This is a genomic window from Actinophytocola sp. KF-1, assembly GCF_054661535.1.
Window position 1 is genome coordinate 596,283 of the sequence record NZ_BAAFVK010000004.1, and the last position, 53,211, is coordinate 649,493.

Genomic DNA, 53,211 nt, shown 5'->3' on the forward strand with positions numbered 1-53,211 from the left:
TCACCCGACCAACCGCTTGAATACGCAGCCTCACCAGTCTCAAACGCCGGTCCTTGGTGGGCATCAGATGATTTGACCTGAGCGGTCAGGATGCGGCCAGAGGGCTGGTCAGCGCGGGCTGTGGATCCGGCGACGTGGATTTCGTCTGCGTGTTTGGGGCGGGCGCCGAAGTTGGGGCGTGGTCCGTCGAGCAGACCCATCGGTTCCGTGTAGGTCGCGCAGCAGGCCCGCGATGTGCGGCCAGGTCATGGCGAGGATGCCGATAGCCGACCAGCCAGCGGACGTTACCCAGCAGCACCTCCGGTGCGGCGTCGACGACCTCGTAGTGCCAGCCCAGCAGCGCGCAGGCCCTCCCGAGTCGTATCGAACGCCTCCTGGTCGCGGACTTGATCCGTGTCCGATGAGTCGCTGCTCGCCGTGCGGGCGTTCCGGACGACCCTGCACGTGGCGGCACGGTTACGGGCGGCGATGGACCGGAGGTTGCGCGAGGACGGCCTGACCACCCAGCAGGCCGCGCTGATCACGGTCATCGAGGCAGCCGGGGCGCCGTCGTTGCCCGAGGCGGCCGAGGCGCTGACGTGCACCCGGCAGAACCCTCAAGCAACTCGCGAACGCCCTGCAGCGGAAAGGCCTCCTCGAACTCCGCGCGGACCCACAGGACGCCCGGATCACCCGGCTCGTCGCGACTCAGCGCAGCCGGGACTACTGGACGACGCGGGACGCCGGTGACGTCGATGCGATCACCGGCTGGTTCGGCGACCTCGACCCCCCGGCCCTGCAGGCACTCGTGGCCTCCCTCGAAACCGTGCTCGCCCGCGTCGACAGGCACGGCGACGGGTGAGAGCGTTCGCGGACGGTTGGCTGGGCGGGTGTGGTGGTACGGTTGGGCGAGTCGGCGGGATTTCGCGTGTTGACGGACTTGTCAGCATCATCGTCGGCTACCCACGCTGGTCCACTCGGACCGGGGACGGGAGCACCGACATGTCGTCGGGACCGCTCACCCGCATCATCACCTCGAAGGCCACTGTGGCCGAGCAGTCGCCGGGCTCCTCAGCTGAGCCGACGGCGCCCACTGCGAGGGACGCGGGACACAGCAGCGGGACCGTGCGGTTGGGCACGTCGGTCCTGTCCGCCGACCTGCCGACGCCGTGGGTGGCGTCGGCGGATCGGCCGCGGGTCTCGCCCGCGCGAGAAACCGCGACGTGTCGGGGGAGTAGGGGCTGGCGCGCTTGACCGCACTGCCCTGCGACGCTCCGGTCGTCCGGCTGCACGTGGGTTGCTCGTTCACCTACCGTGCCGAGATCCCGACGCCGGCGGTGTTCCAGATCCAGCCGAGCGACCTGCGGGTGGCGGCCGAGGTCTGGATGACCGAGCCGGTCACGCCGATGCGCCATTACGAGGACGTGTACCGCAACCCGTGCGTGCGGACCGTTCTGCCGGCGGGCTGGTCCACCGTGCGCTACACCGCGTCGGTGGACGTGTCCTGCGCGCCTGAGGAGCGTGACCTCGACGCTCCCGAGACCGCGCCGGACGACCTGCCCGACAGCGTGCTGCTGTACACGTTGCCGAGCCGCTACTGCCTGCCCGACGTGCTCGCCGACGCCGCCTGGGCCAGGTTCGGCACGCATTCGCCGGGATATCAGCGAGTGCTGGCCATCTGCGCACACGTGCATCAGCACCTGCGCTTCCGCTATGGCAGTACAACACCGCTCAGCACGGCCGCGGATGTCGAAGCCGGTGGTTTCGGTGTGTGCCGGGACTTCGCCCACCTGGCGATCTCGTACTGCCGTGCGCTCAACATCCCGGCGCGTTACGTCTTCGGCTACCTGCCCACCATCGAGGTGCCGATGGATTTCGCCGCCTGGATGGAGGTGTGGCTCGGTGACCGGTGGTGGACCTTCGACCCGCGCAACAACACTCGTCGCGCCGGACGGGTGGTGATCGGCCGTGGCCGGGACGCGGCGGATGTCGCGATGGCCACCACGTTCGGTGGCCCGGTTCTCGAGGCGATGACCGTCTACGCCGACCGCCCGCCACAGGGCAGCTGAGGAGACCTGTCATGCGAGTCGACGAGTACGCACCGGTGGTGGCCAAACGAGAGATCGCGGTCGCGGCGAAACCCGAGCTCGTATGGGAACTGCTGACCGAAGTGGACCATTGGGCAGGCTGGAATCCTGACGTGACCTCCGCGTCCCAACCAGATCTGCGCGCGGGCGGGGTGTTCCGGTGGAAGGCGGGGACGGTGTCGATCACCTCGACGTTGTGCGAGGTCGAACCGCCTCGGGAGCTCGGCTGGACAGGTACAAGCATGGGGATGCGGGCGGTGCACGTGTGGCGGTTGAGGCCTGACGGCGACCGGACGATCGCCCGGACGGAGGAGTCGTGGACCGGCCTGCTCGCCCGGCTGCTACCCGGGGTGATGCGGCGGCGCCTGCACCGTGCCCTCGATACCTGGCTGGACCATCTCAAGGCGGAGGCCGAGCGCAGGTCGTTGTACTGAACAGGGCCGTGCGAACAGGACCGGCGTATGGTGGATACGTTGTGAGCGGCGACGCCACTCACCTGGCGATGCGATGAAGATCAGCCTGCACGTCTTCAGCGTGAAAGTGTTGCGCGGCAAGGACCTGCCGTCCCGCAAGGTGGAGATGTGCTTGCTGGCAGGGCATTTCGCCGCCTACCTGACCGCGGTCTTCCTGGTGCTCTCGCCGTTGACCAGGCTGGTCATGCACCGGGTGGCCAGGTCGGAGACGTGAGGTTCAGGACTTGGCTGCTGTCGGACCGGTCGTCCAGATCGACCTCTGCCCAGACCGTCTTGCGTTGGGAGTGGCGTTGCACGCCCCATCTGGTTGCCAAGCGGTCCACCAGCAGAAGGCCACGTCCGCCAGCGCTGTCCGGCGGGATTTGCCGCGGCTGCTCCGGCCCGCTGTCGTCGACCTCGATGCGCAGGCCGCGGCCCCGGTTGAACAGCCACAGACGGCAGTGGCGCGGAGCCTCGCCGTGGCGAACCGCGTTGCTGGCCAACTCGTCGGTGACCAGGATCGCGTCTTCGGCTGGCCCGTCCATGCTCCCCTGCAGCAGGTGGCGGACCAGCTGCCGCAACATCTTGGCGGGGATCCGGTCGAGGTCGCAGTCGATGTCGGCTGGCGTGCGACGTCTCGCTCCCACGTCGTCCCCCTTGGCTTCCTTCGGTTGGGTCGACGTCGCCATCAGAACCACCTGAACTTCGTGTCTTTGCCGCGAGATACCCCGGCCGAGCGCTGGTAAACGAGCGACAGGCGACCCGCCGCGTCGATTCAGAAACCATCGACGGCGAGCAGATCGAGCAGATCGGCGTGCCCCTGGTGCTCCTCGACGAAGACATGGACGGCGTGCACGAACCCTGCGCAGTGCGTTCTCAGTGGTCGGTCGCGCGGTCGGGGTTCTGGCGGCGTGACGGGTCTGGTGTGTGACCTGGCGGTCCTGCTGGTGGACGTCGATGCCGCCGCGATCTCACTGCGGGTCTGTGAGGGATGTGAGGAACTGGTCGCGGCGAGCGATCCGTGGGCGCAGGCGCTCGAGGAGTTGCAGTACACCCTGGGTGAGGGCCCGGGCGTGGAGGCTCTCGTCGCGTTGAGGCTGGTGACGGTGACCGACGTGCGCGTCGACGGTGGGCGGTGGCCAGGATTCGCGAACAGCGCTGCTGCCCACGGTCTGGTCTCGGTGTTCGCGTTTCCGATCGGTCCAGCAGGGACGCGCTTGGGCACCCTCGACCTGTACCGGCGTCGGTCCGGTGAGCTGTCCACCGAGCAACTCACGGACGCGGCGATGCTGGCTGACATGGCCATGTTCACCCTGATGGGTGACATTGGATCAGACGAGAACCTGGGTGGGGTACGGGACGGGACCGCGTGGTCACTACGACGAGGTGCACATGGCCATGGGCATGCTTGCTGCCCACCTGGGGATCAGCGTCGACGAAGCCTCTGTGCGACTACGGGCTCATGTGTTCGGTACCGGTCGGACACTGCTTGACGTCGCCCACGCGGTGATTTCCCGGCAACTCGACGGCGACTCATTTCAGGACTGAGTCGCGCAAGTCCGAGGATCCGCGCTCGGGGATCAGGGTCCCTGCTTGCCACCGACGTGCTGTGTGTGATCGGCAAGAAAGCCAAGAATGCCCCGTTCCTGATGCGGCAAGGGCTACCCAGACCGTTCCAGGTCGCAGACCTGGTGCGCGATTCACAACTAGTCCATGATCACCGGCGTAGCGGCCGCCGATCACCGTGACTTCCGTGCCGTCTGGGAACCAAGAATGGTCGGACAGGCGGTGGTCCAGGTCCTCCATGCTCGCGTTTCTCCCGTGCCGCGGCCTTCATCTGCCGGCGCCGATCGTTTCGATCGAATGTCGACGCCATCGAAAGGATACCGTCGAATCCGGCCAGCCATAAAAATTCCTGTCCGCGACGGGGTAATCTCGGCTGGTCGCTCCGCAAAGCGGGTGACAGTCAGGCCTCACGTAAAACAGTCTGCGGGAGGCGTTTCTGCTGGTCGACCTGATGCGGCACCGAGGGCCGTGCGGTGGGGGGCTGGAGTCTCCCCTGGATCAGTCACGTTGGTTGACCTTGGCCGCCTTCGCCCTCCCAGCGGCCTTCGGTGTCGTCGGTGGTCGCGCGTGGTGTGGGGAGGCTTGCGGCGGCGAGGATCTGTTCGGGCCGGTCGGTGTTGCCGCGGTGTCCCGCGGTCATCAGGGCGTCGTGGCCGGCGGGGTCGGTCATCTCGGGCGGTATGACCAGTAGGCTGATGCGGCTGTTGTTCGAGCCGGTCACATGGATGATGTGCTGGTCCTGGTAGGTGAACCCCTCCAGTCGAACCCGGTTTCCGTCGACGTCGACTCGGCGTGGGGCGGGGTCCCATGCGGACAGTGCGTATGCCACTCGTTCGATCCGGCTCAGCCGTACCGCGAGAACCTCGGCCAGCGCGGGCAGTTCGACGGTGAGGTCCCGGGACCGGGGCCACCAGGCGCCGTCGACGTAGCCGGTGGCCGGGGCCTTGGGCTTGAGCCGCAACCTGAGCGGTGTGTGCTGCGCAGGAGCAGGTGCTGGTGGGGGCATGGTGTGAGTGTGCGGGCCCGATGTCATATCGGTGCTCCCGTCTCCGACCGTTGTGTCGGTCGGTGTGAGCCGTGTCGAGCGTGATGTCGGCTTTGAATCGGTGGTTCAGCGTGTGGGCTCGGGGATGTGGTCGATGGCGTGGACCACCTGCACCGCGAGCTCGCGTGCGGCGTTGTCGTCGAGTGGGGAGTTCTTCTGAAGAACGTCCTGGACGAACCTGACCCGTTGTTCGTAACGGGAAACGAAACGCGTGTCGGTCATGTGGTTCTCCTTTGGGGTCGGTAGTGGGTGTCGGGTGGGTGGTGCCCTTCGGGGGCTGCCCGGTCGAGGTCGGCGCTGCGCAGGCGGAACACCTGCAGGTCGGTGGCGAAGTACTTCGTGGTCTCGCCGACCCAGTGCATGCCGTTGTGCCGGACGGTGGCAGCGGCGCGGGCGTTGTCGGGCCGGACGACGGCGAAGATCTCGTCGACGTCCTGGCTGAATGCCCAGGTGGCCAGGACATGGGTGGTTTCGGTGGCGTAGCCGTTGCCCCAGGTGCTGGGGTGGAGTTGCCAGCCGATCTCGAGGTCCTCGTTGCCGGGTGGCAGCGGAAGCAGGATGGCGCCACCGATCACGCGGTCGTCGGTGTTGCGCCGGATCGCCCAGCGGCCTGCCGGCGCGGGCAACCGGGCGTCTTCGGCGATCCACTGTTGTAGCAGCAGCCGCATGGCCGCCAGGTTCGGCACGCGGTCCAGGTCGGGGCTGAGCCAGCGGGTCACCTCAGCGTGCCCGTAGACGTCGAGCGCGGCCTGGGCGTCCTCGACGCGCCAAGGCCGCAGCGTCAGCCTCTCGGTGGTGAGTTGCTTGGTGTTGGACGGCGAATGTGAGGCTGTGCTCATGTCGGTGCTCTTCTGCGTGTCGTAGCGATCGATGTGTCCAAGATGGACAGTCAGTGGAGACCGCGAGAACGTCTTCGTCATTGTGCTCTCACCATCCGGGACACCATCCATGCCCTCTACTCGGTACAACATCGAGCAGGGCTGAATGGTGCCCCCCTCTGAATACTCACAGCCGACTCTCAGACATCCGTCCGGCGAAGCCAGGCAGTGGGCCGCCGGTTCAGCGTGTGGACGGCCGCCTGAGGGTCCTGCGCCGGATGCCGCCGATCACGGCTGTTCCGATGAACAGGACGATGCCCAGCCACATCAGTCCCTCCATCGCGAACCCGACGATCGAGACGATGAGCCACACGGCCAGTAGTACGACAACGAGGATGAGCATGTCTGCCTCCAGGGTTTGCGAAACGGTTCCGAAATTCCGCGAGTCCCTATCGGCGGAGTTTGGGTGACGTGACCGCGTGTCGGTCGGTGGCTCGAGCCAGGCAGGAGCGCCGAGGCTGGTGGGGGCGTCCTGGGGCGGAACGCCGTTGCTGGACAGGGTGTCCACGACGGCGGCCGGTGCTGTCCGCGCCCGCCGTCTGTTTGCGTGGCGCGGGCTCCCAGCGGTCGAGGTTTGTACGCGATGCGGCCGATCGGACCGATGCAGGTGACCAGTGCCGAGACCATTCCGGGAAACAGCGCTGGTCGGGCTGAGCCAATTCGTGCGTGATATGGGCCTGGGTGAGCAGCGCCCGGAGAAAAGAGGCCGCTGTCGATCAGCCCAACGGACGATTTCCCTGAGTAGATCAACATCTGGCGTTCACCCTACGCCTTTGGGCGCGGCCAGAGGGTGGTGCGGAAGCTGTCCGTTCAGGCCGGGTCCGGTCGCGTCGCGAACGTGGTGAGGCCGTCCAGGAGGCGGTCGAGGCCCCACTGGAACTGGTCGGTGGCCGTCGCCGGGTCGGGGGTTCCGAGGGCGACGGAGCCGAGGACGTGCACGTTGAGCAGGTGGGCGGCGTGAGCGGCGGCGTCCGGGGCGAGGCCGGCGTCGGCGAGGATGGTCAGCATCGTCGCGCCGAGCGCCTGCGCGTTGGGGCCGTCCAGGGAGTTCCCGAGCAGCAGGTACACCGAGCCGGGATGGGCGAGCAGTTCGTTCCTCAAGTCGCGGGCGAGGGCGTGGACGCGGTCGCGCCACGGCAGTGACGAGTCACCGTCCTGCTCGTCGCGGACCCGCCCGAGCAGTTGTTCGGCCAACCCGGCAAGCACCGCGGCCTTGTCCGGGAAGTAGGTGTAGACGGCATTGGGGGCGATCCCCACCCGGGCGGCGATGCCCCGGATGGTCACCCGCTCGGCGCCGAGTTCGGCGAGCAGCGCCAGCGCGGCGTCGAGAATCGCCTGTTCGTTCAAGGTGCGCCGGGGTCCGGGACGCAGGGGGTGGGCGTTGGTCATGGGGCTCCTGTACGCAAGTCTCTGGACGGCGTACAGTAATTGTACAACGTACAGATTTGAGGCTAATTGCCATGACCCAGACCTCCCCGCCAGCGCAGCAGCCCCATCCGGTGCGGGTACGAGCCCGCACGGACGGCTCGCTGTCCCGCTTCCTGTGGCTCGTGAAATGGCTGCTACTGCTGCCACATCTTGTGGTTCTGGTCGTGCTGTGGGCGGGCTTTCTGCTGGCCAGCCTGTACGCGCTCGTCGCCATCGTGATCACTGGCCGGTACCCGCGCCCGGTCTTCGACTTCAACGTCGGCGTGCTGCGGTGGAGCTGGCGGGTGAGCTTCTACGGCTACTCCGCCCTGGGCACCGACCAGTACCCGCCGTTCTCCCTCGGAGAAGAACGCGACTACCCGGCCCGCCTCGACATCGCCTATCCCGCACACCTCTCGCGCGGGCTCGCGCTGGTCAAGTGGTGGTTGCTGGCCATCCCGCACTACCTCGTCCTGGCGGTCCTGTTCGGCGGCGGGACCTGGTTCATCCTGCAGTTCGGCGCCGTCGAATGGGCCTGGGGCGGCAGCGTCGTCGGCCTGCTGGTGCTCTTCGCGGGCATCATGCTGGCGGTCACCGGGTCCTACCCGCGCCCGCTGTTCGACCTCGTCGTCGGGTTCGACCGCTGGGCACTGCGCGTCGCCGCCTACGCCGCGCTGATGACCGACCGCTACCCACCGTTCCGTCTGGACGCCGGCGGCGACGAGCCCCACGACCCGACCGAGCAGGACCGGGTGGCCACAACCGGACCGATCGAGCAGCAGCCAACCTCGGCATGAGACGTGGCGGAACGTGGCCGCCGCGCGGGCGTTGCCAGCCCGGTCCACGGCGTTGCCCATACGTAGGTCATGCCCGGGTCGCCGCGATCCGGGATGCCCGAGCAGACAACGCGAGAGGGGCCACCACACATGCGCGAAAACCCGGAAAAGACGAACGTGATCGCCGATCGGCTGCATCTCGCCACCGGTTTCCTTGCCTCCGAACGAGATTGGGTCGTCCGGCGCCTCGGCGCGCTGGGGTCGCGGCTGCGGTCGTTCCCCGGTACGGAGATCGATCTGGAGATCAGCCTCAAGGAACGCAACAGCGTCGGCCAGCGGGTCATGCTGGAGTGCTGGATCAGCCGCACCCCGCGCCTGCACCTGGTGTCCACGTCGACGGCGCGGGAGCTGGCGGTGGCCGTCAACGAGGTCCGCGACGACCTGATCCGTCAGGTCGACGACGCCAAGACACGCACCGCGCCGCGCAACAACCACGCTCGACGGGCACCCCACACTTCATGATTCGGCCAGGGTGTGACCTCTTAGGACATCATGTTGGGCACAGTAAGGGGCGGGTGGCCCAATCAGTTTCACCCGGGTCGGCAGCGGCGCGAACCAAGCGGCCTCGCTGGCGATTCATCGACCCGGCCGGCACGTGCGTCCGGAGTAGACGCCGCTTCCCGTCGGCGAGGCGAGCGACCGGAAGGACCCGTCCAGGTCGGCGTCGAAAGGCACTCCCTTCGGCGCGGGGAGTACGGTGGAGCGTCATATCCCGCCGCGCGGCGGGTCGCGTGTGCAGAAGGGCGGAGCGGTGAGCGCAGATCGGCGCAGACACCTGCAAAACCTGCTCGCGGAGTATCACAACGCGGCGGATCTGCTCCGGGGAATCTGTGACCTGTGCGTGACGGAGGTGGCTGTTTCCGGTGCGCGAGTGCGGGTGCTGGGTGCCACGAGCGTGGACGGCGGGGGCGCGTTGGTCTGTTCCTCCGACGAACTCGGTGTGCGGCTGGATGATCTCGCTGTCACTGTCGGCTCGGCGCCGTGTTTCGACGCGTTCGAGCTGGGGCGTCCGGTGCTCGTGCCGGATTTGACCGCGGATGGTGGCCGTTGGCCCGGGTTCACCGCGGATGCGATCGCCGCGGGTGCTGTCGCGTTGTTCTCGTTCCCGCTGCAGGTCGGTGGGGTCCGGCTGGGTGTGCTCGAGATGCACCGGCGATCGGCCGGGTCCTTGGCGCCGGCACAGTTGACCGACGCGCTTCTGCTCGCGGATGCGGCCACCGACACGATCTTCGACGACCTGCACGGGGTGGCGCCGTTGACGCTGTCGGGGCTGGTCGACATCCAGGCCGAGGTGCACCAGGCGACGGGTATGGTCGCGGTGGATATGCGGGTGAGTTTGGCTGAGGCGCTGTTGCGGATGCGCGGACACGCTTTCGCTCGTCACATGACACTGGCCGAGGTCGCGAAAGAAATTATCGAGCGCCGTTTGCGGCTGGACGACGGGGAGTGACCAGGTTGGAACGCAAGCCACGAGCGACATCCGAGCGCTCCGACACTGACCAACCCGCAGATTCCGGCGGCAACGAGAGTGCCGTGGCCACGCCGCGGGAACGGCGGATCGGGCGGGCGTTCGTGAACCTCGCCGACACGATGGTCGACGATTTCGATCTCGCCGAGTTCCTGCACATGCTCGTCGACCACTGTGTGGACCTTCTCGAGGTGGACGCCGCGGGTGTGCTGCTCTCCGACCAGCGCGGTGGGCTTCGGATGGCGGCCGCGTCCTCGGAGAGGTCCGAACTGCTCGAGGTGTTCGCCGCGGAAACCGCCGGTGGCCCCTGCGTGGAGTGTGTGCGGACCGGTGAAGCCGTTGTTAGCGCCGACCTGACCGCCGACACTGGCCGGTGGCCCCGCTATGCCGCCGCGGCGGAGGCGTGCGGTTTTCGCGCCGTGCACGCACTGCCGATGCGGCTGCGCCGCGACGTGATCGGTGCCCTCTCGCTGCTCAACATCGAGCCTGATGGCGTGCCCGCGGAGTCCAGTGAGCTCGGTCAGGCCCTGGCGGACGTCGCGACCATCGGCATCCTGCAGCAGCGCACCATCGATCACGCCGTCGTGCTCACCGAGCAGCTACAGACCGCTCTCAACTCCCGCGTCATCATCGAGCAGGCCAAGGGCATGCTCGCCGCCCACAGCGGCACACTGACCCCGGCGGAGGCCTTCACCGCGCTGCGTGGCTACGCCCGCTTCCACCATCACCGACTCTCCGACCTCGCCCGGCAGGTCATCGACGGCACCGCCGACGTCAACGCGATCATCACACACGGCGCTTCCTGAAGCAGACCGCCACGGCCGCCCGGAGACAGGACCATGGGCCGCGCGGCGTGATACTCGGCTGGTCGCGGTGTCCGCGTATCAGGCGTGGGGTGAGGGTGGTGCTTGAGCCTTCGGATTTTACTGACGGTCCCCGTGAACATTCACAGCCGACTCTCAGCACCTCGGTGGTCAGCGGCGTAGGCTCAACACATCGGAACCGATGACACCCAAGCAGAGTTGCCGATTCCCGCCAGCTTCCCGCGGCGTCACCTCACTGGTTCGCCAGAAGTGCGGCTGGCACAAGGAGAACATCATGAAGGAAATCGCGTTCATCTCCCGCTACGAGCAGCGGGTCGCGTTCGTACAGGACGTTCTCGTGAAGAACTCCACGCTCGGTGACGACGTCGCCCGCGAGCTCGCCGTACAGGTCGTCTACGCCATCGACCACATTCCAGAGCCGACCCGCTGAGCTCCCCACAACGGGATGGCCGATCTCTGCTCGAAGGCTTTGGTCTCGCTGATGGCGCATTTCGCCGCACCCCTCTCCGCGGTCGTCATCGTGCTCTCGCCGCCCACGGCGGTGCACCAGTGTCTCTGAGATGTCTACATAGGATGCTCGTTCGCCCTCGGGCACAAGGGCATGCCCACCGTCGCGCCCGGTCGGAAGATCGACTTCCTGCGCATCCCCCGGCGATCAGCTTGCTGGTCGTCCCGCCCGAGATGACCGAACCTGCCGGACGTGACGCCATGGTGGCCGTGGGGCACCGAGACAACGCCGACCGACCTGAAGAGACCATCGCCGCGGCGCCGCGGGCGGCGATCGGGCCACCCGGCGGGCCGGCGTCGGCGTGACACACGATCGCGATCGCGACGCGGCCGGTCGTGCTCGCAACGAGCGTCCGCGCGACAGGCTGGGCAGGCCGCTGCCGCGTGGTGTGCCGGGTGTTCCGCGCCTGGCGGAAGGAGTCGTCAGGACACCCGAGGACACGCTTCTGGAGGCGCAGCGGCTGCTCGACCTCGGCATGCCGTTTCACGCGCACGAAGTTTTGGAGGACGCCTGGAAGACGGCGCCCGAAGCGTCGCGTGCGCTGTGGAAGGGCCTCGCACAGCTGGCCGTGGGCGTCACGCATGCCGCCCGCGGCAACCTTGTGGGCGCGGGTGCCCTGCTCACCCGCGGCGCCGACAACATCGAGCCCTATGACGGCACGTCTGCCCACGGTGTCGATATCACGGCGCTGCTGCGATGGGCTCGTCACCATGCCGCTGCCATGGCGGACGGAACCGCCCAGGTGCCCGTCCTGTGCCTCCGGCGATGAGCACGTCAGACGGTGCGGGCGCTGGGCTTGGTGGTGAAGCGGAACTCGAGGGTCATCGGCAGGGAGGTGAGGTCGAGCGCGCTGCGCAGGCGGGGGAGGCCGTGCGTGTCGATGCGGTGGCGGATGTCGGACAGGTCGGCGTCGTGTTCGGTGGTGACGACCACGGCGAGCGTGGGGGAGCTCTGCGGGCCGGTGAGGTCGGCGTGCGCGGTGTGAATGCCGGGATACGCGGTGACGTCGGCGGTGAACGGTGTGGTGGCGATGCGGGCGGCCAGTTCGGTGTTGCCGTGCTCTGGGTCGTCCTCGATGCGCCAGGTGTGGGTCTTGGGCTTCCTGACGAGCTGCGCGGCCAGCCAGCGCAGGCACAGCAGAGCCAGGAGGACGGCGACACCCGCGACGACGTACAGCACCCCCGTGGGCGGAAGGTCGGTGCCGGGCACGAGGGTGGCGGCCGGGTCGACCGGCAGCATGCCGACACTGGCGGCCATGGCGAGACCGCCGCCGGTCACGAGCGTGACGCCGTCGACCGCGAGCAGGCAGCGGTTGAGGCGAGCTGGGCGGTTCGTACTGGTCATGAGGTGCTCCTGGGGGCGACGACCCGGACCCGCACCGCCGGACGGGTCGCTGGGGAGATCTGGTCGAGCCGGTGCTCGATGGCGCCACGGACGGCCTCGGCCAACCCTTCGGGAGTGGTGCGGTGGGTGCGCACCACCGCGGTGACCGCTCTGCGCCGCAGCCTCAGCTTGGCCGAGGTGACACCGTCCACGGCGTTCGCCGCCGCACGCAGCGTGCTGCGCAGGCTCCGGCGGGACGCACCGGCGTCGATGGCTGCTCCGGTGTCCGTGGCGCTCAGGGGAATGACGACGGGCCTGCCGGGCAGTATCGCGGTGAGCAGCAGGACGAGCCCGGTCAGCATGACGACGCCGGCGGCGATCGCGACGCCGAGGCTGTCCCAGCGTGTGGTGTGTACCAGGCCGGCGAGCGCCGCGTAGCTGATCAGCGGTCGAGTGCCGGCGAGCAGCTGGATCACGCTGATCGCGGTCAGTACGCACACGCTGAGCAGGGCCAGGGCGGTCACCGTGGCGGGGACGGTGCGGCGGGGCCTGCGCATCATCGGACTCGCCGTGGCCCTGGCTGGTCGAGGTAGAGGGCGACGACGGTGATGTCCACCCGCGTCACCACCAGTCCGGTCAGTTCGTGGAGCCGCCGGACCAGGTGGTCGCGAACCTGTTCGGTCGTGCGCGCCACCGATGCCGGGTAGGCGATCGAAAGCCGGACGTGCAGGGCCGCGGTGGTGTCGTCGGCGGTGGCGCTCACCTGCGCTGAACGTTCCTCGGGTGTTCTGTTGAGGGTATCCCCGAGCAGCCAGTGCGCCGCGCCGCCCACGTCGGCGACCTCAGTGACTGCTTGGGTGGCGACGCGTTCGACGGCCCGGTCGGACAGCGTCGTCCGGCCACGGGGAGCGAGCGTGGCGGCGGGCATGTCCTCAGCCTCGGTCCCGGCCGACGCCGGTCAGCTGCGACACGTCCAGCTTGCCGTCGAGCACCCGCCCGACGAGGAGGCCCAGTGCGGCCAGGACGAGCACGATGAGGAAGGCGCCGAAGCCACCGAACGCGCCGGCGAAACCCAGCGCCAGTCCGGTCATCAGTCCCAGGGTCGTGGCGTTCATCAGATCTTCGTTCTCCTAGCTGTGGTCGACGGCGAGGCCTGCCGCCGTCCAGGCCCGCGGTGTCGCGGTGGCCTGGACAGCGGCCGCGAAGGTCACTGCACGCGCGTCGATTCGGGCGCGGTGTCCTCGGCGCCGGGGATGTGGACGTCGCTGACGTGGATGTTGACCTCGACCACTTCCAGGCCGGTCATCCGCTCGATCGCGGTGATCACGTTGCGCCGTACCGCCTTGGCCAGTTCGGCGATGGAGACGCCGTACTCGACGAGGAGCTGCAGGTCGATCGCGGCCTGGGTCTCGCCGACCTCGACCGCGACACCCTGCGCGGCGCTCGCGGTCGCGCCGGGAATCCGCTCCCGGAGGGCGCCGAACGCGCGGGACGCGCCGCCACCGAGGTCGTACACGCCGTTGATCTCCCTGGTGGCGAGACCGGCGATCTTCTGCACCACCGTGTCGGCCACCGTCGTGGTGCCCTGCGGTGTGGCCAGCGTGCTCGGCGACGTGGCGGTCTTCTCCGAGGACGAGGCGACGGAGGTACTGCCTGTCGGCGTGTTCGAGTTGGCCGGAGGGCTGTGAGTAGCGGTCATGACGGCACTCCTGGTGTCCGGTGGCGGTCTCGCGGAGCGGGATGCTGTCGCGTCGACGTCACACTGGTAGGACACCGGCGGGCCGCGAACGTCACGGGTCCGGCGCGGTTTTCTCCTCACACGCCGCTGAGCCGTTTCCCGTGCCGAACGCCGCGCCGTCGATCTCGGTGATCTCCAGGCGCATGCGGGCAACGGGCACGCCCCGTGCGGCGACCACTGCCAGCAGTGCCTGTTCCGCCTGGCGCACGATGGGTGGCAGGGGCAGCCGAGTCGCCACGGCCCGGATCACCACGTCGCCGCGGAAGACGTCGACGGCCAGGGCGTCCCAGTGCCACCCCAACGGTGACGGCCCCGCCTGGGTGGCGGGACGCAACCCGGGGACCTTCTCCAGGGCGGCGACGAGGTCGCGGGCGAACTCGGTGGTGTTCATCGCCGGTTCAGTCCCAGACGATGTCGAGGACGGACACCCCGACCTCGGCGACGGTGAGACCGGTCGCCTCGGAGACCGCGCCCGCCACCGCACGCTGCAGCGCATGGCCCACCGCCGTCGCCTGGTCCTGCCCCGAGATCACCACGTCCACCTCCACCCGCACGGTGTCCGCCCGCACGAACTCGACCCGGGCGCCTTCTGTCGGCGCCGGTTCCAGTCCCTTGACCCGCTGACGAGCCGTGCGGACGACCGACCCGACCAACCCGGCCAGACCCGGCTCCACCCGCAGCACACCGGGCACCGCGACGGCGGCATGAACCGCGACGGCCGCGACGACGGACGAGCCGACCACGTACTCGAACAGCGGGGCACGGCCGGCGTCCCTGGCGTCACTGGTGCCCCTGTCCATCGTGTCCTTCACCAGGTCACACTCCGTAGACGTCCTCGACGATCAGGTCCAGCCGGTGTACCTTCGGACCGATCCTGGTCTCGGCGGCCGCGGTGACCCGCTGCCGCACGAGATCGAGCGATCGCCACGCGAAACTCCGGTAGCTCACCGCGACGGTGAGCTCGACCACGAGCATCAGTTCGCCTTCCGCACCGGCACCGCCGTCGCCGGGGTTCCCCGTCGTCACTCGGCACTCGTGTACCCGGCAGCGGCGTGCCCGAACCCCCGCGACACTGTCGGCGGCGAACCGCAGGACCGCCGCGACCGCGTGCTCACTGACCCGCACCAGTCCCGGTTCGGCCGTCGGCAGCGGGAGCATGTCGTGCCTGCGGCGCACCTCGGCGCGGACCGCGGACATGATGCGGTCGGTCAGGTGCGGCGCCGGCTCGGCGGTGTCGGCCACCAGCTCCCCGGTCACCTCTCGCAAGGTCAGCAGGCTCGCCCGTGCGTCGCGGCAGTCCGGGCAGGTCAGGTCGTGCTCGTCGCTGCGGCCGGCCTCCACGTCCGCCAGCCGTTCCCACACCGTCTCGACGTCGCGTCCGCAGGGAAGCAGGTAACCCTGGGTCTCGGGGTTCACCGCCATGGCGCCATCATCTCCGTCAGCTGTGCCCGTGCCCGCGCGATCCGTCCGCGCACGGCTGTGGGCGTGACTCCCACGGCCTGAGCGATCTCCTCGTAGGAGCGGCCGTGGACCTCACGCAGCAACCAGCACGCGTGCTGCTCGCCCGTCAGCCGCTGCAGCGCCACCGTCACCGCCGCCAGTTGTTCGCTCACCTCGACAGTGCGTTCCGGCCGGGAACCCGCCGCTCGGGACTCCCGTTGGGCCAGGTCCACATCCACGGTGGCGTGCCGGTCACGGATGACGTTCAAGCAGCGGTTGGTGACCATGCGGTACAGCCACCCGACGAACGCGGCCTCCTCGTGAAGGCGGGCGAGACTGCGCCACGCCGTCAGGAACACCTCCTGCACCACGTCCTCGGCATCGCCCCGGCTGGCCAGCATCCGCACGGCGAGCCGGAACATCGGTCCCTGGTAGCGCCGCACCAACTGCTCGTAGGCGCGCACGTCGCCGTCACGGGCGCGGACGACCAGCGTGACGTCGTCCAGCCGCGCCTCCTCCGACGTCTCCGCACCTCCCGGGACCGCGTTCACACCGGCCCCGGCTCGCGGAGTCATCCGCGTTCGCGGTGGTGCGTTCCACCCAGCATCGAGGACGCTCCTCCCACGGGACAGCCGCGCTCGCTGGCGGTGACGTTCAGACACGAGGGGCACGGGATCGTCACGGGGCCTCCTCGGACAGTTATAGTGACCTCGGTCACATTCAGTCTGGAGTCGGTTGTCGGGCGACGTGGCGCCGGAGCAGGTTCAAGGCCCGGTGCTGGGTGACGCGGACAGCGATCGCGCTCAGCCCGGTGATCACCGCCGTGTCCGCCGACGACAACCCGACGACGACGCGCAGCGTCAGGATCTGCCGCTGCAAGGGGGTGAGCATGGCGAGCAACGACTGCACCATGACGCGCTGCTCACCACGCAGCGCCAGTTCCTCGGGGCCCGCCTGAGGGTCCACCCGGTCAGGGAGGACCTCGGCGGGGGAGGAGTGGTCGCGGCCGCTAAGCCGGTAGAAGTCGATGATCTTGTGCGCGGCGATGCCGTACACCCACCGCGTGACCGCCCGCGGTTCCCCGGTGAACGTCGGCAGTCCACGCAGGACCGCGACACAGATGTCGTGGGCGACGTCGTCGGCGTCGCCGTGGCCGATCCGTGGGGTGATACGGGCCCGGCAGTAGCGGACCAGCGCCGGCCGGATACAGGAGAACAGCCGGTTCACCGCGACCACGTCACCACTCTGGGCCGCCGCGACCACGTCGAGCGTGAGCCCGGTGATGGCGCTCATCGTCACCACGTCGCCCGGCACGTTTCCGTGACCGTCGGCGGGTGGTGGAATCGGTGACGACGGCAACAGCGGGTCCCCTCAACGGAGTCGGTTGGTGAGCGGGCTGACGACCGTCGGGGTCCGGAACGGCTGGAATCTTCCGAGTTTAGGTCACCGCGGCTCAGTACTGGTCGGTTCGGGTGAGTTCGTGTTCGAGCGCGTCGGCGCGGGCGACGAGCAGTGCCACGGGCCGTTCGAACTCTTCTCGTACGCTCAGGTCTTCCAGCGGCACGGCGTGCTTGAGCAACGCGACACCGTCCACGACAGCTGCGCCGCCGACGATCGACGTGCCGGCGAGTTCGAGGAGCCTGCGCAGGTCGATCATGTCGGCGCGGCCGGCCGGTGAGGAGATCTCGATCCACGCCGCGTGGTCGACCTCGCCGGCGGGCACGTGGTGGACCGCGACCTGCTGGCTGCGGTCCACCTCTGTCTCGAGTCGGAAACGCAGCCAGTCGTCGGTCTCTTCGAGCACCTCGTACCGCGTCCGGACGTAGTTGACGACGTCGGTCCAAGTGGTCACTGTTGTTGCCCTTCCCGGCTGGCGGCTACCGACAACCGCGTAATGTAGCGGGCTGGGTGCACGCTGCTGCGGTGTCCGGACGGCGACCGGAGGCCTCATGCGATGACCACAGTGGATTGTCCGTCGCGGGTCTATCGCGTCATGCGCCGGTGGCGGTCTTGAGTTTGCGTGCGAAGCGTTCGGGCTTGGGCCAACGGACCTTGGAGACCCAGCCGAGCTTCTCGAACACCCAGATGACCCGCGCGGAGACGTCGATCTGTCCGCGGCGGACGCCGTGGCGGGCGCAGGTGGGGTCGGCGTGGTGGGAGTTGTGCCAGGACTCGCCCATGGAGGCGATGGCCAGCGGCCAGAAGTTGGCCGACTTGTCCCGTGCCTCGAAGGGCCGGTCGCCGATCATGTGGCAGATCGAGTTGACCGACCAGGTGACGTGGTGCAGCAGCGCCACCCGGACCAGGCTGGCCCAGAAGAACGCGGTGAGCGCGCCCCACCACGACATCGTGATCAACCCGCCGAGCAGGGCGGGCGCGAGGAGGGTGGCGGCGGTGAGCACCGGGAAGAGCCGGTCGACGCGCTGGATGTCACGGTCGGCGAGCAGGTCGGGGGCGAAACGGGCGGCGTTGGTCTTCTCGCGTTCGAACATCCAGCCCATGTGGGCGTGCCAGAACCCCTTGACCAACGCGGCCGGGGTGGTGCCGAACCGCCACGGCGAGTGCGGGTCGCCGTCCCTGTCGGCGTAGGCGTGGTGGCGGCGGTGGTCGGCGACCCATCCGACGACGGGTCCCTGCATCGCCATGCTGCCCACCACGGCGAGTGCGATCCGCAGACCGCGGCGGGCCTTGAACGCACCATGGGTGAAGTACCGGTGAAAACCGACGGTCACCCCAAGACAGGTCAGGGTGTAGAAGAACGCGGCAAGGCCGACGTCGACCCAGCCGAGCCCCCAACCCCACGCGAACGGCACAGCCGTCACCAGCGCGAGAAGGGGCACGATCGCGAACAGTCTGACCAGGTTGAGCTGGGTTCGGGACTTCTCGCCCGCCAGCATCGGTTCCGGCCCGTCCTGTCTGCGTTCGACAGGCTTTTCAAGCGTACGAGTCATCGGTCAGTACCTCCCGGTAACTGGTGGGACGTCACCGGGTTCTTGGGCGACTCTTCAAAAGGGTTGACGGCCGAACCCGGCTCAAACACCGAGAGCGAACTGGACCAGGACACCCGGCTCGACGCGGGTATGCCCGAAGCCCTATGTCGCGCTGAAGACGCGAGCCCGCATACACGAACACAAGAAGGGTGACCATTCCGTACAACGGCGAGTCAGCCGTATTTGTTCCCGCCGGACTATGCTGCTCGGGAGCGCTCATCCTGCTGTGCGCCGTAGCTTTCGCCGAGGACCGACCACTTGCCGCGTCGCGGCCGGGATCGTGCACAGAAGATCGGGGCTGAGTCGATTGAACGACGCCGACCGTGGGTTCGTGGCTCTCACCGATCTTCTGGCGGAAGGCGTCGAGTTGCCCGCCCAGCGCAACCAGCTCGCGGTTCTGTGTGCCGACCTGCTCGACGTGCAGGCGACCGCACTACTGGCTCTCGACGAGGACGGCACGCCGACGCTGGAAGCCGCGTCCGAGGAGACTGCCGGGCTGCTGAGCCGTTTCGAGCTGTCCTACGGGCAAGGGCCGGGGACTGACGCGGTCCGCATCGGCGAACGCATGGAGTGTGCCGACCTGACCACAGCCCAGCTGAGGTGGCCCCAGTTCACGCCGGTCGCACTCGATGCCGGTGTCGCCGCCGTGTGCGGTCTACCGTGCCGGCTGTGGGGACAGGTGGTCGGCGCGCTGACCCTGTACATGTCCGTGCCCGGGACACTGTCAGCGGCCAATGTCGCGTACGGCGGCGGGCTGGCCCTGACCGTCTCGCTCGGAGTGACCGCACACCGGGGCCGCGAGCTGGCGGTACGTGTCGAGCAGCTGCAGGGCGCGCTGGACAGCCGGGTGGCCATCGAGCAGGCCAAGGGCGTGCTGGCCGAGCGTTCCGACATCACCGTCGACGAAGCGTTCACCATCCTGCGCAAGCACGCCCGCAGCCACGGCAAGAAGATGCGTGACGTCGCGCATGACGTGGTCGCGGGCACGCTGAAGTTCCCGAGCGAGTGACGTCCCTTGTGGACATGCGGGGAACGCCGGCCGGCGGCGCGGACGGGCTCGGATTCGTCCTCGGGGTGGGCGTGGTGAGCTACCCCTTGCCGCCGGCCGGCCCCCCATCGAGGCGCAGCTGACCAGTAGCCAGCAGGCGCATGTCCTTGATGGTTTGGTCGAGGCCGGTCACCGCACGCTCGAGCCGCACCCGCGCGACACCCTCGGTGTCACCGAGAGCGACGCTCACATCGAGCGCGACATGGGACAACCGTTCGGTCAGCATCCCGAACTCGTTCGCTGAATCGTGGTCGGCCCAGGTCATGTCACACGGCTTTGGTCGGAGAAGAAAGTGCGCCGGGTCCTGGGCACCACACGGAGATACCGACAGCTTAGCTTAATCGTCAGCACCGTGTGTATCCACCAATGACTGGCTCGGCCGGACGAAGCCGATGATCGGCACCAATCCCGTTCTGGTCCATCACGAGTCCGCAGGCATCGCCGACCATGGCGGCGCACAGCAACACGCGTCGGGGCCGGCGAGAAGGACGAGCGATGGGTTCTCGGCGAAGATCTGGCGCACCCCAAGGGAAAGACCAGGCTGAAGGAAGACACTGGGGGGCCATCATCGGCGCGATCGGCACCGTCGTCGCTGCGGCGGTGGCCGGCCTCTTCATGTTTGTCGTCAAGGATCCGCCGCCCCCTGAATGCCCACACAGCGTAGTCGTCGACGAACCAGAGAACGGCCAGGAGGTCGACGGCACCGTTGGTGTCGCCATAACAGGAAAGGTCTGCGGGTTGATGCCTGGTGACACCCTGTGGGTGTTCGAATTCGATCCGTACGACCGGAACTTCTACCTCGTGTACGACCCGGCCGTGGGGATGCGGCCGGTCGCGTCCCGCAACGGCGGGTTCGCCATCCACGACGGGCCAGTCGGCGATCCGGGCGACTACCGCAAGCGCTACGAGATCGTCGCGGCGGTGGGAGACCAGAGGTGTCGGCGGGAGATCGAAAGCACCGCCGCTGACCAGGACGGGAACTACGTGTTCGACACACTGCCGGACGGCTGTCGTGACATCACCCGGGTACAGATATTGGAGAGCCAATGAGCTGCGGGTGACACCGAGGGCAGTTGGAACCGCGTTCCAGCAGATCACATGGGGCGTTGCCCCGTGGCCGCGCGCGGCGTACGGTCAAGCCACACGCGGAGAACCGCGGGTTTCGCCCAGCGCCGCGCTCTCGCCAGGTCGGTCGATCGTCGACCGCCCCGGTCGTTGGCGGCAACGTCGTCATGTTTTGGTCGCGAAAGGGGCGTGATGATGGCAATCAGTCCTGCCGCCCACCACCGTCGAGTTCGGACGGTGGCTTCCGGAACAACGTTCGACACGACATCCCACCAACAGCGGCGCGCCGTTCGCCTGGTGGCCTCCGCATCGACCGGCGCCGAAGACTGTGCGGCACTGCTGGCCACGCTCGGACTCAACGCCGCCGCCGGGACTCTGGACGAGGACACCGACCAAGAAGGCAGTCGCGGCACCGAGTAGCCGCCCGGTTCACCCCCGAGGGGTACTCGTACCGAGACCCGACATGGGGGTTGCCACGGGAAGTTCGCCCAGGGCGTCGAAGTCGGTTTCGAGGGCGCGTGGGCCACTTGCAAGGCTGAGGTCAACGGTGCCGTCGAGTGCACAGGGATCTGTTGGTCTGCGCGGGCGGTGCTGCCGGGACAACGGAGGCCAAGCGATTCGCAGAAGCCCGCGCAGTTGCGGCAGTTCGGCGAGATGGCGGCGAGAACCGTCGACGTGGCATGGAGTTGCTCGTCGGCATCGCACGCCGACGAGCTATGCGTCGCTCCGGTTGACGAAGAGCCCGGGTGAGTCGCTCGTCGCGATGCTCGTCCTGAGACTGCGGCAACTGTGTGGCGGGGAGGAACCCTCGCTTTCAGTCCGGTGCCCGATCACCGTCGACGGCCGTCGCCTGCCCACAATTCATGTCAGCTTGCTCGGGGTACAAACTTTCGGGCTCGATCGCTCCCGCGTCGAGCCCAATGTCGATGAGCTACGACCCTGCCCGGTTTCAACCCTGCGGGCACGAGGTCCTGATCGTTCAGAAATGAAATGGCTGCCCACGATACCCAGCCGCCTCTTGGGTCACAACCATGGTGATCGCCTTTGGCTCCCGCATTTGCCGAGGTCGACTACGGCTTCTCCTGGTTCGGCAGCCCTTCGTACAGGGTGTCCGCATCGCCGGACGCCCTGGCAGCGACATCACCGTCGTACTCGGCGGTGTCGATCGCGTTGATCACGGCGATGCCAGCCAAGGAGCACCACTGGTTGACCTGGGGAACGTCTATCTAAACAGGACATCGCGACCCAGGATTTTCCCAGAATGACCTCGGCAGACCACGGCAAACAAAGATAGCCAACGACCACATTCACGCAGGTCAGCGCGCAGGAGGAGCGCATCGCCGCAGGTCCCAAGAGTCGCGAGTAAGGTCAAGGGGTCGCAGGTTCAAATCCTGTCAGCCCGACGGTCGATGTAGAACGAAAGTCCAGGTCAGGGCCTTGGATCACTTCGGTGAGACGAGGCCCTGACTGCGTTCAGGGGCGCGTCGTCTCACATTTTCTCACGAACGCTCGTACTGCTTGTTCAGCCCAGCAGTTCGCCGAGCTGGTCGGCCGCCTGTCGCAGGTGCTCGACATTGGGGTGGATGTAGACCCGCTTGGTGAAGCTGAGGTCCGCGTGGCCCGCCCAGGCGCTGACGATCACATCGGGTACGCCGGAGGTGGCGAGGTAGGTCAGGCAGGCGTGCCGGGCGTCGTACGGCCGGACCTTCCGCACCTTCGCCGCGGCCATGAGCTTGTGGATGGCACGCCGGAACCTGTCGGTCTTCCAAGGCTGTCCCAGCTCGTCGACCAACACGAACCCGGATCGCTCATACAGTTCACCGGCCTTCATTGCCTCCGCGGCCTGGCGGGCCTTGAACGCCTTGAGCGCCGTGTGCAGGGGTTTGGGGAGGGGCAGCTTGCGCTTGCCCTTCTCCGACTTCGGTCCCTTCTCCTCCACTTCGCCCTCGACCAGCGTCCTGGTCAGCTCGACCAACATCGGGCGTGAATCCGCCGGGGTTCTCGGTTGGTCTCGCCTGTCGGGTCGAGGAACCGGCGCCGGTTGAGACCCAGGCGGGCCAGGTGCCGGGCGACAGTGCGGACCGAGACCGCGACACCCTCACCGGCCAGCTCGAGGGCGATCCGCCGCGCAGACCACTTGTGGTCCCGGCGCATCGCCTCAATCCGCACGACGACCTGCGCGGGCGTGGCAGTGGGCTGGTGATGCGGGACGCTGGGCCGATCCAGCAGACCGGCATCGCCGTACTTGCGGTAGCGGTTGAACCACTTCGACGCGCACTGCCGCGAGATCCCCATCTCAGCGGCGACATGCGCGATCGGACGCCGCTGAGACCGCTCAACCAGACGGCGACGGCCTTCAACAGACAACGGGGCATTACGGTGGGACATCGGACGGGTCTTCCGGTCGGACGGACGAGTTGGTGGTACTTCTCATCCTGCCGCCGAAAGACCCGTCCCCTCGCCTCAGGCCCTACCCGCCGTCACCAACGTCATGACCCGCAACAACTAAAGCACCTCGCCGAGCGTGGCGATCGCGGCCGTGAGCTGCGAGTCCGACAGGTAGGGCGCGGGCCCGAGCCGGAGCTTGTCGCCCCTGCTGTCGGTGAGCACGCCGCGCTCGGCGAGCTTCTTCTGCAACTCCCCCGCGTTCGGCGCGGTCAGCGCGAGGAACCCGCCGAACGCCTCCCGTGGCGCCGACCGGTCGCGGGTGATGACGGCCGGGTCGGCGTCCAGGTCGTCGAACAGCGACGCCAGCAGCCCGTTCTGGTGCAGCGACACCGCGCGCAGGAACTCCGGCGTGAGCTCCTGGGCGGCGAAGAAGTCGAGCACCGCGGCCGCCCGGTAGTGGCTCGTCGGGTCGTACGTGGAGCCCGCGAAGCGGTCGCCCCCGGACGCGTAGCCCACGAGCCCGGACGCCTTGGCCGCCAGGTCCTCGAACTCCGCGAACCAGCCCGTGACGACCGGCCGCAGCTCCTGCGCGTGCGCGGGCAGCCGCAGGAAGCAGTTGCCCTCGCCCAGCTGCAGGTACTTGTAGCCGCCGCCGGTGATCCACGCGGATTCGATGCCGCGCAGGGAGAACGGGACGACGCCGAGCGCGTGGTAGGCGTCGACGAGCAGCTCCGCTCCCCTGCCCTCGCAGGCCGCGGCGACGGCGTCGAGGCCCGGCACGATCCGCGCGGTCTCGAACAGCACGGCCGACACGAGCACGGCGGCGGTGCGGTCGTCGACCTCCGCGGCGAGCCGCTCCGCGAGCGTGTCCGCCGGGGCGGCCGCGACCCGCACGACCTCGATGCCCTCCTCGGCGAGGCGGGCGAGCTGGCGGCGCAGCGTGTGGAACTCGCCGTCGGTGGTGACGAGCCGCGGCCTGGCCCGCAGGTCCAGGCTGGACAGGAACCGGACGACCAGCTCGTGGGTGTTGGCGCCGAGTGCGATGGCGCTACCGGGGTCGCCGAGCAGGTCCCGGTACGCCTGCCGCAGCCGCTCGGCCTTCGCGAACGCGAGGTCCCACTTGGCGTCCACGGCGGCCGACGCGTCGGTGAACGCCTCGATCTGGCCCTGCAGCGCGACGTCCGGCCACGCCTGGTGCGAGTGCCCGGTCATGAGCAGGCGTTTGGCGACCTCGAACCGTCCGTAGTGGACGGACAGGGCGTTGGGGGTGGCGCGCAGCGCGTCCAGTGTGGTCCGCCGGGGGTATGGGGCATCGCTTCCCAGAAGTGTCACAGCTGGCTCCGCACGGCCCACAGGTCGGGGAACACGGCGTGGAACAACGTGGTGCGCAGGTACGCGGCGCCCGCGGAGCCGCCGGTGCCCGCCTTGCCGCCGATGGTCCGCTCGACCATCTTCACGTGCCGGTACCGCCATTCCTGCAGACCCTCGTCGAGGTCGACGAGCAGGTCGGCCACCGTGGACGGGCCGGAGTCGTCGGCGTAGACCCGCACGAGCACGCGCTGCACGTCCGCCGACTCGGTCCACTGTGTCCCGACGTCCCGGTTCAGCGCCGCGTCCGGCAGCTCGTAGCCCGCGTCCGCCAGGTAGTGCAGGAACGAGTCGAACACCGCGGGCCTGGCCATGGCCGCGCTGACGCGGGCGTAGGCCTCGGAGTCCTTGTCGTACGGGGAGAGCATGCGCTTGTCGCGCCGCCCGAGCACGGCCTCCAGCTCGCGGAACTGGTAGGACTGGAAGCCGCTGGACGCGTCGAGCCGCTCGCGGAAGCTCGTGAACTGCCGCGGTGTCATGGTTTCCAGCACGTCGATCTGCGCGACGACGACCTTGAGGATCGTGAGCGTGCGGCGCAGTGCGCGCACGGAGTGCGGTGTGTCGCCCTTCTCCAGGCAGCGCTGCAGGTGCCCCAGCTCGTGCAGGATCTGCTTGAACCACAGCTCGTACACCTGGTGGATGACGATGAACAGCATCTCGTCGTGCTCGTCGGACCGGGGCCGCTGCGCGCCGAGGATCTCGTCGAGCGCCAGGTACGACGTGTAGGTCAGAGCTGCGGACTGTCCACCGGGGACTTGTTCGGTCATGGCGCGGTCACCTCGTCGAAGTGGCGCTGCGCCGCGGGGGCCAGCGCCGGGTACAGGTCGTGGAACAGGCGCAGGGCCTCGGCCCGGCAGTCGGGTGGGGGCACCAGGTCCGCCGGCAGCTCCGGGTCGATGGTCGGGAACTCGCGGAACGTGTGCACCAGCCTGGTGCGCAGCAGCAGGGCCGCGCGGTCGTCGGCGACGTCGTGGTCGCGGAAGTGCTCGACGAAGTCGCGGTAGCGCGCGGAGAGCTCGTCGAGGTCCCACACGCGCGTGACGAAGGTGCCGAAGTCGACGGTGGTCGCCGGCCTGCCGAGCAGGACGCCCGCGTACTCGGCGACGTCGAGTTCGGCGAGCAGCGCGGCCAGTTCCTTCTCGCGGTCGTGCGGGGCGAGCCACGTGCCGTCCTGCACGGAGCCGAAGCCGAGGAACCGGAGCCTGCTGACCAGCCGGGTGCGGGCGAGCCTGCGGTCCTCGGGGATGGAGTGCCACAGGACGGTCCAGGTCGTCTCGGTGCGCGGCCGCTCGCCGAGGGTGAAGATCCGCTGGTCGCCCTCGGCGAGGACGGTCCGGCTCCGCGGCGTGAGCGCGTAGTGGACGTGCCTGCCGTTCTTGGTCGGCGCGAGCAGGTCGCGCGCGACGAGCCGGTTCAGCGCGACGCGGGCCGCGCCCTCGGTGAAGCCGAACTCGCCGAGCAGCCGGACCAGACCGCCGGACCAGACCGTGCCGTGCTCACGGGGGACGTGGTGCGCGCCGAGCAGCGTCAGCACCAGGTCCTGCGGGGCAGGCGAGAAGGTCATGCCACGAGCATAGTTGACGCCTCAGCGGGGTCAACCGTAATGTGTCGTGGGTGAAGGTCGGCGTCGGGCTTCCCAACACCATTCCGGGCATCTCGGGCGAGGTGCTCGTCGAGTGGGTGCGCCGGGCCGAGGCCGGCCCGTTCAGCACGCTCGGCGTGCTCGACCGCCTCGTCTACGATTCCGTCGAGCCGTTCGCCGCGCTGTCGGCGGCCGCGGCCGTCACGTCCCGGATCGGGCTCGCCACCAACATCGCGATCGGCCCGCTGCGCTCCCCCGCCATGCTCGCCAAGCAGGCGCTTTCCGTGGCCGCGCTCTCGGACGGGCGGTTCGCGCTCGGCCTGGGCGTCGGTGCGCGCCGCGACGACTACGCGGCGGCCGGGGTGAACCACAAGACCCGCGGCGCACGGTTGTCCGAGCAGCTCGCCTACCTGCGCGGACAGCTGGACGAGTCCGGGATCGGGCCGTCGCGGTCGCCGGTGGAGCTGCTGGTCGGCGGCTCGTCGGGGGCCGCGCTGGCACGCATGGCGCGTTACGCCGACGGGTACGCGCACGGCGGCGGCCCGCCCCGCGCGTTCGGGTCGGCGGCCAACCGGGCCCGCGCCGCGTGGCGGGACCTGGAGCGGGAGGGCGAGCCGCGGCTGTGGGGCCAGGGCTACTTCGCGTTCGGCGACCCGGACCGCGGCAGCGCCTACCTGAAGGACTACTACGCGTTCACCGGCCCGTTCGCGGAGAAGATCGCGGCCGGGAACCTGACGTCGGCGCGTGCCGTGCGGGACTTCGTGCGCGGCTACGAGGCGGAGGGCTGCGACGAGCTGATCCTCTACCCGACCGTCGCGTCGCTCGACGACCTGGACCGGCTGGCCGAGGCGGTGTCCTGATGCGCGTGTCGGTCGTGGGCGGCGGGCCGTCGGGGCTGTACCTGGCGATCCTGCTGCGCAAGGCCGGGCACGACGTGTCGGTCGTGGAACGCAACGCGCCGGACGCGACGTTCGGCTGGGGCGTGGTGTTCTCCGAGGAGACGCTCGGCGCGTTGCGGGACGCGGACTACGCCACCTACCTGGACATCACCGACTCGTTCGCGCGCTGGACGTCGATCGACATCCGCTACCGGGGCCGCGTGCTGCGCTCCTCGGGTCACACGTTCTCGGCGATCAAGCGCACGCACCTGCTGGCGATCCTGCAGGAGCGGTGCCGCGAGCTGGGCGTGTCGCTGACCTTCGGCACCGAGGTGGCCGCGGCGGAGCCCGCCGACCTCGTCGTGGCCGCCGACGGCGCGAACAGCACGCTGCGGCGGAGCGCGGACTTCGGCACCACGTCGACCCCGCAGGGCTGCAAGTACGTGTGGTTCGGCACCGACCTCGTGCTGGACGCGTTCACGTTCGTGTTCAAGGAGACCGAGCACGGGCTGTTCCAGGTGCACGCGTACCCGTTCGACGAGCACACGAGCACGTGGATCGTGGAGACGACCGAGCCGGTGTGGCGGCGCGCGGGCCTGGACCGGATGTCCGAAGAGGACAGCATGGCGTTCTGCCAGTCGCTGTTCGCCGACGAGCTCGGCGAGCACCGGCTGATGTCCAACAAGTCGATCTGGCTGGACTTCCCGCTGGTGCGCAACGAGACCTGGCACCGGGGCAACCTGGCGCTGATCGGCGACGCGGCGCACACCGCGCACTTCTCGATCGGGTCGGGCACGAAGCTCGCGATGGAGGACGCGATCGCGCTGGCAAACGCTTTCGTGCGCCATCCGTCCGATGTGGAGGCCGCGCTCGTCGACTACGAGCTGGAGCGCCAGCCGGTGGTGGAGCGGTTCCAGCAGGCGGCCGGGGACAGCGCGGCGTACTTCGGGCGGGTGCGCAGCCACCTGAAGCTCGCGCCGATCCAGTTCGCGGCGAACCTGCTGACCCGCAGCGGCCGGATCAGCCACGCGAACCTCACGCAGCGGGACCCGGCGTTCATGCGGGTGCTGGATTCCTGGTTCTCCGCACACGCTTCCGGGGCGCCGCACGTGCCGGGCGCGGTGGCGCCGCCGCCGATGTTCGCACCGCTGCGGCTGAACGGCGTGACGGTGCGGAACCGGGTGGTGCGGGCCGCGCCCGACCTCGCCGAGGCGGCGCGTGCCGGCGCGGGGCTGGTGCTGACCGGATTCGTCGCGGTCGCCGACGACGGCCGGGTCTCGCCCGCGACGCCGGTGCTCGACGACTCGTGGGCAGCGGTGGTGAAGGAGGTCCACGACGCGGGTGCGCTCGCCGGGGTCCGGCTGGGTCACGCCGGGCGCCGGGGCGCGACGCGCGCGGACGGCGGTGTGGACGTGCCGCTGCGGGACGGGTGGCCCCTGCTGTCGGCCTCTCCCCTGCCCTACACGCCGGTCAGCGCGGTGCCCGCCGAGGCGTCCGAGGCCGACCTGGCGCGGGTCCGGGCCGACTTCGTCGCCGCGGCCGAACGGGCGCGGGACGCCGGGTTCGACGCGCTCGAGCTGGACCTCGCCGACGGCCACCTCCTCGCGAGCTTCCTGTCGCCGCTGACCAACAAGCGCTCCGACGCGTACGGCGCCGAGCCGCTGCGGTACCCGCTGTCGGTGGTGGACGCGGTGCGCGCGGTGTGGCCGGGGCTGCTCGCCGCGCGGCTCACGGTCACCGACCTCGCGCGGGGCGGCACGACCGTCGAGCAGGGCATCGCGTACGCGCGTGCCCTCGCCGAGCACGGTGTCGACCTGGTCCACGTCCGGGCCGGGCACACGACCGCGACCTCGCGGCCCGAGTACCGGCGCGGCCACCTGACCACGCTGTCCGACCGGGTGCGCAACGAGGCGGGGGTGCCGACGCTGGTCGGCGGCTACCTCACGACCCCGGACGAGGTGAACACGGTCGTCGCCGCCGGGCGCGCCGACCTGTGCCTCTTCGAACCGGCCCCGACCCCGCTGGAGCAGCCGTGACCGCGTTCGCCGACCTCACGTCACCGCAGGTGGCCGAGCTCCTGTCGGGTACGCGGACGCCGGTGCTGCTGCTGCCGGTCGGCGCGGTCGAGCCGCACGGCCCGCACGGGCCCCTCGGCACGGACGAGATCATCTCGGCGGGCATGTGCCGCCGGGCCGCCGAACGGCTGGCGGACGACCCGGACGTGCGGGTGCTGGTGCTGCCCGCGCTGAACTACGGGGTCACGCGGATGGGCGCGGCGTTCCCCGGCGCGGTGTCGGTGTCCGAGGCGACGCTGCACGCGCTGGTCACCGACGTGTGCGGAGCCCTGACCGCGCAGGGGTTCTCCCGGATCGTGGTGGTGAACAACCACTTCGAGCCCGCGCACGTCACCACGCTGCGCAAGGCCACAGCCGAGGCGGGGGTGGCCTACCTCGACCTCGTGCGCAGGCACAACGCCGCCCGGCTGACCGACGAGTTCCGGTCCGGGTCGTGCCACGCGGGCCAGTACGAGACGTCGCTGGTGCTCGCGGACCGGCCCGAGCTGGTCGACACCGGCACCGCGGCCACGTTGCCGCCGGTCCCGGTGAACCTCCCCGCCGCGATGGCCGAGGGCAAGGCCGACTTCGTCGCGATGGGCATGGACCGCGCCTACTGCGGCGACCCCGCCGGCGCGTCCGTCGCGGAGGGACAGTCCACGTTCGACACGCTCACCGACCTGCTCGTGGAGACCATCCGGGAGGTCGCATGACGACCCTGTTCAACGTCGCCGACCACTTCGTCGACCGCAACCTGGCGCTCGGCAGGGGCGACCGGGTCGCGCTGTACACACCGGACGGCGCCACCACGTACGCCGAGCTGGCCGCGCTGGTGAACCGGGTCGGCAACGTGCTCCTCGAACTCGGGGCGCGGCGCGGCGCGCGGGTGCTGCTGGCCCTGTCCGACGGCGTCGAGTTCGTCGCCACCTGGTACGCGGCGCAGAAGATCGGCGCGGTCACCGCCGAGGTGTACACGTTCCTGCAGCCCAAGGACTACCGCTACTTCCTCGACTACACCGGTGCGTCGGTGGTCATCGCGGACCCGGTCACGCTCGACCGGCTGCGCGAGGCCGGGGTCGGCGACCGCCAGGTGCTGGTCGTCGGCGGCACGGACCTTCGGCCCGGCGAGCACGACTTCGCGACGCTCGTGGCGCAGGCGCCCGACACGCTCGCGACCGCCGACACCACCCGCGACGACGTCGCGATCTGGAAGTTCACCACCGGCAGCACCGGGGCCCCGAAGGCGTGCGTGCACACCGCGGCGAGCCCGATCGTCAGCCATGAGAGCTACGCGCTCGGCGTGCTGGGCATCGCGGAGGACGACATCGTGCTGCCGGTGCCGAAGCTGTTCTTCGGCTACGCCCGGGATCTGACCGCGCTGTACCCGTTCGGTGTCGGCGGCGCCGGGATCGCGTTCCCCGAGCGGACGACGGCCGAGAAGATCTTCGAGCTGATCGCCCGGTTCCGGCCGACGATCCTGGTGAACGTGCCGACGATGATGAGCGCGATGGTCGCCCACCCGTCGGCGGCCGAGCAGGACCTCAGCTCGCTGCGGCTGTGCACGTCGGCGGGGGAAGCGCTGCCCGCGGAGCTGCACCGCAAGTGGGACGAGGCGTTCGGCGTCGAGGTGGTCGACGGCATCGGGTCGTCGGAGGCGTACCACATCTACATCTCCAACCGGCCGGGCGCGGCGCGGCAGGGCAGCTGCGGGCAGGTCGTGCCCGGCTACTCGGCGCGGGTCGTCGACGACGCGGGCGCGCCGGTGCCGGACGGCGAGGTCGGCGTGCTGGAGGTCACCGGCGGCACGGTCGCGCTGGAGTACTTCGGCGACGAGGAGAAGTCGGCGGCGACCTACCGCGGCGACACCGTCCACACGGGCGACCTGTTCAGCCGCGACGCCGACGGGTTCTTCTACTACCACGGCCGCGCCGACGACCTGCTGAAGTCCGGCGGGATCTGGGTGGCGCCGAGTGAGATCGAGCACTGCCTCATCGGGCACGAGGACGTGCTCGAGTGCGGTGTCACCGGGTTCGAGGTGGACGGCCTGACACGGCCGCGCGCCTACGTCGTGCTGCGCGCGGGCGCCACGCCGTCGGCCGACGACCTGAAGGCCTACGTCCGGGAACGGCTGTCCGGGCACAAGTGCCCGCAGGACGTCGTGTTCGTGGACGCGTTGCCGCGCACCACGAACGGCAAGCTGGACCGGCGCGCGCTGCGAGCGATGTCATGAGGCTCGTGGTGGTCACCGGCGGGACGCGGGGCATCGGCGCCGCGATCGCCAAGCGTTTCACCGACCTCGGCGACCGGGTGGTCGCGCTGGGGCGGGCCGACTGCGAGGTCACCGACGAGGCCGCGGTGGCCGAGGTGTTCGGTTCGCTCGGCGAGGTGGACGTGCTGGTGAACAACGCGGGCGTGTCGTCGAGCGCCCCGCTCGCGAAGACCACTGTGGACGAGTGGCGGTCCCAGCTCGACGTCAACGCGACGGGCGCGTTCCTGTGCACGCGGGCGGTGCTGCCCGGCATGCGGGCCCGGAACACCGGCCGGGTCGTGACGGTCGCGTCGACGGCGGCGCTCGCCGGGCAGAAGTACACGTCGGCCTACACGGCGTCGAAGCACGCGGCGGTCGGGCTGATGCGCGCCGTGGCCGCCGAGGTGGCGGGCACGGGTGTGACGTCGAACGCGGTGTGCCCCACGTTCGTGCGCACGGACATGACGACCACGACGGTCCAGCGCATCGCCGCGACCACCGGGCGGTCCGAAGAGGACAGCGAACGGATCGTGGCGGGCATGTCGCCGCTCGGGCGGCTGCTGGAGCCGGAGGAGGTCGCGTTCGCGGTGGCGTTCCTCGCCGCGCCGGAGGCGGCCGCGATCAACGGTCAGACGATCGTCCTGGACGGAGGAGGTGTACAGGCATGAGTCCGTTCCGGGCGTCGCCTGGGTTCACGCAGGAGTGGAAGCACTTCGACCTGTCGGTGGCCGACGGGGTCGCCACGGTCACGCTGAACCGGCCGGACAAGCTGAACGCGCTCACGTTCGACGTGTACGCGGACCTGCGCGACCTGCTCGCCGAGCTGCCGCACCGCGGTGACGCGCGCGTGGTCGTGCTGACCGGCGAGGGCCGCGGGTTCTGCTCCGGCGGTGACGTCGAGGAGATCATCGGCGAGCTGCAGAAGATGGCGGCCGCGCAGCTGCTGGAGTTCACGCGCATGACGGGTGCGGTGGTGAAGGCGCTGCGGGAGTGCCCGCTGCCGGTCATCGCGGCCGTCAACGGCGTCGCGGCGGGCGCCGGGTCGGTGATCGCGCTGGCCAGCGACTTCCGGCTGCTGGCGGAGTCGGCGAAGTTCGCGTTCCTGTTCACGAGGGTGGGCCTGGCGGGCGCCGACATGGGTTCGGCGTACCTGCTCCCCCGGCTGGTCGGCCTCGGCCGGGCGACGGAGCTGCTGATCCTCGGCGACAAGATCGACGCGGCGCACGCGGACCGCATCGGCCTGGCCACGAAGGTCGTGCCGGACGACGCGCTGGCCGAGGAGGCGACGGCGCTGGCGCGGCGGCTCGCGGACGGCCCGGCGCTCGCGTACTCGACGACGAAGGTGCTGCTGACCCGCGAGCTGGACATGGACCTGGGCAGCAGCATCGAGCTGGAGGCCATGACGCAGGCGCTGCTCATGAAGAGCGACGACCACGCGGAGTTCTACGCGGCGTGGTCGGCGGGCCGTAGTCCTCAGTGGACCGGCCGATGAGCGCGCACGAGATCGTGACCGCGCCCGGGCTCGCCGAGCCGGTCGGGTTCGCGCACGCGGTGGTCGCCGCGCCGGGCCGCACGGTGTACCTGGGCGGCCAGACCGCGCAGGGACCGGACGGCGCGATCGTGGGGTCGACGATGGCGGAGCAGTTCGACCAGGCCGCGGGCAACGTGGTCGCGGCGCTGGCCGCGGCGGGCGCCACGCCGGACCACCTGGTCTCGTTGATCATCTACACGACCGCGGTCGGCGAGTACCGGACGGCGCTCAAGGAGCTGGGCCCGTTGTGGCGCAAGCACTTCGGCCGACACTACCCGGCGGTCGCGCTGCTGGGCGTGGCCGAACTGTTCGACGAGGCGGCGAAGATCGAGCTGGTCGGCACGGCGGTGATCCCATGACGTACACCCACCTGTCCCCCGCGCACGAGGAGCTGCGCGTCCACACGGAGAAGGTGGCGGCGTCCCTGCCCGGCCACGGGGAGCCGGGGCGGATCAACCGGCCACTGCTGACGGCGCTGGCCGAGCAGGGCCTGCTGGGCAGGCTGTTCCCGAAGACGTCCGCGATGGACCTGTGCGTCATCCGGGAGGCGCTGGCCCGCCACAACACCGAGGCGGAGACGGCGTTCGCGTTGCAGGGCCTCGGCACGTACCCGATCCTGCTGGCCGGCCGCGAGTCCGTTGTGGACAGGTGGCTGCCGAGGATCACCGCGGGCGAGGCGGCGGTGGGGTTCGCGCTCACGGAACCGGAGGCGGGCTCGGACGCGGCTTCCCTGTCGTTGCGGGCGGTCCGCGACGGCGACGGCTTCCGGTTGACGGGCGAGAAGGTGTTCATCTCGAACGCCCCCGATGCGGACGTGTACTCGGTCTTCGCGCGCACGAGCGACAACGGCGCCCGGGGCATCACGGCGTTCGCGGTCCCGGGTGACGCCGACGGGCTGACCGGCACGCGGCAGCGCCTGGTGTCACCGCACCCGATCGGCCGCCTGCACTTCGCGGACGTGTACGTGCCTGCCGAGTCGGTGCTGGGCGAGGTGGACGGCGGCTGGCGGGTGGCGATGCGGACGCTGGACATGTTCCGCCCGAGCGTCGGCGCGTTCGCGGTGGGCATGGGACAGGCGGCACTCGACGCGGCGGTGGCGCACACCGCGCAGCGGGAAGCGTTCCGCAAACCTTTGCGCGACTTCCAGGGGGTGTCCCACCAGCTGGCCGACGTGGCGACGAAGCTGCGGGCGGCGCGCCTGCTGGTGCACGACGCGGCGGCCGCGTACGACTCGGGCGCCGAACGCACGGGCCACCTGTCGGCGATGGCGAAGCTCTTCGCGACGGAGGCGGCCCAGCACGCGGTGGACGTGGCGATCCAGGTGCACGGCGCGCGTGCGCTGGAGGAGGGGCACCTGCTGGAGCACCTGTACCGGGAGGTGCGGGCACCCCGCATCTACGAGGGCGCGAGCGAGATCCAGCGGGAGATCATCGCGCGGCAGCTGTACCGCTGAGGGAGGGCGGCGGCCTCCGGCCCCCGGTTTCCACGCTACGGCAAGGCACCGACATCGCCGCCCGGTTCACCACCGGTTGTCCACAGCAACGCTGCCTGTCCACAGGCGAGCCGCCACGTGACCGTTCTCGTCGGCGCCTTGCCGTACGCTGGAAACCGGGGGCCGGAGGCCGTCGCCGCCGTGACGCGCAGTCGGGCCGAACCTCACCACAGTGGCGTCCAATCAGACCGAACCCCCACCGCGGTGGCGCGCAGCCCGGCCGAACCTCACCACCATGGCGTCCAACCAGGCCGAACCTCACCACCGTGGCGTCCAACCAAACCGAACCCCCACCGCAGTGGCGCGCAGCCCGGCCGAACCTCACCACCGTGGCGTCCAGCCCGGCCGAGTCTCACCACTGTGGCATCCAACCAAACCCGAACCCACCGCAGCGGCGACCGGCCAAACCGAACCCTCACCGCAGTGGTGCGCAGCCCGCCGAATCCCACCACCGCGGCGTCCAACCAGACCGAACCTCACCACCGTGGCGTCCAACCAGACCGAACCCCCACCGCAGTGACCTCCGGCCGGGCCGAACCTCACCACAGCGGCGACCAGCCAGACCGAAGTCCCACCACAGCAGCATCCGGCGGGGCCGAACCTCACCACCGTGGCGTTCAACCAGACCGAACCCCCACCGCGGTGGCGTCCAGCCCGGCCGAACCCCCACCGCGGTGGCGTCCAGCCCGGCCGAACCTCACCCACCGTGGCATCCAGCCAGACCGGACCTCACCACAGCGGCGTCCAACCAAACCGAACCTCACCACGGCGGCGTCCAGCCCGGCCGAACCGCACCACAGCGGCGACCGGCCGGGCCGAAGCCTCGCGGCTCGGCCCGGCCGGGCACCTACCGGACCGGGATCGTCGCGAACGCCGCGTCCAGTTCCGCGTCGGTCAGTTCGCGGTCGACCATGCCGCCCGCGAGGTGGTTCGCGTACGCGGGCAGGTCGAGGTGCGCGTGGCCGCACAGCGCGGTCAGGATCACCTTCTCCTCACCGGTCTCCTTGCAGCGCAACGCCTCCCGCACGCACTCGGCCAGCGCGTGCGTCGGCTCCGGCGACGGGATGATGCCCTCCGCGCGCGCGAACCGCACACCCGCGGCGAAGCACTCGTTCTGGCCGATCGCGACCGCGTCGACCAGGCCCAGCTCCACGATGTGCGACAGCAGCGGCGACATCCCGTGGTACCGCAGGCCACCGGCGTGGATCGGATCCGGGATGAAGTCGTGGCCGAGCGTGTGCATCTTCAGCAGCGGCGTCAGCCCCGCGGTGTCGCCGAAGTCGTAGGCGTACTTACCGCGCGTGAGGGACGGGCACGCGGCCGGCTCGACGGCCCTGATCTCCGGTGCGATGTTGCCCGCGAGCTTCTCCCGCAGGAACGGGAACACGAGACCGCCGAGGTTCGAGCCGCCGCCCGCGCAGCCCACGATCACGTCCGGGGTGTCCCCGGCCATCGCGAACTGGCGCAGCGCCTCCTCGCCGATGATCGTCTGGTGCAGCAGCACATGGTTGAGCACGCTGCCCAGCGCGTACCTGGCCGCCGGGTTGGCCGCGGCCTTCTCGACCGCCTCGCTGATCGCGATGCCGAGGCTGCCGGTCGAGTCGGGGTGCTCGGCGAGGATCGCCTTGCCCGCCTCGGTCAGCTCCGACGGGCTCGGGTGGACGGTCGCCCCGAACGTCTCCATCATCATCTTGCGGTACGGCTTCTGGTCGTACGACGCGCGGACCTGCCACACCTCGCACTCCAGCCCGAACTGGGCGCAGGCGAACGCGAGCGCGCTCCCCCACTGCCCGGCGCCGGTCTCGGTCGTCAGCAGGCTGACGCCCTCCTGCGCGTTGTAGTACGCCTGCGGCACCGCCGTGTTCGGCTTGTGCGAGCCGACCGGGCTGACGCCCTCGTACTTGTAGTAGATGCGGGCCGGGGTGCCGAGCGCCTTCTCCAGCCGGTGCGCCCGGAACAGCGGCGACGGCCGCCACAACCGGTACACCTCCTGTACCCCTTCCGGGATCGGGATGTAACGCTCCGTGCTGACCTCTTGCTCGATGAGCGCCTGCGGGAACAGCGGCGCGAGGTCCTCGGGGCCCACCGGCTCGCCGGTGCCGGGGTGCAGCGGCGGCGGGGGCGGCGACGGCAGGTCGGGCACGATGTTGTACCAGGCCGTCGGCATGTCTGACTCGTCGAGGATGAACTTGGTGCGGCCGGCCATGGGTGCCTCCGGGTACGTCGTGTGATCGAGACCGACACCAACCTAGGTCCCGGAGCCGGGGGAAGAAAGGCGTAACCCGAGACGTTAACCTGTCGTGGTGAACGTCGAGGTGACTCCGCTGCCAGGGATCGGGACGCGTCAGGACTTCCTGTCGCGCGGAGGACGCCGGATCGGTGTGATCACCTACCGGGACGGGCGTTCCGAACTCATCGTGTCGCGTGTGGACGACCCGGACACGTGCACGGCGTCGATCCCGCTCACCCCGGACGAGGCGGGCACGCTCGCGAGCCTGCTCGGCGCGCCCCAGTTGGTCGCGCAGCTGCAGGACGAACTGGACGGCGTGCACACCAAACAGCTGCCGCTCCTGCCCGGCTCCCCTTACGACGGACGCACACTCGGTGACACCGCGTTGCGCACGCGGACCGCCGTGTCGGTCGTGGCCGTGGTCCGCGCGGGCACCGTGCACCCGTCACCGCGCCCGGACTTCATGCTGGGCGGCGGCGACGCCCTGATCACCGTCGGCACCAAACAGGGGCTCGCCAAGGCGGCTGAAGTCCTGGCCCACGGGTAGCGGCGGATGCACTCGACCGCAGTCGCGCTGATCGAACTCGGCGCGATCTTCTTCGGCCTGGGTGTGCTCGGCAGGATCGCGTGGAAGATCGGCATCTCGCCGATCCCGTTCTACCTGCTCGGTGGCCTCGCGTTCGGCAGCGGCGGGATCCTCCCGCTCGAGGGCATCGAGGAGTTCACGTCGCTCGCGAGCGAGATCGGCGTGATCCTCCTGCTGCTCCTGCTCGGTCTCGAGTACTCGGCGGCGGAGCTCGTGACCGGCCTGAAGCGGTCGTGGTTCGCGGGTCTCGTCGACATCGTGCTGAACGCGGCCCCGGGCGTCGCGGTCGCGCTGCTGCTGGGCTGGGGCCCGGTCGGCGCGCTGGCGATGGCGGGCGTCACATACATCTCGTCGTCCGGCATCGTCGCGAAAGTGCTCGGTGACCTGGGCAGACTCGGCAACCGCGAGACACCGGTGATCCTGTCGATCCTGGTGTTCGAGGACCTGGCGATGGCCATGTACCTGCCGATCCTGACGGCCGTGCTGGCGGGCGCCACCCTGCTCGGCGGCCTGACCGCCATCGGGATCTCGCTGGCCGTGGTCACGGTGGTGCTCGTACTGGCACTGCGGTTCGGCCGGTACGTGTCGGCGATCGTCGACAGCCCCGACCCCGAGGTGTTCCTGCTGCGCTTGCTGGGTGCCGCGCTGCTGGTGGCGGGGCTGGCGTCGCAACTGCAGGTGTCGGCGGCGGTCGGCGCGTTCCTGCTGGGCATCGCGATCTCGGGGTCCACGGCGGAGAACGCGACCCGCATGCTCGAACCGCTGCGCGACCTGTTCGCGGCCATGTTCTTCGTGGTGTTCGGCCTGAACACCGTGCCGTCGACCATCCCCCCGGTCCTCGGCGTCGCACTCGCGCTGGCCGCGGTGACGACGATCACGAAGCTGGTGACCGGCTGGTGGGCGGCGAAGCGGCAGGGCATCGCCCGGCTGGGCCGTGCACGCGCAGGCGCGGCACTGGTGGCACGGGGCGAGTTCTCGATCGTCATCGCGGGACTGGCGGTGTCGGCGGGCGCGGTGGACTCGCAGCTGGCGGCACTGGCGACCGCGTACGTCCTGATCATGGCCATCCTCGGCCCCCTGGCGGCCCGCTTCATCGAACCGGTGGCCCGCCTCGCGATCACCCGCCTCCGCCCGGCCACCGCCTGACCCGGTGCGGACGGCTGCGGTGTCCTGAACGCGCCGTTCAGGACAGATCCGCCAACAGCAGACCGCTCCTCGGCTTCGGCGTGAAGTACGTGCTCTTCCTCGGCATGCGGCGCCCAGCGGCGTGCTCGGCCAGCACCGTCGCCAGCGGCACCGGCGCCAGCTCGATGACCGCCTCCGCGTCCGCAGGCGGGACGCGCCCCGCGGGCAGCGGGTGCACCTTCGCACTCTCCGGATCCAGGCGCAGCGCCCCCGCCAGCAGTGTCTCCTCCACCACCGCGTGGTCGAGCCCGGACGGCAGATCCACCACCAGCGTCACCCCCGGGCAGCGCACCACGGCCGTACCGGGCTCGGCCGACGCCGTCTCCACCTCGCGCACCGCCAGCCCCGCCGCCCGCCACGCCTCCGCCAGGTCGGCCCCGGACAACCCGGTGCCCGTCAGCACCCGGTGGAACGCGCCGATGCGCAACGCGGGCCCCGCGGTCACCAGCGCCAGCAGCCCGCCGGTACGCGCCGCCGCGACGCGGTGGTTGCCGTCGGCGACCATGAGCGGGTGCGCCTCCACCACGTCGAGCAGCGCCGTGTCGCCGGTCAGCCAGAGCCGGTGCCGCCGCCCTCGGGAATCCACTGTGGACACGTCCGGTGCGTGGCGCGCGGTGTGGGCGCGGACGTGCGCGGTCAGCTCGTCGCGGTCACCGACGGGGACGAGCATCGCGGCGCTCGTGGCGCAGCCGAGGCCGGCGAGGACCGCCGCGCGCTCGTCGACGATCTCCGGGTAGACCTCCTCGCTGTGGCGGACCCGGCCCGCGTCGACGGCCGCGGGGTCGACCATGCAGAGCACGCCGCACGCCGTCCCGTCCGGGCCGTCCACTTCGTACGGCGCGATCACGTTCGCCACCTCGCGGTACGCGGTCCTGCGCAGGTAGGCGAGCGTGTTCCTGGCCGCGGGCAACGACTCCAGCAGCCCACGTCCGGCCGCGATCGCCTCCGGCGTCCGATGTGGATGCTGGACGGCGAGCAGGGAGCGGGTCGCGGCGCCGGGTTCGGCCAGCGCGGCGGTGACCCGTTCCGGTTCGGCGAACTCGTCGACGTCCGGGCCGGGCACCTCGCGCCGCACGACCCAGCCGCGCGCGACCGGCCGCACCCACCTCACAGGTCGACGGCGGCGAACAGCGAGCCGACCTCCTGGCGGGTCAGCGCGCGGAGCGACCCGGACCGCTGGTTGCCGAGGTGGACGTCGGCGATCTGGGTGCGGACGAGCTTGCGCACCGGCAGGTCGACGGCGGCCAGCAGCCTGCGGACGATGTGGTTGCGGCCCTCGTGCAGCACGACCTCGACCATGGCGCGCCCGCCGCTGGTGTCGACGACCCGGAACGCGTCGACCCGCACCGGCCCGTCGTCCAGCTCGATGCCGTCGCGGAGCCGGCGGCCGACGCCCCGCGGCACCGGCCCGGGCACCTCGGCGAGGTAGGTCTTGCTGACGACGAACGACGGGTGCATCAGCCGGTGCGCGAGGTCGCCGTCGTTGGTGAGCAGCAGCAGGCCCTCGGTCTCGGCGTCGAGGCGGCCGACGTGGAAGAGCCGCTCGTCGCGGTCCCGGACGTAGTCGCCGACGCACGGCCTGCCGCGGTCGTCGGACATGGTGGTGTGCACGCCGCGCGGCTTGTTGAACGCCAGGTAGACGAGCCCTTCGCGGACCACGACCCGCACGTCGTCGACGTGGATGACGGCCGTGTCCGGGTCGACGCGCCTGCCGAACTCGGTGACGACGGCGCCGTCGACCTTGACCCGGCCCTGCGCGATGAGGTCCTCGGCGGCGCGGCGCGAGGCGACGCCCGCGCGGGAGAGCACTTTCTGCAGGCGCACGCCGTCCTGTTCAGAGTTCATCGATGGAGTCGACCTCCGGAAGCAGCGGCGCGATCGGCGGCAGGTCCTCCAGGGAGGACAGGCCGAGGCGCTCGAGGAACAGTTCGGTGGTGCGGTAGAGGTGACCGCCGGTCTCCTGGTCGGTGCCGGTCTCCTCCACCAGCCCGCGGGCGAGCAGGGTGCGGATGACGCCGTCGCAGTTGACCCCGCGGACGGCGGCGACCCTGGCGCGGGTCACCGGCTGACGGTAGGCGATGACGGCGAGCGTCTCGAGCGCGGCCCTGGTCAGCTTCGCCCGCTGGCCGTCGAGGAGGAACTTCTCGACGTACGGGGCGTAGCGGTCGCGGGTGTAGAAGCGCCAGCCGCCGCCCGCCCGCCGCAGGTCGATGCCCCGGTCCTGGTCCGTGTACCTGGTGGACAGCAGGCGCAGGTGCTCGGCCACCCGCAGCGGCGTGGTGTCGAGCGCGTCTGCGAGGGCCTCCTCCTCGACGGGCGAGTCCACGACCAGCAGCAACGCCTCGAGCGCGGCGTCGAGCTCGTCGTCGCCGAGCGGGACGGGGCCCTGCTCGACCTCGTCGTCGGCTGGTTCGCCGGCTGGTTCGTCGGCGACCACGGCGGCCGCCGGATCGACCGGGAGGTCGCCCGGATCGACCGGTTCGGCGTCGGTCGCGGCCTCCTCAGTGGCATCGTCGGCCTCCGCTCCGGTGGCTTCCGCCGCGGCGGCGTCCACGTCGGCGTCTTCGGCTCCGGCGACACCTTCCGCCCCGGCACCCTCGGCTCCGGCGGCTTCCACCACGGCGGCGTCCACATCCGCGTCTTCGGCTCCGGCGACACCTTCCGCCCCGACACCCTCGGCTCCGGCGGCTTCCACCGCAGCGGCATCCACATCCGCGTCTTCGGCTCCGGCGACACCTTCCGCCCCGACACCCTCGGCTCCGGCGGCTTCCGCCGCAGCGGCATCCACATCCGCGTCTTCGGCTCCGGCGACACCTTCCGCCCCGGCACCCTCGGCTCCGGTGTCCGCTTCCGCGTCGGCACCCTCGGCTCCGGTGTCCGCTTCCGCGTCGGCACCCTCGGCTCCGGTGTCCGCTTCCGCGTCGGCACCCTCGGCTCCGGTGTCCGCTTCCGGGTCGGCACCCTCGGCTCCGGTGTCCGCTTCCGCGTCGGCACCTTCCGCTTCCGGGGCCGCGGCTCCGGTGGACTCCTCCCGCGTCGAGGCCACCGGCTCGGCCATCGGCCCATCGGCCGGCAACGGCTCGGCGTCCGGCGACAGCGGGGCGTCGACGTCACCGCCGGCAACGGGCGGGGGCTTCGGGAGGGGCTCCGCGTCCGGTGGGGTCGTGTCTGGGTGCTGGTCGCTCACCCGTACTCCTCCTCGTCGCCGTCGGGCGCGGCGGCCTCGGCTTCCTCGGCCGTGCCGCCCGTCCACTCGACGGTCAGTTCCGAGAGCGCTTCCTCCTGGTGGAACAGGATCACGTTCTCCTTGTAGAGGTCGAGCAGGCCAAGGAACCTCGCCACGACCTCGATGCTGTGTTCGCAGTCGGCGACCAGGTCGGCGAACGTCGCCCGGCCTGCCGATGCCAGTTTCACCCTCAGCACGGCGACGTGCTCGCGGACCGACACCTTGCCCATGTGCAGGTGGTCGATGGACACCGTCGGCGGGGGTTTCGGGCGGAAGACGGCCGCGGCCAGCTCGGCGAAGCGGCCTGGCGTGACGCCGAGCATCACCTCGGGCAGGAGCGACTGGAACCGGTCCTCCAGCGCCACCGACCGGGGGTACCGCCGCAGCGCGCCGGCCTCCAGCTCCGCGAACAACGCGGCCACCTGCTTGTACGCCCGGTACTGCAGCAACCTGGCGAACAGCAGGTCACGCGCCTCGAGCAGCGCCAGGTCCTCCTCGTCGTCGACGTCGCCGGACGGCACGAGCCTGGCGGCCTTGAGGTCGAGCAACGTCGCGGCGACGACGAGGAACTCGGTGGTCTCGTCGAGGTTCCAGTCGTCGCCCGCCTGCTGGAGGTGGGCGATGAAGTCGTCCGTCACCCGGTGGAGCGCGACCTCGGTGACGTCCAGCTCGTGCTGCGAGATCAGCTGCAGCAACAGGTCGAACGGACCCTCGAAGTTCGACAGCTTGACCGTGAACCGCGGCGAGGGCGCAGGCTCAGTCGTCATGACGCAGTCGGCGGACCAGCACCGACTCCTCGCCACGGTCCTCGAAGTCGGCGAGCACGACGGCGATCGCCTCGCGGACGACACGGCCGCGGTCGACGGCGAGGCCGTGGCTGGCGCGCAGCGCGAGCCGCACGTGCTCGAGGGCGAGCAGTTCCTCGTCCGACACGTAGACGGTGATCTTCGACGTGTGCTTCTGCCTGGGCGTGCCCCGGCGCGCCTGCCCCTGCGGTGGGGCGTGCGGCACCCGGCCCTGCTCGAACCTCAGCGGGAGCACACCGTCCGCGTGCCCTGTCGGTCTGAACAGCTCATCCGCGCCCGGCAACGAAGGCCGGCGCGTCACCTGGCGATCACCTCTCGGGCCAGCAGGCGGTACGCCTTCGCGCCGGCCGAGCGCGGCGCCCACACCGTGATCGGCGCGCCGGCGACCGTGGTCTCCGGGAACCGCACGGTCCGGTTGATCACGGCGTCGAACACGATGTCGCCGAAGCGCTCGACGACCCGGCCCATGACCTCGCGCGAGTGCACGGTGCGCGGGTCGTACATGGTGGGGAGGATGCCCGTGATCTCCAGCTTCGGGTTCAGCCGCTCGCGGACCTTCTCGATGGTGTCGGTGAGCAGCGCGACGCCGCGCATCGAGAAGTACTCGCACTCCAGCGGGATCAGCACCCCGTCGGCGGCGGCGAGCGCGTTCACGGTCAGCAGGCCGAGCGAGGGCTGGCAGTCGATCAGGATGTAGTCGTACTCGTCGATCACCGGCCGCAGCGCGCGGACCAGCGTGTGCTCGCGGCCGACCTCGGCGACGAGCTGCACCTCGGCCGCGGACAGGTCGATGTTGCTCGGCAGCAGGTCCAGGTTGTCGACACTGGTGCGCATGATCGCGTCCTGGATGCCGATGGACCGCTCGATGATGACGTTGTAGATCGTTTTCTCGAGTAAGTGCGCGGGCATGCCGAGGCCAACGGACAGCGCGCCCTGCGGGTCGAAGTCGACGATGAGCACCCGGCGGCCGTACTCGGTCAGCGCGGCACCGAGGTTTATCGTCGAGGTGGTCTTGCCGACGCCGCCCTTCTGGTTGCACAGCGCGATGACCTTGGCGGGGCCGTGGCCGTTGAGCAGCGGGGGTTCCGGGATGTGGCGCTTGGGGCGCCCACCGGGTGCGGCACCGTTGGGGCTCTCGTCGAGAACCTCCTCCTCGTCGGAGGCCGCCCTCGGTGCGAGGCTGAGCTCCTGGTCCGAGGGGTGCAATGTCGACATATCGACCTAGCTCCTTGTCGTCCGCGCTGTGCGGGGAAGCTTAGAGATTGCCGCCCTGCCTCGGCAAAGAGGCTCGCCGTACCAGGTCGCAATACCTGGAATTCTTGAGCTGACCTGCGCGTTCGGCATGGCTAAACGACCTTGAGGAGGCCCCGTGGCGGTCCGTCAGCTCCGTCTCGTCGTCACCGCGGACGACTACGACGCGGCAGTGCATTTCTACCGTGACGTGCTCGGCATGCCCGAGCGGGTCGCCGTTCCACCGGAGAACGGCGGGCGCGTGATGATCCTGGACGCCGGCGCGGCCACGCTCGAACTGGCCGAACCGGCCACCGCCGAGTACATCGACCAGGTCGAGGTCGGCCGCCGCGTCGCGGGCCACATCCGGGTCGCCTTCGAGGTCGACGACGTGCACGGCGGCACCGCCGCGTTGCGGGAGGCGGGCGGTGCGGTTCTCGCCGAGCCGACGCCCACGCCGTTCAAGTCGACCAACGCCCGGGTGGAGGGGCCCGCGGGACTGCAGTTGACGCTCTTCCAGATGGACTGAGTGGCCTCCGGCCCCCGGTTCCATGGTCTCACGAGGCACCGACAGTTCCGGGATACCGAGGCGAGGTGTCCACAGGTGTCCCGGTAGCGGTTCGGCCTCCCCGGTCGGCTCCCCGGTCGGCTCGTCGAGCGGCGGAGCCTGCGGTGCGGCGGCCGGGTGGCTGCGGGGCGCGTCTCGACGACGGTCTCGCTGCTTCACTTCGCGGGGCGTGGCCTCCGGCCCCCGGCTCCACGATCCCACGGGACACCGACAGTTCCGGAGCGCCGCGGCGGGGTTGTCCACAGGCACCTGAGAACGCGGCTCCCGAGGTGATGAGGCTGGCTGCCCAGGGATGCCTCTCGTGCTCGCTGCCGCACTCTGTGGGGCGTGGCCTCCGGCCCCCGGCTCCACGATCGCACGGGACACCGACAGTTCCGGAGCGCCGCGGCGCGGTTGTCCACAGGCTCCTTGACGGCGAGGCCGCGAGGTAAGGAGCCTCCTGCCGGAGGGCGCGTCTCGACGACGTACTCGCCGCCTCACCGGGGCGTGGCCTCCGGCCCCCGGTTCCAGGATCCCACGCGGCACCGACAGTTCCGGGATGCCGAGACGGGGTTGTCCACAGCTACGGTGACCCCGTGAAGGCTGGGGTGCTGGCCGTCGTGCTGGCTGTGCTCGGGTGGGGTGAGATCGTCCACTGGCGTGCGTCGCGGCGGGGGTTCGGAGGCGCCGCCCGCACGGGCGCCGAGGCGGTGGTCGTGCTCGGGTACCGCAACCGGGGCGAGCGGGCGAACGCGGTGAACCGGTGGCGGGTGCGGGCCGGGCTGCGGTCGTTCGACGGGCCGGGTGTGCTCGTCCTCAGCGGTGGGCCGGTCGCGGGTGGACGTCCGGAGGCGGCGCTGATGGCGGCCTACGCGCGCGACGTGTGCGGGTACCGCGGCCCGCTGGCCGTCGACACCGCGAGCCGCAGCACCTGGCAGAACGTCGCGAACGTCATCCCGCTGGTCGAGGGCGCCGACCGGATCAAGATCGTGTCGCATTCGCTGCACGCGGAGAAGGCCCGGGGGTACCTGCGGCGGCAGCGGCCGGACCTCGCGGCCCGGCTGGTCCGTGGCCGTGACTACCGGCTCGGCGAGTGGCTGCTCCTCAAACCCGCGCTCGCCGTGCTGGGCCTGCGCAACCTGCGACGGCTTCCACCGCGCTAACCCCGTGCCCTCGGGTGCGCGGTCGCGTACACCTCGCGCAGCGTGGTGACGGTGACGAGCGTGTAGATCTGCGTCGTCGTCACCGACGCGTGGCCGAGCAGTTCCTGCACCACCCGGACATCGGCACCGCCCTCGAGCAGGTGGGTCGCGAACGAGTGGCGCAGCGTGTGCGGCGACACGGACGCGGTCAGGCCCGCACGCTCGGCCGCCACCTTCAGCGTCTGCCACGCGCTCTGCCGCGACAGCCTGCCGCCGCGGACGTTCAGGAACACCGCCGGTGTGCCGCGTCCTGCCGCGGCCAGCGCGGGGCGGGCGCGCACGAGGTACGCGTCCAGCGCGTCGAGCGCGGGACGGCCGATCGGCACCAGGCGTTGCTTGCCACCCTTGCCGTCCAGCAGCACGGTCCGCTCGGCGGTGTCGATGTCGTCGAGGTCGAGGCCGACCGCCTCGGAGATCCGGGCGCCCGTCGAGTACAGCACCTCCAGCAGCGCACGGTCGCGCAACGCGTCCGGCGCCGGCGCCTCCAGCAGGCGGAGCACGTCGTCGACCGGCAGCGCCTTCGGCAGCCGCCGCGGGGTGGACGGCGGCTTCACCTCGCGTGCCGGGTCGAGGTCCACGATGCCCTCGCGCACCGCGAACTTGTGCAGCCCCCGCACGGCGACCAGCGCCCGCGCCGCGGACGACGCGGCGAGCGGCGGGTGGTCGTCCGATCCCTCGCGCAGCACGGCGAGGAACGCCGACACGTGTGCCTCGCTCACCGCGCCCAGCGACGGCACCCCCAGCGACGCCAGGTGCCGTTCGTACCGCCGCAGGTCGCGGGTGTACCCGTCGAGCGTGTGGCGCGACGTGCCGCGTTCGACGGCCAGGTGGTCGAGGTACGCGGTGATCGCGTCGGTGACAGCCGCGCTCAGGCCGCACCTCCGAACGGCATCCCGTGCGCCTGTGCGACCTCCGCGAGCACGACCTTGCCGTCGGCGACGTTCAGCCCGGCGGCCAGCGCGGGGTCGTCGAGCGCGCCGGTGCCCTTGTCCGCCAACGACACCGCGTACGGCAGCGTCACGTTGGTGAGCGCCCACGTCGACGTGTTCGGCACCGCGCCCGGCATGTTCGCGACGCAGTAGAACACCGACTGGTGCACGGTGTACGTCGGGTCGGCGTGCGTGGTCGGCCGCGAGTCCTCGAAGCAGCCGCCCTGGTCGATGGCGATGTCGACGAGCACCGACCCCGGCCGCATCCGCGCGACCAGCTCGTTGCTCACCAGCTTCGGCGCCTTCGCGCCGGGCACGAGCACGGCGCCGATCACGAGGTCGGCCCACCGGCACGCCTTGTCGATCTCGTAGGCGTTGCTGGCGACGGTCTGCAGGTGACCGCGGTAGGTGAAGTCGATCTGCCGCAGGCGGTTCACGTTCGTGTCGAGGACGACGACCTCGGCCTGCATGCCGACGGCGATGGTGGCGGCGCTCATGCCGGCGACACCGGCGCCGATCACCGCGACCTTGCCCGCGGGCACCCCGGACACCCCGCCCAGCAGCACCCCGCGGCCGCCCTGCGCGCGTTCGAGGCAGTGGGCGCCGACCTGCGGCGCCATCCGGCCCGCGACCTCGCTCATGGGCGCGAGCAGCGGCAGCGAGCCGTCCGGTCCGCGGACCGTCTCGTAGGCGATGGCGGTGGTGCCCGCGTCGACCAGCGCCTTCGTGCACTCCTCGTTGGCGGCGAGGTGCAGGTAGGTGAACAGGATCTGGTCGCGCCGCAGCCGGGGGAACTCCTCCGGCATCGGCTCCTTGACCTTGAGCACGAGATCAGCGGCCCACACCTCGTCGGCCGACGGCACGATCCGCGCGCCGGCGGCCTCGTAGTCCGCGTCCGGCAGCGACGACCCCTCGCCCGCGCCTGCCTCGACCAGCACGTCGTGGCCGCGGTGCACCAGCTCCACGACCCCGGCGGGCGTGATCGCCACCCGGTACTCGTGGTTCTTCACCTCACGAGGCACTCCGACCAGCACCCGCGACACCTCCACGGTGGATCGGCCGGACGCCCTTGTCCGACCCCTGTGGAGCCGGAGCCTAGCGCCGTCGGTGGCCGCGCTCAGGGTGGCGCGCCTGACGTACTGTGGACACGTGACCGACAGCGACGAACTCCGCATCGGCACCGCGGAGCGCGAGGACGCGGTCAGGCTCCTCGGTGAGCACATGTCCGAGGGCAGGCTGGCGCTCGAGGAGTACGAGGAGCGCACGGCCGCGGCACTCGAGGCACGCACCCGCGGTGACCTCAAGCCGCTGTTCAGGGACCTGCCCGCGCCGTTCCCGGCGTTCATGACGCCGCCACCGGCCGCGCTCCGGGCCGCGCCGGCGCCGTACTACCCGGCGCCGCCCGCGGTGGTGCCCTACGAGTCCGACCGGTACCGCGTGGCGGCCGGCGTGCTGCAGATCGTGCTGCCGTTCGGCATCGGGCGGTTCTACACCGGCCACACCGGCATCGGGCTCGCGCAGTTGCTGACGAGCTTCGTCGGCATCGGTGTCATCTGGAGCTTCATCGACGGGATCATCATCCTGGCGGGCGGCGGCACCGACGCCGACGGCAGGCGGCTGCGGACGTAGCCAGGCCACCGGGTCGCCGCGCGGGTCGCCGTCAGCGCACTACCCGCACAGGAAACCCCGCAGCAGCGCGGCGGTGCCGTCCAGGTGCTCGTCCATGGCCTGCCGCGCCGCGGCCGGGTCGCCTGCCAGTATGGCGTCCACAATGGACCGGTGCTGGGCCTCGGAGTGCTCGATGTTGACCGCCAGCAACGGGATCGCGTCCAGCAGCTCGTTGACCCGCGACCGCACGTCGGCCACCGCGGTGGTCAGCGACGGGGACGCGGTGACCTCGGCGATCGCCAGGTGCAGGCGGGAGTCGCGGCGGCGGTACTCGCCGTCGTCGAGGTCCGCGCCGGACACGTCGAGCAGGGCGGCGGTCAGGTGCCGGCGTTCGGCCTGGGTGAGCGCACGCGCGGCGGCCGCCTCCGCCGCGCCGCTCTCCAGCACCCGCCGCAGCGTCAGCACGTCCTCCAGGTCACCGCCCGGCGCGGGCCGCGGCGGCGGGGTCGGCAGCGTGGCGGCCACGAACGTGCCGCCGTAGCGGCCGCGCCGGGACTCGACGTAACCCGCGTCGGCGATCGCGCGGATCGCGTCCCGCAGCGTCACCCTGCTCACGCCGAGACGGGCGGCCAGCTCCCGTTCGGACGGCAGCCGCTCCCCCGGCCCGGCGACGCCGAGCCGGATCGCCTGCAGCAGCCGTTCCACCGTCTCCTCGAAGGCGTTGCGCGTCCGCACCGGGCGGAACAGCGCGGCGGCGACTCCTTCGTGGACGGCCACAGTCGACACCTACAGCGGCGTGACGTACGCGCCCGAGATCCCGCCGTCCACGAGGAACGTCGACGCGGTCATGAAGGACGAGTCGTCACTGGCGAGGAACGCGGCGGCGGCGGCGATCTCCGACGGTTCCGCGAACCGGCCCATCGGCACGTGCACGAGCCGCCGCTGCGCCCGCTCGGGGTCGGACGCGAACAGCTCCTGCAGCAGCGGCGTGTTCACCGGGCCCGGGCAGAGGGCGTTGACGCGGATGCCCTCGCGCGCGAACTGCACGCCCAGCTCGCGGGTCATGGACAGGACGCCGCCCTTCGAGGCGGAGTAGGAGATCTGCGAGGTCGCCGCGCCCATCACCGCGACGAACGACGCCGTGTTGATGATCGACCCCTTGCCCTGCGCACGCATGTGCGGGAGGACGTACTTGCAGCACAGGTACACCGACGTCAGGTTGACCTTCTGCACGCGGTCCCACGCCTCGATGCCGGTCGCCAGGATCGAGTCGTCCTCCGGCGGGGAGATGCCCGCGTTGTTGAACGCGACATCCACCCGGCCGTGGTCCGCGACGACCTGCGCGAACAGGGCCTCGACCGCGGCCTCGTCGGTGACGTCGCAGGTGATCGCCGCGCCGCCGGTCTCCTTGGCGAGCGCCTCGATGGCGTCGGTGTTCAGGTCGACGCCGACCACGACGGCACCCTCCTCGGCGAACCGCTTGGCCGAGGCGAGCCCGATGCCGCTCGCCGCGCCGGTGATGACGGCGACCCGGTCCTGCAGACGCTTCACTCAGACTCCCTCTGTCGCGATGAACACGTTCTTGGTCTCGGTGAAGGCGTCCAGGGCGTCCGGCCCCAGCTCCCGCCCGAGTCCCGACTGCTTGACGCCGCCGAAGGGCGTCCAGTACCGCACCGACGAGTGCGAGTTGACCGACAGGTTCCCGGCCTCGACGCCGCGCGCGACCCGCATGGCGCGGCCGAGGTTCTCGGTCCAGATCGACCCGGACAGGCCGTACTCGGTGTCGTTGGCCATCCGGATCGCCTCGGCCTCGTCGTCGAAGGTCTGCACGGTGACGACCGGCCCGAACACCTCCTCGACGACGGTCCGGTCGGTGCCCGCGCGCGGCAGCACCACGGTCGGCGGGAACCAGAACCCGGCCCCTTCCGGCGCGCTTCCCCGGAACGCCACGTTCGTGCGCTCGTCCACGTAGGACTGGACGGTCGCGCGGTGCGCGGCGGAGATCAGCGGCCCCATCTCGGTCTTCTCGTCACCGGGGTCGCCGACGACGACACCCTGGACCGCGGGTTCGAGCAGCTCCATGAACCGCTCGAACGCGCTGCGCTGCACCAGGATCCGGGACCGGGCGCAGCAGTCCTGACCCGCGTTGTCGAACACCCCGTACGGGGCGGTCGCGGCCGCCTTCTCCAGGTCGGCGTCGGCGAACACGATGTTGGCGTTCTTGCCGCCGAGCTCCAGCGTCACCCGCTTGACCTGCGCCGCGCAGCCTGCCATGACCTGCTTGCCGACCTCGGTGGAGCCGGTGAAGACCACCTTGCGCACCAACGGGTTGTCGACGAACCGCTGCCCGACGACCGAGCCCTTGCCGGGCAGCACCTGGAACACGTCCTCGGGAATCCCGGCCTCGCGGGCCAGCTCACCGAGCCGCAGCGCGGTGAGCGGGGTCAGCTCGGCCGGTTTGAGCACGACCGTGTTGCCCGCGGCGAGCGCGGGCGCGAAGCCCCAGCCCGCGATCGGCATCGGGAAGTTCCACGGCACGATCACCCCGACCACGCCGAGCGGCTCGGCGAACGTGACGTTCACCCCGCCCGGCACCGGGATCTGCTTGCCGAACAAGCGTTCCGGGGCGGCCGCGTAGTAGTGCAGGACGTCGCGGACGTTGCCCGCCTCCCAGCGGGCGTTGCCGATGGTGTGGCCGGAGTTCTCGACCTCCAGCCGCGCGAGGTGCTCGCGGTCGGCGTCGACGGCGTCGGCGAACCGGCGCAGCAGCCGCGCCCGGTCGGCCGGTGCCACGTCCCGCCACGCGGGCAGCGCCCGGTGGGCCCGCGCGATCGCGGCGTCGGCCTCCTCGGCGGACACCAGTTCGACGCGGGTGACCACCGCCTCGGTGGCCGGGTTGATGACGTCGGTGCTGCTCATCTGCTCCCCTTGAAAGCACGGGCCGCGTCGGCCAGCGCCGCGAACAACCTGCTGTCGGCCCCGTTCTCCTCCGGGTGCCACTGCACGCCGAGCACGAAGTCCGGTTCGGCCAGCTCGACCGCCTCGACGGTCCCGTCGCCCGCCCACGCCACCGGGACCAGCCCGGCGCCGAGGACGTCGACCGACTGGTGGTGGTGGCAGTGGACGTCCACATCGGACCCGATGATCGCGGCGAGCCCGCTGTCCGCCAGCACCTTCACCGACACCGTGCCGAACACGCCGGGCCTCGGCAGGTGGTCGTCGTTGCCGACCACGTCGGGGGTGTGCTGGTGCAGCGTGCCGCCGAGGACGACGTTCAGCAGCTGCATGCCGCGGCACACGGCGAGCAGTGGCACGCCGTTGGCGAGCGCGGCCTCGATCAGCACGTGCTCGCTGTGGTCGCGGTCCGGCCGGGCGGGCCCGGTCGCCGGTGCGCGGTCGGCGCCGTAGTGCACGGGGTCGACGTCCGCGCCACCGGCGACGATCAGACCGTCCACACGCGACAGCAGGTCGGCGCTGACGGCGCCGGCGGGTGGCAGCAGCACCGGCACTCCCCCGCCGTTGACCACACCGTCGAGGTAGCCGCGCGGGAGCACGGCCGCCTGCGTGTCCCACAGCCCGAACCTCGACTGCTCCAGGTACGTCGTGATGCCGATGACCGGCGGGCTAGAGGCGTTCGAAGCCACGGACCCGCTCCCAGTCGGTCACGGCCGCGTCGTACGCGGCCAGTTCGACCCGCGCGTTGTTGAGGTAGTGCTCGACCACCTCGTCGCCGAACGCGGCGCGCGCGAGCTTGCTCTCGGCCAGCAGGTCGGCCGCGTCCCGCAGCGTCGACGGCACCTGCGGCTTGTCGACGCCGTAGGCGTTGCCGGTGAACGCGGGTTCCAGCGGCAGCTCGTTCTCGATGCCGTGCAGCCCGGCCGCGACCAGCGCGGCCACCGCCAGGTAGGGGTTCACGTCACCGCCCGGCACCCGGTTCTCCACGCGTAACGACTCGCCGTGACCGACCACGCGCAGCGCGCACGTCCGGTTGTCGATCCCCCACGCGACGGTCGTGGGCGCGAAGCTGCCCGCGGCGAACCGCTTGTAGGAGTTGATGTTCGGCGCGAAGAAGTACGTCAGCTCGCGCAGCGCGGCCTGCTGCCCGGCGACGAAGTGCGCCATCAGCGTGGAGAACCCGTGCTCGCCGTCGCCCGCGAGCACGGTGGACCCGTCGGTGCCGCGCAGGCTGATGTGGATGTGGCAGGAGTTGCCCTCGCGCTCGTTGTACTTGGCCATGAACGTGAGGCTCTTGCCGTGCCGGGCCGCGATCTCCTTGGCGCCGGTCTTGTAGATGCTGTGGTTGTCGCACGTGGTCAGCGCGGTGTCGTAGCGGAACGCGATCTCGTGCTGACCGGGGTTGCACTCGCCCTTGGCGGACTCGACGTACATGCCGGCGCCGGACATGCCGTTGCGGATGTCGCGCAGCAGCGGCTCGAGCCTGCCGGTGCCGAGCATCGAGTAGTCCACGTTGTACTGGTTGCCGGGCGTCAGGTCGCGGTAGCCCTTCCGCCACGCCTGTTCGTAGGTGTCCTCGAAGACGATGAACTCCAGCTCGGTGCCCACGTACGCCGCGAGGTCGCGCTCGGCGAGGCGGTCGAGCTGGCGGCGCAGCACCTGCCGGGGCGACGACGCGACCGGCCCGCCCCCCACCTCCTCGACGTCGGCGAGCACCAGCGCGGTGCCCGGGTGCCACGGCACGAGCCGCAGCGTGCCGAAGTCGGGGCGCATGACGAAGTCGCCGTAGCCGGTCTCCCACGAGGACATGCGGTAGCCGTCGACGGTGTTCATCTCGACGTCCACGGCCAGCAGGTAGTTGCAGGCCTCGGTCGCGTGCGGGACGACCTCGTTGAGGAAGTACTCGGCGGCGCACCGTTTGCCCTGCAGGCGGCCCTGCATGTCGGTGATCGCGACGAGGACGGTGTCGATCGTGCCGTCCGCGACCAGCTCGCGGAGGCGGTCGAGCGTGAGCATCCCGTCGCGGTGCCCCATGAGCTCCTCCAAAGGATCAGTTGCGACCCATTGTCCATCGACTGCTTGACACAGCACTGTAACTCGGATCACGCTCTGGAGAAATCCAAAGGACTGATGCTGGCCCATTGGACCGAGGAGGGCGCTCGTGACGACCGACAACCCCCAGGCCAAGGCGACCGACGAGCCGGTGTCGCGGAGAAACGCCGACGAAGCGCGCCTCCACGAGCTGGGCTACGCGCAGGAGCTGGCCCGCCGCATGTCCGGGTTCTCGAACTTCGCCGTCTCGTTCACGATCATCTCGATCCTGTCCGGCTGCCTCACGCTGTACGGGTTCGGCATGAACACCGGCGGCCCGGCGATCATCGTGTGGGGCTGGCCGTTCGTCGGCCTGATGACGCTGCTCGTCGGCCTCGCGATGGCGGAGGTCTGCTCCAGCTACCCGACCGCGGGCGGCCTGTACTACTGGGCGGCCAAGCTGGCGAGGTCCAACGGCGCG

General features: G+C 70.5%; 65 protein-coding genes and 1 pseudogene (1 of these 66 cut by a window edge). 27 read left to right on the forward strand and 39 right to left on the reverse strand.

Going from position 1 to position 53,211, the window contains the following annotated elements; translation table 11 throughout:
• The first annotated feature begins 1,364 nt into the window (after positions 1-1,364).
• From ACYQ77_RS15680 to ACYQ77_RS15690, 3 genes are all read left to right on the forward strand, one after another.
• A complete protein-coding gene (locus ACYQ77_RS15680; RefSeq protein WP_459711764.1) occupies positions 1,365-2,048 on the forward strand; it encodes a transglutaminase-like domain-containing protein in 684 nt (227 codons plus the stop codon).
• An 11-nt stretch (positions 2,049-2,059) separates the two neighbouring features.
• Positions 2,060-2,500, forward strand: a complete 441-nt coding sequence (locus ACYQ77_RS15685; protein ID WP_459711766.1) for an SRPBCC family protein — start codon at positions 2,060-2,062, stop codon at positions 2,498-2,500.
• 73 nt (positions 2,501-2,573) lie between these two features.
• The gene (locus tag ACYQ77_RS15690; protein ID WP_459711768.1) at positions 2,574-2,753 is read left to right on the forward strand and encodes a hypothetical protein; all 180 of its coding nucleotides are present in this window, start codon (positions 2,574-2,576) and stop codon (positions 2,751-2,753) included.
• Here ACYQ77_RS15690 and ACYQ77_RS15695 read toward each other — a convergent pair.
• Positions 2,722-3,207: an ATP-binding protein gene (locus ACYQ77_RS15695; RefSeq protein WP_459711770.1), complete on the reverse strand. Its 486-nt coding sequence runs from the start codon at positions 3,205-3,207 to the stop codon at positions 2,722-2,724. The two genes, ACYQ77_RS15690 and ACYQ77_RS15695, sit on opposite strands and share 32 nt — an antisense overlap.
• A gap of 222 nt (positions 3,208-3,429) precedes the next feature.
• On the opposite strand from ACYQ77_RS15695, the gene ACYQ77_RS15700 reads away from it, so the two are divergent.
• Both ACYQ77_RS15700 and ACYQ77_RS15705 read left to right on the forward strand, forming a co-directional pair.
• Positions 3,430-4,011 (forward strand): GAF domain-containing protein, encoded by a 582-nt coding sequence (locus ACYQ77_RS15700; protein WP_459711772.1) that lies wholly within the window; start codon positions 3,430-3,432, stop codon positions 4,009-4,011.
• Positions 3,965-4,066, forward strand: a complete 102-nt coding sequence (locus ACYQ77_RS15705) for a hypothetical protein (protein ID WP_459711774.1) — start codon at positions 3,965-3,967, stop codon at positions 4,064-4,066. The genes ACYQ77_RS15700 and ACYQ77_RS15705 overlap by 47 nt, the downstream gene beginning before the upstream one ends.
• A 520-nt stretch (positions 4,067-4,586) precedes the next feature.
• Here ACYQ77_RS15705 and ACYQ77_RS15710 read toward each other — a convergent pair.
• From ACYQ77_RS15710 to ACYQ77_RS15730, 5 genes are all read right to left on the reverse strand, one after another.
• Positions 4,587-5,045, reverse strand: a complete 459-nt coding sequence (locus ACYQ77_RS15710; protein WP_459711776.1) for a DUF5994 family protein — start codon at positions 5,043-5,045, stop codon at positions 4,587-4,589.
• Positions 5,046-5,195: 150 nt separating this feature from the next.
• Entirely contained in the window at positions 5,196-5,351 is a 156-nt protein-coding gene (locus tag ACYQ77_RS15715) for a DUF6307 family protein (RefSeq protein ID WP_459711777.1), read from the reverse strand.
• Positions 5,348-6,049 (reverse strand): GNAT family N-acetyltransferase, encoded by a 702-nt coding sequence (locus ACYQ77_RS15720; protein ID WP_459711778.1) that lies wholly within the window; start codon positions 6,047-6,049, stop codon positions 5,348-5,350. The genes ACYQ77_RS15715 and ACYQ77_RS15720 overlap by 4 nt, the downstream gene beginning before the upstream one ends.
• Before the next feature lie 139 nt (positions 6,050-6,188).
• Complete coding sequence (locus ACYQ77_RS15725) at positions 6,189-6,350, reverse strand: hypothetical protein (RefSeq protein ID WP_459711780.1); 162 nt, start codon at positions 6,348-6,350, stop codon at positions 6,189-6,191.
• Between the two features lie 467 nt (positions 6,351-6,817).
• Complete coding sequence (locus ACYQ77_RS15730) at positions 6,818-7,396, reverse strand: TetR/AcrR family transcriptional regulator (RefSeq protein ID WP_459711783.1); 579 nt, start codon at positions 7,394-7,396, stop codon at positions 6,818-6,820.
• A 71-nt stretch (positions 7,397-7,467) separates the two neighbouring features.
• On the opposite strand from ACYQ77_RS15730, the gene ACYQ77_RS15735 reads away from it, so the two are divergent.
• The 6 genes from ACYQ77_RS15735 to ACYQ77_RS15760 all read left to right on the forward strand — a co-directional run bounded on the left by ACYQ77_RS15735 (position 7,468) and on the right by ACYQ77_RS15760 (position 11,819).
• Complete coding sequence (locus ACYQ77_RS15735) at positions 7,468-8,211, forward strand: DUF4389 domain-containing protein (protein WP_459711785.1); 744 nt, start codon at positions 7,468-7,470, stop codon at positions 8,209-8,211.
• A 93-nt stretch (positions 8,212-8,304) separates the two neighbouring features.
• Complete coding sequence (locus ACYQ77_RS15740) at positions 8,305-8,712, forward strand: HPF/RaiA family ribosome-associated protein (protein WP_459711786.1); 408 nt, start codon at positions 8,305-8,307, stop codon at positions 8,710-8,712.
• A 235-nt stretch (positions 8,713-8,947) separates the two neighbouring features.
• Positions 8,948-9,700: a GAF and ANTAR domain-containing protein gene (locus tag ACYQ77_RS15745; RefSeq protein WP_459711789.1), complete on the forward strand. Its 753-nt coding sequence runs from the start codon at positions 8,948-8,950 to the stop codon at positions 9,698-9,700.
• Positions 9,701-9,783: 83 nt separating this feature from the next.
• A complete protein-coding gene (locus tag ACYQ77_RS15750) occupies positions 9,784-10,524 on the forward strand; it encodes a GAF and ANTAR domain-containing protein (protein WP_459711791.1) in 741 nt (246 codons plus the stop codon).
• A gap of 292 nt (positions 10,525-10,816) precedes the next feature.
• Positions 10,817-10,972, forward strand: a complete 156-nt coding sequence (locus ACYQ77_RS15755; protein ID WP_459711792.1) for a DUF6307 family protein — start codon at positions 10,817-10,819, stop codon at positions 10,970-10,972.
• Positions 10,973-11,351: 379 nt separating this feature from the next.
• On the forward strand, positions 11,352-11,819 hold the full coding sequence (locus ACYQ77_RS15760; protein WP_459711794.1) for a DUF309 domain-containing protein: 468 nt from the start codon (positions 11,352-11,354) through the stop codon (positions 11,817-11,819).
• 5 nt (positions 11,820-11,824) lie between these two features.
• Here ACYQ77_RS15760 and ACYQ77_RS15765 read toward each other — a convergent pair whose 3' ends face one another.
• The 12 genes from ACYQ77_RS15765 to ACYQ77_RS15820 form a co-directional block, all read right to left on the reverse strand.
• The gene (locus ACYQ77_RS15765; protein ID WP_459711795.1) at positions 11,825-12,394 is read right to left on the reverse strand and encodes an alkaline shock response membrane anchor protein AmaP; all 570 of its coding nucleotides are present in this window, start codon (positions 12,392-12,394) and stop codon (positions 11,825-11,827) included.
• A complete protein-coding gene (locus ACYQ77_RS15770; protein WP_459711796.1) occupies positions 12,391-12,933 on the reverse strand; it encodes a DUF6286 domain-containing protein in 543 nt (180 codons plus the stop codon). The genes ACYQ77_RS15765 and ACYQ77_RS15770 overlap by 4 nt, the downstream gene beginning before the upstream one ends.
• Positions 12,930-13,301 carry an Asp23/Gls24 family envelope stress response protein gene (locus tag ACYQ77_RS15775; protein ID WP_459711798.1) on the reverse strand — a complete coding sequence of 124 codons (372 nt, stop codon included), beginning with the start codon at positions 13,299-13,301 and terminating at the stop codon, positions 12,930-12,932. Before ACYQ77_RS15775 ends, ACYQ77_RS15770 begins: the two co-directional genes overlap by 4 nt.
• A 4-nt stretch (positions 13,302-13,305) precedes the next feature.
• Positions 13,306-13,488: a hypothetical protein gene (locus ACYQ77_RS15780; RefSeq protein ID WP_459711800.1), complete on the reverse strand. Its 183-nt coding sequence runs from the start codon at positions 13,486-13,488 to the stop codon at positions 13,306-13,308.
• A gap of 92 nt (positions 13,489-13,580) precedes the next feature.
• On the reverse strand, positions 13,581-14,072 hold the full coding sequence (locus ACYQ77_RS15785; RefSeq protein WP_459711802.1) for an Asp23/Gls24 family envelope stress response protein: 492 nt from the start codon (positions 14,070-14,072) through the stop codon (positions 13,581-13,583).
• Between the two features lie 91 nt (positions 14,073-14,163).
• On the reverse strand, positions 14,164-14,502 hold the full coding sequence (locus ACYQ77_RS15790; protein ID WP_459711804.1) for a hypothetical protein: 339 nt from the start codon (positions 14,500-14,502) through the stop codon (positions 14,164-14,166).
• Between the two features lie 7 nt (positions 14,503-14,509).
• On the reverse strand, positions 14,510-14,923 hold the full coding sequence (locus tag ACYQ77_RS15795; RefSeq protein WP_459711806.1) for an Asp23/Gls24 family envelope stress response protein: 414 nt from the start codon (positions 14,921-14,923) through the stop codon (positions 14,510-14,512).
• A gap of 4 nt (positions 14,924-14,927) precedes the next feature.
• A complete protein-coding gene (locus ACYQ77_RS15800; protein WP_459711808.1) occupies positions 14,928-15,533 on the reverse strand; it encodes an Asp23/Gls24 family envelope stress response protein in 606 nt (201 codons plus the stop codon).
• A complete protein-coding gene (locus ACYQ77_RS15805; RefSeq protein WP_459711810.1) occupies positions 15,524-16,126 on the reverse strand; it encodes an RNA polymerase sigma factor in 603 nt (200 codons plus the stop codon). The genes ACYQ77_RS15800 and ACYQ77_RS15805 overlap by 10 nt, the downstream gene beginning before the upstream one ends.
• A gap of 145 nt (positions 16,127-16,271) precedes the next feature.
• Positions 16,272-16,844: a sigma-70 family RNA polymerase sigma factor gene (locus ACYQ77_RS15810; protein WP_459711811.1), complete on the reverse strand. Its 573-nt coding sequence runs from the start codon at positions 16,842-16,844 to the stop codon at positions 16,272-16,274.
• A gap of 160 nt (positions 16,845-17,004) precedes the next feature.
• Positions 17,005-17,403 carry a hypothetical protein gene (locus ACYQ77_RS15815; RefSeq protein WP_459711812.1) on the reverse strand — a complete coding sequence of 133 codons (399 nt, stop codon included), beginning with the start codon at positions 17,401-17,403 and terminating at the stop codon, positions 17,005-17,007.
• A gap of 139 nt (positions 17,404-17,542) precedes the next feature.
• Positions 17,543-18,502 (reverse strand): acyl-CoA desaturase, encoded by a 960-nt coding sequence (locus tag ACYQ77_RS15820; protein ID WP_459711814.1) that lies wholly within the window; start codon positions 18,500-18,502, stop codon positions 17,543-17,545.
• Between the two features lie 370 nt (positions 18,503-18,872).
• On the opposite strand from ACYQ77_RS15820, the gene ACYQ77_RS15825 reads away from it, so the two are divergent.
• The gene (locus tag ACYQ77_RS15825; RefSeq protein WP_459711816.1) at positions 18,873-19,550 is read left to right on the forward strand and encodes a GAF and ANTAR domain-containing protein; all 678 of its coding nucleotides are present in this window, start codon (positions 18,873-18,875) and stop codon (positions 19,548-19,550) included.
• A 79-nt stretch (positions 19,551-19,629) separates the two neighbouring features.
• On the opposite strand, the gene ACYQ77_RS15830 is transcribed toward ACYQ77_RS15825, so the two are convergent.
• On the reverse strand, positions 19,630-19,854 hold the full coding sequence (locus tag ACYQ77_RS15830) for a hypothetical protein (protein ID WP_459711818.1): 225 nt from the start codon (positions 19,852-19,854) through the stop codon (positions 19,630-19,632).
• A 230-nt stretch (positions 19,855-20,084) separates the two neighbouring features.
• Here ACYQ77_RS15830 and ACYQ77_RS15835 point away from each other — a divergent pair, with 230 nt between their 5' ends.
• Positions 20,085-20,639 carry a hypothetical protein gene (locus ACYQ77_RS15835; protein WP_459711821.1) on the forward strand — a complete coding sequence of 185 codons (555 nt, stop codon included), beginning with the start codon at positions 20,085-20,087 and terminating at the stop codon, positions 20,637-20,639.
• A gap of 1,085 nt (positions 20,640-21,724) precedes the next feature.
• Here the strand turns inward: ACYQ77_RS15835 and ACYQ77_RS15840 are convergent.
• From ACYQ77_RS15840 to ACYQ77_RS15865, 6 genes and pseudogenes are all read right to left on the reverse strand, one after another.
• Positions 21,725-21,847 carry a hypothetical protein gene (locus tag ACYQ77_RS15840; RefSeq protein WP_459711822.1) on the reverse strand — a complete coding sequence of 41 codons (123 nt, stop codon included), beginning with the start codon at positions 21,845-21,847 and terminating at the stop codon, positions 21,725-21,727.
• Between the two features lie 329 nt (positions 21,848-22,176).
• Entirely contained in the window at positions 22,177-22,632 is a 456-nt protein-coding gene (locus ACYQ77_RS15845; RefSeq protein ID WP_459711824.1) for a tyrosine-type recombinase/integrase, read from the reverse strand.
• Positions 22,632-23,042, reverse strand: a pseudogene (locus ACYQ77_RS15850) (helix-turn-helix domain-containing protein); the annotation flags it as partial. The gene ACYQ77_RS15845 and the pseudogene ACYQ77_RS15850, both read right to left, overlap by 1 nt.
• Before the next feature lie 117 nt (positions 23,043-23,159).
• A complete protein-coding gene (locus ACYQ77_RS15855; protein WP_459711827.1) occupies positions 23,160-24,374 on the reverse strand; it encodes an aminotransferase class V-fold PLP-dependent enzyme in 1,215 nt (404 codons plus the stop codon).
• A complete protein-coding gene (locus tag ACYQ77_RS15860) occupies positions 24,371-25,177 on the reverse strand; it encodes a tryptophan 2,3-dioxygenase (protein ID WP_459711829.1) in 807 nt (268 codons plus the stop codon). Before ACYQ77_RS15860 ends, ACYQ77_RS15855 begins: the two co-directional genes overlap by 4 nt.
• On the reverse strand, positions 25,174-25,974 hold the full coding sequence (locus ACYQ77_RS15865; protein ID WP_459711831.1) for a PaaX family transcriptional regulator: 801 nt from the start codon (positions 25,972-25,974) through the stop codon (positions 25,174-25,176). The genes ACYQ77_RS15860 and ACYQ77_RS15865 overlap by 4 nt, the downstream gene beginning before the upstream one ends.
• A gap of 50 nt (positions 25,975-26,024) precedes the next feature.
• On the opposite strand from ACYQ77_RS15865, the gene ACYQ77_RS15870 reads away from it, so the two are divergent.
• Genes ACYQ77_RS15870 through ACYQ77_RS15905 form a run of 8 tightly spaced genes read left to right on the forward strand, consistent with a single transcriptional unit; the run spans position 26,025 to position 34,156 of the window.
• Positions 26,025-26,852, forward strand: a complete 828-nt coding sequence (locus ACYQ77_RS15870; protein WP_459711833.1) for an LLM class flavin-dependent oxidoreductase — start codon at positions 26,025-26,027, stop codon at positions 26,850-26,852.
• Positions 26,852-28,906: an FAD-dependent monooxygenase gene (locus tag ACYQ77_RS15875; RefSeq protein WP_459711834.1), complete on the forward strand. Its 2,055-nt coding sequence runs from the start codon at positions 26,852-26,854 to the stop codon at positions 28,904-28,906. The genes ACYQ77_RS15870 and ACYQ77_RS15875 overlap by 1 nt, the downstream gene beginning before the upstream one ends.
• Complete coding sequence (locus ACYQ77_RS15880; RefSeq protein ID WP_459711836.1) at positions 28,903-29,637, forward strand: creatininase family protein; 735 nt, start codon at positions 28,903-28,905, stop codon at positions 29,635-29,637. The genes ACYQ77_RS15875 and ACYQ77_RS15880 overlap by 4 nt, the downstream gene beginning before the upstream one ends.
• Entirely contained in the window at positions 29,634-31,154 is a 1,521-nt protein-coding gene (locus ACYQ77_RS15885) for a benzoate-CoA ligase family protein (protein ID WP_459711838.1), read from the forward strand. The genes ACYQ77_RS15880 and ACYQ77_RS15885 overlap by 4 nt, the downstream gene beginning before the upstream one ends.
• Entirely contained in the window at positions 31,151-31,840 is a 690-nt protein-coding gene (locus ACYQ77_RS15890) for an SDR family NAD(P)-dependent oxidoreductase (protein WP_459711840.1), read from the forward strand. Before ACYQ77_RS15885 ends, ACYQ77_RS15890 begins: the two co-directional genes overlap by 4 nt.
• Complete coding sequence (locus tag ACYQ77_RS15895) at positions 31,837-32,664, forward strand: enoyl-CoA hydratase family protein (protein ID WP_459711842.1); 828 nt, start codon at positions 31,837-31,839, stop codon at positions 32,662-32,664. Before ACYQ77_RS15890 ends, ACYQ77_RS15895 begins: the two co-directional genes overlap by 4 nt.
• A complete protein-coding gene (locus tag ACYQ77_RS15900) occupies positions 32,661-33,062 on the forward strand; it encodes a RidA family protein (protein ID WP_459711844.1) in 402 nt (133 codons plus the stop codon). Before ACYQ77_RS15895 ends, ACYQ77_RS15900 begins: the two co-directional genes overlap by 4 nt.
• Positions 33,059-34,156: an acyl-CoA dehydrogenase family protein gene (locus ACYQ77_RS15905; RefSeq protein ID WP_459711846.1), complete on the forward strand. Its 1,098-nt coding sequence runs from the start codon at positions 33,059-33,061 to the stop codon at positions 34,154-34,156. Before ACYQ77_RS15900 ends, ACYQ77_RS15905 begins: the two co-directional genes overlap by 4 nt.
• 886 nt (positions 34,157-35,042) lie before the next feature.
• Here ACYQ77_RS15905 and ACYQ77_RS15910 read toward each other — a convergent pair.
• Complete coding sequence (locus ACYQ77_RS15910) at positions 35,043-36,401, reverse strand: TrpB-like pyridoxal phosphate-dependent enzyme (protein ID WP_459711848.1); 1,359 nt, start codon at positions 36,399-36,401, stop codon at positions 35,043-35,045.
• 97 nt (positions 36,402-36,498) lie between these two features.
• Here ACYQ77_RS15910 and ACYQ77_RS15915 point away from each other — a divergent pair, with 97 nt between their 5' ends.
• Positions 36,499-36,972, forward strand: coding sequence for a cation:proton antiporter regulatory subunit (locus tag ACYQ77_RS15915; RefSeq protein WP_459711850.1), 474 nt, complete (start codon positions 36,499-36,501; stop codon positions 36,970-36,972).
• A 6-nt stretch (positions 36,973-36,978) separates the two neighbouring features.
• The gene (locus tag ACYQ77_RS15920) at positions 36,979-38,157 is read left to right on the forward strand and encodes a cation:proton antiporter (protein ID WP_459711851.1); all 1,179 of its coding nucleotides are present in this window, start codon (positions 36,979-36,981) and stop codon (positions 38,155-38,157) included.
• 37 nt (positions 38,158-38,194) lie between these two features.
• Here the strand turns inward: ACYQ77_RS15920 and ACYQ77_RS15925 are convergent, their stop codons facing one another.
• The 6 genes from ACYQ77_RS15925 to ACYQ77_RS15950 all read right to left on the reverse strand — a co-directional run bounded on the left by ACYQ77_RS15925 (position 38,195) and on the right by ACYQ77_RS15950 (position 43,443).
• A complete protein-coding gene (locus ACYQ77_RS15925; protein WP_459711853.1) occupies positions 38,195-39,307 on the reverse strand; it encodes a DUF1015 family protein in 1,113 nt (370 codons plus the stop codon).
• Entirely contained in the window at positions 39,304-40,041 is a 738-nt protein-coding gene (locus tag ACYQ77_RS15930; RefSeq protein WP_459711856.1) for a pseudouridine synthase, read from the reverse strand. The genes ACYQ77_RS15925 and ACYQ77_RS15930 overlap by 4 nt, the downstream gene beginning before the upstream one ends.
• Complete coding sequence (scpB, locus tag ACYQ77_RS15935; protein WP_459711933.1) at positions 40,031-41,254, reverse strand: SMC-Scp complex subunit ScpB; 1,224 nt, start codon at positions 41,252-41,254, stop codon at positions 40,031-40,033. Before scpB ends, ACYQ77_RS15930 begins: the two co-directional genes overlap by 11 nt.
• Before the next feature lie 125 nt (positions 41,255-41,379).
• Positions 41,380-42,189, reverse strand: coding sequence for a segregation and condensation protein A (locus ACYQ77_RS15940; protein WP_459711858.1), 810 nt, complete (start codon positions 42,187-42,189; stop codon positions 41,380-41,382).
• Positions 42,179-42,463: a hypothetical protein gene (locus ACYQ77_RS15945; protein WP_459711861.1), complete on the reverse strand. Its 285-nt coding sequence runs from the start codon at positions 42,461-42,463 to the stop codon at positions 42,179-42,181. Before ACYQ77_RS15945 ends, ACYQ77_RS15940 begins: the two co-directional genes overlap by 11 nt.
• Before the next feature lie 62 nt (positions 42,464-42,525).
• Entirely contained in the window at positions 42,526-43,443 is a 918-nt protein-coding gene (locus tag ACYQ77_RS15950; protein WP_459711863.1) for a ParA family protein, read from the reverse strand.
• Between the two features lie 154 nt (positions 43,444-43,597).
• Here ACYQ77_RS15950 and ACYQ77_RS15955 point away from each other — a divergent pair, with 154 nt between their 5' ends.
• Entirely contained in the window at positions 43,598-43,987 is a 390-nt protein-coding gene (locus tag ACYQ77_RS15955) for a VOC family protein (protein WP_459711865.1), read from the forward strand.
• Between the two features lie 614 nt (positions 43,988-44,601).
• Positions 44,602-45,168 (forward strand): YdcF family protein, encoded by a 567-nt coding sequence (locus tag ACYQ77_RS15960; RefSeq protein WP_459711867.1) that lies wholly within the window; start codon positions 44,602-44,604, stop codon positions 45,166-45,168.
• Here the strand turns inward: ACYQ77_RS15960 and xerD are convergent.
• Complete coding sequence (gene xerD, locus ACYQ77_RS15965) at positions 45,165-46,079, reverse strand: site-specific tyrosine recombinase XerD (RefSeq protein WP_459711935.1); 915 nt, start codon at positions 46,077-46,079, stop codon at positions 45,165-45,167. The two genes, ACYQ77_RS15960 and xerD, sit on opposite strands and share 4 nt — an antisense overlap.
• Complete coding sequence (gene ald, locus ACYQ77_RS15970; protein WP_459711868.1) at positions 46,076-47,170, reverse strand: alanine dehydrogenase; 1,095 nt, start codon at positions 47,168-47,170, stop codon at positions 46,076-46,078. The genes xerD and ald overlap by 4 nt, the downstream gene beginning before the upstream one ends.
• A gap of 115 nt (positions 47,171-47,285) precedes the next feature.
• Here ald and ACYQ77_RS15975 point away from each other — a divergent pair, with 115 nt between their 5' ends.
• On the forward strand, positions 47,286-47,765 hold the full coding sequence (locus ACYQ77_RS15975; RefSeq protein ID WP_459711870.1) for a DUF1707 domain-containing protein: 480 nt from the start codon (positions 47,286-47,288) through the stop codon (positions 47,763-47,765).
• 39 nt (positions 47,766-47,804) lie between these two features.
• Here ACYQ77_RS15975 and ACYQ77_RS15980 read toward each other — a convergent pair whose 3' ends face one another.
• From ACYQ77_RS15980 to ACYQ77_RS16000, 5 genes are read right to left on the reverse strand one after another with little or no spacing between them, the layout of a single operon-like run.
• The gene (locus ACYQ77_RS15980) at positions 47,805-48,530 is read right to left on the reverse strand and encodes a FadR/GntR family transcriptional regulator (RefSeq protein ID WP_459711872.1); all 726 of its coding nucleotides are present in this window, start codon (positions 48,528-48,530) and stop codon (positions 47,805-47,807) included.
• Positions 48,531-49,295 carry a 3-oxoacyl-ACP reductase gene (locus ACYQ77_RS15985; protein WP_459711874.1) on the reverse strand — a complete coding sequence of 255 codons (765 nt, stop codon included), beginning with the start codon at positions 49,293-49,295 and terminating at the stop codon, positions 48,531-48,533. It abuts the gene before it with no gap.
• A complete protein-coding gene (locus ACYQ77_RS15990) occupies positions 49,296-50,663 on the reverse strand; it encodes an aldehyde dehydrogenase family protein (protein ID WP_459711876.1) in 1,368 nt (455 codons plus the stop codon). It lies immediately after the preceding gene.
• On the reverse strand, positions 50,660-51,388 hold the full coding sequence (locus ACYQ77_RS15995) for a gamma-glutamyl-gamma-aminobutyrate hydrolase family protein (protein ID WP_459711878.1): 729 nt from the start codon (positions 51,386-51,388) through the stop codon (positions 50,660-50,662). The genes ACYQ77_RS15990 and ACYQ77_RS15995 overlap by 4 nt, the downstream gene beginning before the upstream one ends.
• Positions 51,369-52,733, reverse strand: a complete 1,365-nt coding sequence (locus tag ACYQ77_RS16000) for a glutamine synthetase family protein (RefSeq protein WP_459711880.1) — start codon at positions 52,731-52,733, stop codon at positions 51,369-51,371. The genes ACYQ77_RS15995 and ACYQ77_RS16000 overlap by 20 nt, the downstream gene beginning before the upstream one ends.
• Positions 52,734-52,971: 238 nt before the next feature.
• Here ACYQ77_RS16000 and ACYQ77_RS16005 point away from each other — a divergent pair, with 238 nt between their 5' ends.
• Positions 52,972-53,211, forward strand: partial view of an amino acid permease gene (locus ACYQ77_RS16005; protein ID WP_459711937.1) — the 5' portion only. It continues 1,203 nt past the right edge of the window; only the first 240 of its 1,443 coding nucleotides appear in the window; the start codon lies at positions 52,972-52,974; its stop codon lies beyond the right edge, outside the window.

Excerpts from the sequence above, each read along its gene's own strand:
- scpB (WP_459711933.1), bottom strand. The coding sequence starts at position 41,254 with ATGGCCGAGCCGGTGGCCTCGACGCGGGAGGAGTCCACCGGAGCCGCG.
- ACYQ77_RS15875 (WP_459711834.1), top strand. The coding sequence starts at position 26,852 with ATGCGCGTGTCGGTCGTGGGCGGCGGGCCGTCGGGGCTGTACCTGGCG.
- ACYQ77_RS15720 (WP_459711778.1), bottom strand. The coding sequence starts at position 6,049 with ATGACGAAGACGTTCTCGCGGTCTCCACTGACTGTCCATCTTGGACAC.
- ACYQ77_RS15790 (WP_459711804.1), bottom strand. The coding sequence starts at position 14,502 with ATGAACACCACCGAGTTCGCCCGCGACCTCGTCGCCGCCCTGGAGAAG.
- ACYQ77_RS15725 (WP_459711780.1), bottom strand. The coding sequence starts at position 6,350 with ATGCTCATCCTCGTTGTCGTACTACTGGCCGTGTGGCTCATCGTCTCG.
- ACYQ77_RS15865 (WP_459711831.1), bottom strand. The coding sequence starts at position 25,974 with ATGACCTTCTCGCCTGCCCCGCAGGACCTGGTGCTGACGCTGCTCGGC.
- ACYQ77_RS15895 (WP_459711842.1), top strand. The coding sequence starts at position 31,837 with ATGAGTCCGTTCCGGGCGTCGCCTGGGTTCACGCAGGAGTGGAAGCAC.
- ACYQ77_RS15950 (WP_459711863.1), bottom strand. The coding sequence starts at position 43,443 with ATGTCGACATTGCACCCCTCGGACCAGGAGCTCAGCCTCGCACCGAGG.
- ACYQ77_RS15730 (WP_459711783.1), bottom strand. The coding sequence starts at position 7,396 with ATGACCAACGCCCACCCCCTGCGTCCCGGACCCCGGCGCACCTTGAAC.
- ACYQ77_RS16000 (WP_459711880.1), bottom strand. The coding sequence starts at position 52,733 with ATGGGGCACCGCGACGGGATGCTCACGCTCGACCGCCTCCGCGAGCTG.
- ACYQ77_RS15690 (WP_459711768.1), top strand. The coding sequence starts at position 2,574 with ATGAAGATCAGCCTGCACGTCTTCAGCGTGAAAGTGTTGCGCGGCAAG.
- ACYQ77_RS15800 (WP_459711808.1), bottom strand. The coding sequence starts at position 15,533 with ATGGCGGTGAACCCCGAGACCCAGGGTTACCTGCTTCCCTGCGGACGC.
- ACYQ77_RS15770 (WP_459711796.1), bottom strand. The coding sequence starts at position 12,933 with ATGATGCGCAGGCCCCGCCGCACCGTCCCCGCCACGGTGACCGCCCTG.
- ACYQ77_RS15755 (WP_459711792.1), top strand. The coding sequence starts at position 10,817 with ATGAAGGAAATCGCGTTCATCTCCCGCTACGAGCAGCGGGTCGCGTTC.
- ACYQ77_RS15900 (WP_459711844.1), top strand. The coding sequence starts at position 32,661 with ATGAGCGCGCACGAGATCGTGACCGCGCCCGGGCTCGCCGAGCCGGTC.
- ACYQ77_RS15785 (WP_459711802.1), bottom strand. The coding sequence starts at position 14,072 with ATGACCGCTACTCACAGCCCTCCGGCCAACTCGAACACGCCGACAGGC.
- ACYQ77_RS15740 (WP_459711786.1), top strand. The coding sequence starts at position 8,305 with ATGCCCGAGCAGACAACGCGAGAGGGGCCACCACACATGCGCGAAAAC.
- ACYQ77_RS15775 (WP_459711798.1), bottom strand. The coding sequence starts at position 13,301 with ATGCCCGCCGCCACGCTCGCTCCCCGTGGCCGGACGACGCTGTCCGAC.
- ACYQ77_RS15685 (WP_459711766.1), top strand. The coding sequence starts at position 2,060 with ATGCGAGTCGACGAGTACGCACCGGTGGTGGCCAAACGAGAGATCGCG.
- ACYQ77_RS15830 (WP_459711818.1), bottom strand. The coding sequence starts at position 19,854 with ATGACCTGGGCCGACCACGATTCAGCGAACGAGTTCGGGATGCTGACC.
- ACYQ77_RS15920 (WP_459711851.1), top strand. The coding sequence starts at position 36,979 with ATGCACTCGACCGCAGTCGCGCTGATCGAACTCGGCGCGATCTTCTTC.
- ACYQ77_RS15940 (WP_459711858.1), bottom strand. The coding sequence starts at position 42,189 with ATGACGACTGAGCCTGCGCCCTCGCCGCGGTTCACGGTCAAGCTGTCG.
- ACYQ77_RS15810 (WP_459711811.1), bottom strand. The coding sequence starts at position 16,844 with ATGAGCGCCATCACCGGGCTCACGCTCGACGTGGTCGCGGCGGCCCAG.
- ACYQ77_RS15910 (WP_459711848.1), bottom strand. The coding sequence starts at position 36,401 with ATGGCCGGCCGCACCAAGTTCATCCTCGACGAGTCAGACATGCCGACG.
- ACYQ77_RS15780 (WP_459711800.1), bottom strand. The coding sequence starts at position 13,488 with ATGAACGCCACGACCCTGGGACTGATGACCGGACTGGCGCTGGGTTTC.
- ACYQ77_RS15680 (WP_459711764.1), top strand. The coding sequence starts at position 1,365 with ATGACCGAGCCGGTCACGCCGATGCGCCATTACGAGGACGTGTACCGC.
- ACYQ77_RS15905 (WP_459711846.1), top strand. The coding sequence starts at position 33,059 with ATGACGTACACCCACCTGTCCCCCGCGCACGAGGAGCTGCGCGTCCAC.
- ACYQ77_RS15715 (WP_459711777.1), bottom strand. The coding sequence starts at position 5,351 with ATGACCGACACGCGTTTCGTTTCCCGTTACGAACAACGGGTCAGGTTC.
- ACYQ77_RS15845 (WP_459711824.1), bottom strand. The coding sequence starts at position 22,632 with ATGTTGGTCGAGCTGACCAGGACGCTGGTCGAGGGCGAAGTGGAGGAG.
- ACYQ77_RS15805 (WP_459711810.1), bottom strand. The coding sequence starts at position 16,126 with ATGACTCCGCGAGCCGGGGCCGGTGTGAACGCGGTCCCGGGAGGTGCG.
- ACYQ77_RS15990 (WP_459711876.1), bottom strand. The coding sequence starts at position 50,663 with ATGAGCAGCACCGACGTCATCAACCCGGCCACCGAGGCGGTGGTCACC.
- ACYQ77_RS15765 (WP_459711795.1), bottom strand. The coding sequence starts at position 12,394 with ATGACCAGTACGAACCGCCCAGCTCGCCTCAACCGCTGCCTGCTCGCG.
- ACYQ77_RS15735 (WP_459711785.1), top strand. The coding sequence starts at position 7,468 with ATGACCCAGACCTCCCCGCCAGCGCAGCAGCCCCATCCGGTGCGGGTA.
- ACYQ77_RS15820 (WP_459711814.1), bottom strand. The coding sequence starts at position 18,502 with ATGACTCGTACGCTTGAAAAGCCTGTCGAACGCAGACAGGACGGGCCG.
- ACYQ77_RS15695 (WP_459711770.1), bottom strand. The coding sequence starts at position 3,207 with ATGGCGACGTCGACCCAACCGAAGGAAGCCAAGGGGGACGACGTGGGA.
- ACYQ77_RS15930 (WP_459711856.1), bottom strand. The coding sequence starts at position 40,041 with ATGAACTCTGAACAGGACGGCGTGCGCCTGCAGAAAGTGCTCTCCCGC.
- ACYQ77_RS15835 (WP_459711821.1), top strand. The coding sequence starts at position 20,085 with ATGGGTTCTCGGCGAAGATCTGGCGCACCCCAAGGGAAAGACCAGGCT.
- ACYQ77_RS15885 (WP_459711838.1), top strand. The coding sequence starts at position 29,634 with ATGACGACCCTGTTCAACGTCGCCGACCACTTCGTCGACCGCAACCTG.
- ACYQ77_RS15860 (WP_459711829.1), bottom strand. The coding sequence starts at position 25,177 with ATGACCGAACAAGTCCCCGGTGGACAGTCCGCAGCTCTGACCTACACG.
- ACYQ77_RS15890 (WP_459711840.1), top strand. The coding sequence starts at position 31,151 with ATGAGGCTCGTGGTGGTCACCGGCGGGACGCGGGGCATCGGCGCCGCG.